The sequence below is a fragment of the Candidatus Woesearchaeota archaeon genome, from assembly GCA_018303405.1.
GTDB lineage: Archaea > Nanobdellota > Nanobdellia > Woesearchaeales > JABMPP01 > JAGVYD01.
In genome coordinates this window covers 113,886-166,716 of sequence record JAGVYD010000014.1, presented here as the reverse complement: position 1 = coordinate 166,716, position 52,831 = coordinate 113,886, and the positions used below count along the sequence as shown (strand labels likewise).

51 protein-coding genes and 2 tRNA genes (1 of these 53 running past the window's edge) are annotated in these 52,831 nt (G+C 45.7%); 18 read left to right on the top strand and 35 right to left on the bottom strand.

Annotation, left to right across the window (positions count from 1 at the left end):
- The 5 genes from J4227_05950 to J4227_05930 form a co-directional block, all read right to left on the bottom strand.
- On the bottom strand, positions 1-2,673 hold a 2,673-nt coding region (locus tag J4227_05950), incomplete at its 3' end, for a hypothetical protein (protein ID MBS3110043.1).
- A gap of 5 nt (positions 2,674-2,678) precedes the next feature.
- The gene (locus J4227_05945; protein ID MBS3110042.1) at positions 2,679-2,843 is read right to left on the bottom strand and encodes a hypothetical protein; all 165 of its coding nucleotides are present in this window, start codon (positions 2,841-2,843) and stop codon (positions 2,679-2,681) included.
- A 291-nt stretch (positions 2,844-3,134) separates the two neighbouring features.
- Positions 3,135-3,413: a hypothetical protein gene (locus tag J4227_05940; GenBank protein ID MBS3110041.1), complete on the bottom strand. Its 279-nt coding sequence runs from the start codon at positions 3,411-3,413 to the stop codon at positions 3,135-3,137.
- Between the two features lie 113 nt (positions 3,414-3,526).
- The gene (locus J4227_05935) at positions 3,527-3,718 is read right to left on the bottom strand and encodes a hypothetical protein (protein MBS3110040.1); all 192 of its coding nucleotides are present in this window, start codon (positions 3,716-3,718) and stop codon (positions 3,527-3,529) included.
- A gap of 8 nt (positions 3,719-3,726) precedes the next feature.
- Positions 3,727-4,164: a hypothetical protein gene (locus tag J4227_05930; protein ID MBS3110039.1), complete on the bottom strand. Its 438-nt coding sequence runs from the start codon at positions 4,162-4,164 to the stop codon at positions 3,727-3,729.
- Positions 4,165-4,266: 102 nt separating this feature from the next.
- Between J4227_05930 and J4227_05925 the strand changes: the two genes are divergently transcribed.
- Positions 4,267-4,959, top strand: coding sequence for a 1-acyl-sn-glycerol-3-phosphate acyltransferase (locus tag J4227_05925; protein MBS3110038.1), 693 nt, complete (start codon positions 4,267-4,269; stop codon positions 4,957-4,959).
- A gap of 90 nt (positions 4,960-5,049) precedes the next feature.
- On the top strand, positions 5,050-5,958 hold the full coding sequence (locus J4227_05920) for an ACP S-malonyltransferase (protein ID MBS3110037.1): 909 nt from the start codon (positions 5,050-5,052) through the stop codon (positions 5,956-5,958).
- Positions 5,959-5,976: 18 nt separating this feature from the next.
- Here J4227_05920 and J4227_05915 read toward each other — a convergent pair whose 3' ends face one another.
- Both J4227_05915 and J4227_05910 read right to left on the bottom strand, forming a co-directional pair.
- Positions 5,977-6,996 carry a deoxyhypusine synthase gene (locus tag J4227_05915; protein MBS3110036.1) on the bottom strand — a complete coding sequence of 340 codons (1,020 nt, stop codon included), beginning with the start codon at positions 6,994-6,996 and terminating at the stop codon, positions 5,977-5,979.
- A 59-nt stretch (positions 6,997-7,055) separates the two neighbouring features.
- Positions 7,056-7,589 (bottom strand): SET domain-containing protein-lysine N-methyltransferase, encoded by a 534-nt coding sequence (locus J4227_05910; GenBank protein MBS3110035.1) that lies wholly within the window; start codon positions 7,587-7,589, stop codon positions 7,056-7,058.
- Positions 7,590-7,714: 125 nt separating this feature from the next.
- Here J4227_05910 and J4227_05905 point away from each other — a divergent pair, with 125 nt between their 5' ends.
- On the top strand, positions 7,715-8,920 hold the full coding sequence (locus J4227_05905) for a hypothetical protein (protein MBS3110034.1): 1,206 nt from the start codon (positions 7,715-7,717) through the stop codon (positions 8,918-8,920).
- Positions 8,921-9,026: 106 nt separating this feature from the next.
- On the opposite strand, the gene J4227_05900 is transcribed toward J4227_05905, so the two are convergent.
- The 4 genes from J4227_05900 to J4227_05885 all read right to left on the bottom strand — a co-directional run bounded on the left by J4227_05900 (position 9,027) and on the right by J4227_05885 (position 10,385).
- Complete coding sequence (locus J4227_05900; GenBank protein ID MBS3110033.1) at positions 9,027-9,353, bottom strand: DsrE family protein; 327 nt, start codon at positions 9,351-9,353, stop codon at positions 9,027-9,029.
- 4 nt (positions 9,354-9,357) lie between these two features.
- The gene (locus tag J4227_05895) at positions 9,358-9,753 is read right to left on the bottom strand and encodes a DUF302 domain-containing protein (protein ID MBS3110032.1); all 396 of its coding nucleotides are present in this window, start codon (positions 9,751-9,753) and stop codon (positions 9,358-9,360) included.
- 3 nt (positions 9,754-9,756) lie between these two features.
- The gene (locus J4227_05890; protein MBS3110031.1) at positions 9,757-9,972 is read right to left on the bottom strand and encodes an SHOCT domain-containing protein; all 216 of its coding nucleotides are present in this window, start codon (positions 9,970-9,972) and stop codon (positions 9,757-9,759) included.
- A 113-nt stretch (positions 9,973-10,085) separates the two neighbouring features.
- Positions 10,086-10,385, bottom strand: a complete 300-nt coding sequence (locus J4227_05885; GenBank protein MBS3110030.1) for a winged helix-turn-helix transcriptional regulator — start codon at positions 10,383-10,385, stop codon at positions 10,086-10,088.
- A gap of 158 nt (positions 10,386-10,543) precedes the next feature.
- Between J4227_05885 and J4227_05880 the strand changes: the two genes are divergently transcribed.
- Positions 10,544-11,485, top strand: coding sequence for an NAD-dependent epimerase/dehydratase family protein (locus J4227_05880; GenBank protein ID MBS3110029.1), 942 nt, complete (start codon positions 10,544-10,546; stop codon positions 11,483-11,485).
- Between the two features lies 1 nt (position 11,486).
- Entirely contained in the window at positions 11,487-12,737 is a 1,251-nt protein-coding gene (locus J4227_05875) for an aminotransferase class I/II-fold pyridoxal phosphate-dependent enzyme (protein MBS3110028.1), read from the top strand.
- A gap of 51 nt (positions 12,738-12,788) precedes the next feature.
- On the opposite strand, the gene alaS is transcribed toward J4227_05875, so the two are convergent.
- A complete protein-coding gene (gene alaS, locus J4227_05870) occupies positions 12,789-15,302 on the bottom strand; it encodes an alanine--tRNA ligase (protein MBS3110027.1) in 2,514 nt (837 codons plus the stop codon).
- A gap of 70 nt (positions 15,303-15,372) precedes the next feature.
- Here alaS and J4227_05865 point away from each other — a divergent pair, with 70 nt between their 5' ends.
- The gene (locus tag J4227_05865) at positions 15,373-15,819 is read left to right on the top strand and encodes an NUDIX domain-containing protein (GenBank protein MBS3110026.1); all 447 of its coding nucleotides are present in this window, start codon (positions 15,373-15,375) and stop codon (positions 15,817-15,819) included.
- Positions 15,820-15,880: 61 nt separating this feature from the next.
- Here the strand turns inward: J4227_05865 and J4227_05860 are convergent, their stop codons facing one another.
- The 3 genes from J4227_05860 to J4227_05850 form a co-directional block, all read right to left on the bottom strand.
- The gene (locus J4227_05860) at positions 15,881-16,294 is read right to left on the bottom strand and encodes a hypothetical protein (GenBank protein ID MBS3110025.1); all 414 of its coding nucleotides are present in this window, start codon (positions 16,292-16,294) and stop codon (positions 15,881-15,883) included.
- A 63-nt stretch (positions 16,295-16,357) separates the two neighbouring features.
- Positions 16,358-17,032, bottom strand: coding sequence for an endonuclease V (locus J4227_05855; protein ID MBS3110024.1), 675 nt, complete (start codon positions 17,030-17,032; stop codon positions 16,358-16,360).
- A gap of 182 nt (positions 17,033-17,214) precedes the next feature.
- Positions 17,215-17,751 carry an HDIG domain-containing protein gene (locus J4227_05850; protein ID MBS3110023.1) on the bottom strand — a complete coding sequence of 179 codons (537 nt, stop codon included), beginning with the start codon at positions 17,749-17,751 and terminating at the stop codon, positions 17,215-17,217.
- A gap of 112 nt (positions 17,752-17,863) precedes the next feature.
- Between J4227_05850 and J4227_05845 the strand changes: the two genes are divergently transcribed.
- Complete coding sequence (locus J4227_05845; GenBank protein MBS3110022.1) at positions 17,864-19,630, top strand: M3 family oligoendopeptidase; 1,767 nt, start codon at positions 17,864-17,866, stop codon at positions 19,628-19,630.
- Between the two features lie 7 nt (positions 19,631-19,637).
- Here the strand turns inward: J4227_05845 and J4227_05840 are convergent, their stop codons facing one another.
- The 4 genes from J4227_05840 to J4227_05825 all read right to left on the bottom strand — a co-directional run bounded on the left by J4227_05840 (position 19,638) and on the right by J4227_05825 (position 24,944).
- Positions 19,638-20,282 carry an NAD(P)-binding domain-containing protein gene (locus tag J4227_05840; protein ID MBS3110021.1) on the bottom strand — a complete coding sequence of 215 codons (645 nt, stop codon included), beginning with the start codon at positions 20,280-20,282 and terminating at the stop codon, positions 19,638-19,640.
- 285 nt (positions 20,283-20,567) lie between these two features.
- A complete protein-coding gene (gene dph5 / locus J4227_05835) occupies positions 20,568-21,332 on the bottom strand; it encodes a diphthine synthase (protein MBS3110020.1) in 765 nt (254 codons plus the stop codon).
- 55 nt (positions 21,333-21,387) lie between these two features.
- On the bottom strand, positions 21,388-24,561 hold the full coding sequence (locus J4227_05830; protein MBS3110019.1) for an isoleucine--tRNA ligase: 3,174 nt from the start codon (positions 24,559-24,561) through the stop codon (positions 21,388-21,390).
- Between the two features lie 239 nt (positions 24,562-24,800).
- Positions 24,801-24,944: a hypothetical protein gene (locus J4227_05825; GenBank protein MBS3110018.1), complete on the bottom strand. Its 144-nt coding sequence runs from the start codon at positions 24,942-24,944 to the stop codon at positions 24,801-24,803.
- A gap of 331 nt (positions 24,945-25,275) precedes the next feature.
- Between J4227_05825 and J4227_05820 the strand changes: the two genes are divergently transcribed.
- From J4227_05820 to J4227_05800, 5 genes are all read left to right on the top strand, one after another.
- Positions 25,276-25,428, top strand: a complete 153-nt coding sequence (locus J4227_05820; protein ID MBS3110017.1) for a hypothetical protein — start codon at positions 25,276-25,278, stop codon at positions 25,426-25,428.
- Between the two features lie 68 nt (positions 25,429-25,496).
- Positions 25,497-26,006: an NYN domain-containing protein gene (locus J4227_05815; protein MBS3110016.1), complete on the top strand. Its 510-nt coding sequence runs from the start codon at positions 25,497-25,499 to the stop codon at positions 26,004-26,006.
- Between the two features lie 219 nt (positions 26,007-26,225).
- A complete protein-coding gene (locus J4227_05810) occupies positions 26,226-27,110 on the top strand; it encodes a hypothetical protein (protein ID MBS3110015.1) in 885 nt (294 codons plus the stop codon).
- A 204-nt stretch (positions 27,111-27,314) separates the two neighbouring features.
- On the top strand, positions 27,315-27,992 hold the full coding sequence (locus tag J4227_05805) for a hypothetical protein (GenBank protein ID MBS3110014.1): 678 nt from the start codon (positions 27,315-27,317) through the stop codon (positions 27,990-27,992).
- A gap of 184 nt (positions 27,993-28,176) precedes the next feature.
- Positions 28,177-29,268, top strand: coding sequence for a hypothetical protein (locus J4227_05800; protein MBS3110013.1), 1,092 nt, complete (start codon positions 28,177-28,179; stop codon positions 29,266-29,268).
- Positions 29,269-29,357: 89 nt separating this feature from the next.
- On the opposite strand, the gene J4227_05795 is transcribed toward J4227_05800, so the two are convergent.
- The 3 genes from J4227_05795 to J4227_05785 form a co-directional block, all read right to left on the bottom strand.
- Entirely contained in the window at positions 29,358-34,181 is a 4,824-nt protein-coding gene (locus tag J4227_05795) for a fibronectin type III domain-containing protein (GenBank protein ID MBS3110012.1), read from the bottom strand.
- A gap of 53 nt (positions 34,182-34,234) precedes the next feature.
- A complete protein-coding gene (locus J4227_05790; protein ID MBS3110011.1) occupies positions 34,235-36,136 on the bottom strand; it encodes a hypothetical protein in 1,902 nt (633 codons plus the stop codon).
- Positions 36,137-36,268: 132 nt separating this feature from the next.
- Complete coding sequence (locus tag J4227_05785; protein MBS3110010.1) at positions 36,269-36,541, bottom strand: hypothetical protein; 273 nt, start codon at positions 36,539-36,541, stop codon at positions 36,269-36,271.
- 45 nt (positions 36,542-36,586) lie between these two features.
- Here J4227_05785 and J4227_05780 point away from each other — a divergent pair, with 45 nt between their 5' ends.
- Genes J4227_05780 through J4227_05770 form a run of 3 tightly spaced genes read left to right on the top strand, consistent with a single transcriptional unit; the run spans position 36,587 to position 38,057 of the window.
- Entirely contained in the window at positions 36,587-37,111 is a 525-nt protein-coding gene (locus J4227_05780; GenBank protein MBS3110009.1) for a methyltransferase, read from the top strand.
- On the top strand, positions 37,108-37,758 hold the full coding sequence (locus tag J4227_05775) for a hypothetical protein (GenBank protein ID MBS3110008.1): 651 nt from the start codon (positions 37,108-37,110) through the stop codon (positions 37,756-37,758). The genes J4227_05780 and J4227_05775 overlap by 4 nt, the downstream gene beginning before the upstream one ends.
- Positions 37,755-38,057 (top strand): MGMT family protein, encoded by a 303-nt coding sequence (locus J4227_05770; GenBank protein MBS3110007.1) that lies wholly within the window; start codon positions 37,755-37,757, stop codon positions 38,055-38,057. Before J4227_05775 ends, J4227_05770 begins: the two co-directional genes overlap by 4 nt.
- A 7-nt stretch (positions 38,058-38,064) precedes the next feature.
- Here the strand turns inward: J4227_05770 and J4227_05765 are convergent, their stop codons facing one another.
- Together J4227_05765 and J4227_05760 are read right to left on the bottom strand one after the other, a co-directional pair.
- Positions 38,065-38,550, bottom strand: a complete 486-nt coding sequence (locus tag J4227_05765) for a hypothetical protein (GenBank protein ID MBS3110006.1) — start codon at positions 38,548-38,550, stop codon at positions 38,065-38,067.
- A gap of 58 nt (positions 38,551-38,608) precedes the next feature.
- A complete protein-coding gene (locus J4227_05760; protein ID MBS3110005.1) occupies positions 38,609-39,538 on the bottom strand; it encodes a transcription initiation factor IIB in 930 nt (309 codons plus the stop codon).
- Positions 39,539-39,684: 146 nt separating this feature from the next.
- Between J4227_05760 and J4227_05755 the strand changes: the two genes are divergently transcribed.
- Both J4227_05755 and J4227_05750 read left to right on the top strand, forming a co-directional pair.
- Positions 39,685-39,888, top strand: coding sequence for a Trm112 family protein (locus J4227_05755; protein ID MBS3110004.1), 204 nt, complete (start codon positions 39,685-39,687; stop codon positions 39,886-39,888).
- 58 nt (positions 39,889-39,946) lie between these two features.
- Positions 39,947-40,093: transfer RNA gene (locus J4227_05750), tRNA-Ser, on the top strand.
- Positions 40,094-40,579: 486 nt separating this feature from the next.
- On the opposite strand, the gene J4227_05745 is transcribed toward J4227_05750, so the two are convergent.
- Positions 40,580-40,948, bottom strand: a complete 369-nt coding sequence (locus J4227_05745; GenBank protein MBS3110003.1) for a hypothetical protein — start codon at positions 40,946-40,948, stop codon at positions 40,580-40,582.
- 106 nt (positions 40,949-41,054) lie between these two features.
- Between J4227_05745 and J4227_05740 the strand changes: the two genes are divergently transcribed.
- Positions 41,055-41,360: a hypothetical protein gene (locus J4227_05740; protein ID MBS3110002.1), complete on the top strand. Its 306-nt coding sequence runs from the start codon at positions 41,055-41,057 to the stop codon at positions 41,358-41,360.
- Positions 41,361-41,512: 152 nt separating this feature from the next.
- On the opposite strand, the gene J4227_05735 is transcribed toward J4227_05740, so the two are convergent.
- The 10 genes from J4227_05735 to J4227_05690 all read right to left on the bottom strand — a co-directional run.
- Positions 41,513-41,872: a DUF2283 domain-containing protein gene (locus J4227_05735; protein MBS3110001.1), complete on the bottom strand. Its 360-nt coding sequence runs from the start codon at positions 41,870-41,872 to the stop codon at positions 41,513-41,515.
- Positions 41,859-42,188, bottom strand: coding sequence for a hypothetical protein (locus J4227_05730; GenBank protein MBS3110000.1), 330 nt, complete (start codon positions 42,186-42,188; stop codon positions 41,859-41,861). The genes J4227_05735 and J4227_05730 overlap by 14 nt, the downstream gene beginning before the upstream one ends.
- Positions 42,189-42,431: 243 nt before the next feature.
- On the bottom strand, positions 42,432-44,231 hold the full coding sequence (gene guaA / locus J4227_05725) for a glutamine-hydrolyzing GMP synthase (protein MBS3109999.1): 1,800 nt from the start codon (positions 44,229-44,231) through the stop codon (positions 42,432-42,434).
- 64 nt (positions 44,232-44,295) lie between these two features.
- Positions 44,296-45,789, bottom strand: a complete 1,494-nt coding sequence (locus J4227_05720) for an AMP phosphorylase (protein ID MBS3109998.1) — start codon at positions 45,787-45,789, stop codon at positions 44,296-44,298.
- A 15-nt stretch (positions 45,790-45,804) separates the two neighbouring features.
- Positions 45,805-46,860 carry an AI-2E family transporter gene (locus J4227_05715; protein ID MBS3109997.1) on the bottom strand — a complete coding sequence of 352 codons (1,056 nt, stop codon included), beginning with the start codon at positions 46,858-46,860 and terminating at the stop codon, positions 45,805-45,807.
- Between the two features lie 66 nt (positions 46,861-46,926).
- On the bottom strand, positions 46,927-47,400 hold the full coding sequence (locus J4227_05710) for a hypothetical protein (GenBank protein MBS3109996.1): 474 nt from the start codon (positions 47,398-47,400) through the stop codon (positions 46,927-46,929).
- Positions 47,401-47,516: 116 nt separating this feature from the next.
- Positions 47,517-47,610 (bottom strand) — tRNA-Val (locus tag J4227_05705).
- 69 nt (positions 47,611-47,679) lie between these two features.
- On the bottom strand, positions 47,680-49,617 hold the full coding sequence (locus J4227_05700) for a cation:proton antiporter (GenBank protein MBS3109995.1): 1,938 nt from the start codon (positions 49,615-49,617) through the stop codon (positions 47,680-47,682).
- Between the two features lie 305 nt (positions 49,618-49,922).
- Positions 49,923-52,526 (bottom strand): calcium-translocating P-type ATPase, SERCA-type, encoded by a 2,604-nt coding sequence (locus tag J4227_05695; protein MBS3109994.1) that lies wholly within the window; start codon positions 52,524-52,526, stop codon positions 49,923-49,925.
- Between the two features lie 60 nt (positions 52,527-52,586).
- Positions 52,587-52,831: the final stretch of a RecX family transcriptional regulator gene (locus J4227_05690; GenBank protein MBS3109993.1), read on the bottom strand. 634 nt of this gene lie beyond the right edge of the window; the window shows 245 of its 879 coding nt (coding positions 635-879); the start codon falls outside the window, past its right edge; the stop codon is at positions 52,587-52,589.

Sequence of the window (52,831 nt, the reverse complement as noted above, 5' to 3'; positions counted from 1 at the left end):
GTGGTATTTTTTCTTCTCCTCAATCTTCTTCCTGACAATGATGTAGCCGGCAGTGCCTGTGACCAATGCAAGCAGGATCGGGAGCAGCCACCACAGCGGCAAAAATCCGAACAATGCATAAAGATAAAATGGCCTTGTAACTGTGACAACTGAAGTGACAACGCTTGTGAGATTCAGGTATTCCGCCCTGGCTGTAATCAAATAATCCCCAATGGGCGTATCCTCTTTTGTGTCCATCTTTTTCAGTATGGTGTGCGCAGTGCGGATAACAATCTCATCAGTCGGCAATGTGTAAATTACATCGCTGTAATTCATGCTCTGAATCTCATAATTAATTTTGACAGGATATGCCTCGTCAACAAGGAGATTGTTCATGTCAAGCTTGAATTTTATGGGGTCGCCAACTATCACTTCCTTTTCATCTGGCGTAAGCCTCATGAGCAAAGCTTCAATAGGCAATTTGTCCGGCTCAAGGATGGTAATTTCCGCTGACACAGATTCATTGTAATCGCCTCTTATCAGGAAGTACCCATTGTAAACTCCTGGATCGCGGTTGGCCATTATTGTCAGCTCAAGCTCTTTGCTTTCATTCGGACCCAATGTGATACTGTCATGGCTGATTCTCATCAGTTTCCCGGCCTCGCCGCTAAACTGAAACTTAAATGAGATATCCTTGCTCAAATAATTGTAAATTGAAAAGTACTCCTTTATGAAAGTGCCCTGCCTCAGCTTGCGCTTTATTTTTCCCAGAGTTAGGAGGTATTCTATCACTTCGCCAGGCTTTTCAATTGCAGTGAGGAAGCTTGTCCCGATACCTGGGCCAATGTCTTCACCAGGCCCGACCCCGCTTCCAGAGCCACCACCACCTGCCTGTACAACCTGCGCGGGGCTCATGCCAATATCATGCAGCGTGTCATTTGGCGGCGAAACTTCAACTTCTGCCGAGTACGGATTATATCCTGTTCTTACTGCAACGATATTGTGCGTGCCGTTAGGCACAGAAATTGTATAATTCCCTGTTTCATTAGTTGTGTACTGCGCACCGCCTATGCTTACCACAGCCCCTCCCAGCACAATCCCTGTGACATTATCCCTGACTGTACCATAAACATAGGCTTCTGTGACAGGAATTCCCCCCTCAGGCAATATTGGATTAAGGGTAATGTTATGCTCAATAGTTGTGGCCCCGACAATTGTCACATTAGCAGCATAGCTGTTGTAGCCTGACTTAAAGGAAACAATGAACTGGTCGCCGGAAGTGGAGTTCAGGATGTAATAGCCCGAATTGTCCGATAAGGTCGTAGATCCGGTTATGGCAACAGTTGCATTTGGCACTGCAAGGCTTGTGGAGTTGTCCGTTACATAACCCTGCACGGCCCCGACGCTTTCACCACTCCCTGCCTGGATTGGAATCATGGTAAAATTGAAAACTGTCTCCTCCTCCACAACAATTGTCACATTGTCCACAAAATTGCTGTAACCTGACTTAACTGAAACCAGATTATGCTTTCCAGAAAGCAGGCTGACATTGTAATAGCCTAAAAGGGATGTGTATACTGTTGTCCCCGCAAGGCTGATGCTTGCATTGTAAATCGGAAGGCCTGTGCTGTTGTCCTTAGCATAGCCATTCAGTGTGCCATTCAGCACCAATTCCTGGGTTCGCAGCATTGAGAAATTATGAACAAGGGTTTCTCCTGCTGTCACATTGACCTCAGCCACGTAATTGTTGTAGTACTCTTGAATGCCAACTAAATTTGAAATTCCTTCCAGGACTGTCATGGAATAATAGCCGCTTTCATTAGTGTATGCGACAACTCCTGCCAGACTGACTGTCACATTGTACATTGGCTGCCCTGTCTGATTGTCAAAAATATAGCCAGCGACAGTGCCTGGCTGAAGGCTGCTGAGATTTCCTGCCGGGCAAGTGTCATAGGGGTCAGTAAAGAAATACCATGTCTGGTCAGAATGGTTGACAGGAATCATTAGCTGATAATTAACTTGGGCTGCATCAGGAGTGTATGAACCAGTATAGCTGTCTTTCTTATGCGTGACAAAGATGAAATTTCCATCGGCATCCTTGAGAATGCCGAGGTTAAAAATCTGATTGGGCGGGTCATACAATCCCGTGAACTGGTAGGTGCGGGTGCTCCAGACATTTGTCAGGGTGATGTTCGAGCCAATGCTAAGGTTCATTGTCGGGTCTGTAAATGTATTATTGGCCGAGTCGGGATAGACAGAGTCATATCCAATCCAATCATCAATCTCATATGGCTCTGCACTAACAATAGAGGAAAAATTCAGCTGGCTTTGCGGCTTTGTTGCCATGTAAATCTCATTTGGTATCCCTGTCTGCATGCACTGGAACAGCAGAATCTTCTGGGTTATTGTCCCGGGATCCACTGTCTCAGAGACGGTCGCATTGAATGCAGGCTCTCTCAGGGCAATGCCATAAAACCCCGACCATATTATTGTCTGGTTGAAAACTGTCAGGATTATCTCGGTCACTTCACCAGCGCCCGCAGCATGATAGGCAACGTAGGCAATGTATTTCTGGACTCCAAATCCAATGATTATGAATAGCATTATCAGCACAGCTGGCAGGTAGATCCTTGGCTCTATCTTTCTCCTGTCTTTTTTCCTGAAGTCCAGCTTTTTGTCAATATCCGCAATCATCTGTTTCACCAGTCATTCTTCACAATCTTGCCCATTTTCTCTTCCCTTATTTTTTCAGCAATCAGAAACTCAAAGCCGTGGCTGCGATTTGCAAAAATATGGTCATTTACCCCCTGGTCGAGCCAGGCCAAAAGGTCCTTTTCCAGTGTGACCGTTATCCGTTCTTTCATTTTGCCGTAGCTATAGCCTACCTGACTTTTGCCTCATCAGGTATTCAAGGGCATGGCTCCTGTTCGAGAATATTTTCTGGGCCACTTTTTCATCTACCCAAGCTAGAAGTTCCTTGTCTATTGTCAGGGTAATCCGTTCCTTCATTTGGCTATTAGTAGCTATCTGTGCATATCTACATATAAAGTAATATATAAAAGTTTCTATTTTCTTATATTAATATAGAAAAATGTATATTAAATTTAATTAATTTACATACGATTACATATTTAGTATGTATTTCCTGGATTATATTATTCGAAGCTCAGGCCTCCAGCTTGAGCCATTTCATCTATGCGTTGGCCTGCTGCCACAAGTGCAGATAGCCCCTCAAAATATTCACTTGCCACTGTTTTCAATACTCCACCCCTTGGTGTCTGAAAAGTAGAGTCCCGTGAATATGCCATAAGCATATGTTCTGCAACAATATATTTTGCCAGGGCAGTTGCTACTTGATCCTTGTCATCTTGGCTTGGAAGGAATGCGGATACGAACTGAATTTTGTTTTTCTCTTTTGCAAGCTGTTTTGACATGTCAGAAATCGACTTCGCACGCTCCGAGCTTTAGCTCGGTGAAAGAATATCGATTTCTGAGCATGATCAAGAACTGCTCACTTTTTAGGCAGTATCCAAACACGCTGCCTGCTTTAGCAGGCAGTTCTTGACAAAATCAAAGTGGCATAGATATCCTTCATTGCAATTGTTGCTTCTTTCACATTCCCTGCTGCAGCATAATCCCTAAACCTGGCTGCAAGAGGCTGCAATTTCGCGTATGAGCGAATTTTTCCCTCAGAATACTCGTTTACCGGAGGAGGCGTATTGTCTGTCACAATATTCATCTCTCTGTTTATCCTTCCCCTTTTAACCTATCTGTCAGCGTGGCTCTGTCCATATCTTTCGCAACCTCTGAAACCAAATCAAGTTCAGCTGCAAACCTGAGAATGTCCTGATAATCCGACTTATGAAGCGTACTGCGTTGATAGGCCAAGAGCATATCATTTAGCATGCCATTATAGTGAACTATCCGTTGCACATTATAGCCATCTGACTGAGCCTTATCTGGATTAAGGGAAGAATGCCTGAAATCCGCAACATTGCCCAAGGCATTATGGAACCGCTGATATTCCGGAGACCAAAACTGAATCAGAAATTCATGAAACAATGTGTCGATTACATCCCTGCTTTCTTTGTCATGGATGGCTTTCCCCACTTTAACAATATACGGCCTTAATTCCTCTGGATTGGACGCATATTCCGTCTTGCGGGCCTGCTGTGCCTCTGCCATGGCTGTTTTGAAATTCAGTTCATTTAAATACTTTTGCCTTTTAACTATTTTTCAGTAGTTAATTTACCAAGATTTAAATATCAGGCTTAAATCTGCTCGCCTATGCCTATGCAAGATCATATCACGCTGAAAAGAAAAGACGCATTATGCTATGCGGTGGCGGCTTCATGCCGGGGAGCCCTTAGGACATATTACGACCTTAGCATTGAGGGCAAGGGAATCATTAAAGACCTTCATGGCCAGGGATTCATCCTATTGCCAAACCATCAAAGCAATTTAGATATCCCCTTTGAATCTGTGGCACTTCTTGAAGCAGACAGCCGGCTGGGATTTTATCTTATGAAAGGCAGCCTGCCCAAGTTTTACGAATTCCTTGGCGGAATTTCCCAGGACCGGATGAAGGAAGTCAACAGGAAAGCAGGGGATGACCCGGAATTGCGCAATCACCTTTTACGAAATGCAGCCAGACAACGGGAAAGATTTTTTTCCGAAACTGTGCCTTACCTGATTGATGAGGATGAAGCTGTTGTCATCCATCCACAGGCCACGCGAACTTACCAAATGGCAGCGCCTATGAGCCGAAGAAACCTGCAAAAAATCCTGGAAGCGCAGAAAGTGCATGAGGCGCGGACCGGCAGAAAGATACCTCTTGTCCCGCTTGAAATAACCTATGAGAACAAATACAGGCCTGATTCCAGGGTCAGCATGCGGTTTGGAGAGCCCATTGCGGTGGCAAGCGATGAAGTGTCAAAACTTGAAGAGCACCTGAAAAAGGAAAACAGATTTTTTGAGTAAGTTTAACCCTCTCTTTTACGCAAAGGCATCTGGGAAGAATTTAATGAAATCCTAATCACCTTTATAAGCATTTCATCTCTTCACGCATAAATGAACCATGGGCTTTTCCCTGGCCAGGGCAATCAATATGTCGGAATGGGGCTTGACCTTTGCTCAAACTTCCCAATAGCCAGAGATATGTATCAAAAAGCAATTGATGTTTCAGGGGTGGACGTCCCGAAGCTATCTTTCGAAGGTCCTTCAGATGAGCAAAAAAAGACACAAAACACGCAGTTAATCACATTTGTCCATTCCTCGATTATCCACACCTTATTGTCGAACCTTCTAACTCGAAACCCTTTTTCGGATTTTGCAGGGCATTCAATTGGCGAATATGCAGCATTGTATGCCGCTAATGTTTTTTCTTTTGAAGATGGAGTCTCCATTGTAAAAAAACGTGGTGAACTCATGAGCAGGAAATCATTTGATGAGCCCTCTCTCGTAGCAGTAATAAATGCAGACTTGGGCGAATTATCCGATTTTTGCCAAAATGCCGCAGGGGGTGAATTAGAAATATCCCTCTACAATGCCCCGGATATGTTTGTCGTGGGCGGGCATCCTGACATGGTGAAAAAGCATCTGGACTCTCTGCCTGGGAAAAAGAAGATCCCGCTTAAAATATCAGGCCCATTCCATACACACCATTATAAGGATATCTCAGAGGAGTTTGAAGATTACCTGAATTCATTCACCTTTAGGCATCCCGAGATTCCAGTCTACTCAAATGTTACTGGAGAGCACCACACTGCAGATGGAATCAGGAAGAAACTGGCTGAGCAGCTTTATAATCCTGTACTGTGGGGAAGCATAATGAGGCGGCTATCCGGAAGATTTATTGAACTGGGTCCCGGAAAGTCTTTGGCCAGGTTTAAGCCCTCTTCAGGAAATGATCATTCATTCTATTCAGTTTCGGATGCGGAAAGCCTAAAAAGCATCGCAGAAATTCTGAAAGAAAGCTAGAGGGGCCAATGAGCATCTCTATCCGGACTCTATAATTTTTTGAAGCCCTGCAACCATCAGCGGGAACAATATTGTCGCGTCACCGACGACCTTGACATGGCCGGCATCCTGGCTTATCTTGCCCCAGGAAATAGCCTCTTCTGGCTCAGCCCCTGAATCCGAGCCGTCATATTCAGGCGCTGTGTTAATATAGACCGCGTAAGCTGTCCCTTCTCTCATCATGTTGGCATTCAGGATTTGGTGCTTGACCACTCCTGCACCGAGCACAAGGACGCCTGTCTTCTTTGCCTCAATTGCCAATTCATTGAGCTGGAAATTGTCATCTGCCATGTCAACCCTGAATTCAGGGTGCTTGTACTTGAAGAAGAAAATCATGTCGCCAATGCTTCCATCAGTCAGGGCCGGGCAGAAAACCGGGATTTTATTTTTTGCAGCCCAGTAATAAATGCTGTCCTCATTGTTTATTTTCTCCCCCAATATTCTTATGAGCTCGCTCGGCCTTGTGATTTTGCCTTCCTTCTCCTGGCTTTCATAAAGCTCTTTCAAGATCGGGACCATGAAATCCTCGAAATCACAGTATCGGTCATTTGGCACAAAGATGTTCCCAATCCTGTTTATTCCTTTTTGCCTGAGCATTGCGCCCTTTGCCCTGAAATCACCGAGGATAAACGGCTTTATGCATTTAATTATGTCCTCTTCAACGCCACCTGCAGTTGTCACAATGCAGTCAACCATGTTATGTTTCACAAGAAACTTTATTGCTTCCCTCACTCCGCTGCTGACCATATTTGAGGTGTAGCCCAGAAAAATTGTCATGTCTTTCCCGGTTTTTTTCTTTTCAATAAACATCTTTTTCAGGATCTCAAACCCCTTGTGGAAGTGCGTTGCCTGGAATCCTGTTGAGCCGTATTGTTTTAGGAATTTTTCCAAGTCAAACTCATTTTCAAAATCATAGCCCTTGACTTTCAGGCCTTGAGGCTCTTCGCTGACCTTGAATATGCTTTTCTTGGCTTTTTCGATATTGTCTTTTTGCACCATTGTGTAACATAGCATCGCCCGGGGCTTTTAAAGGTTTCCTGGAGAAAAATGAAAGGCTATTAGTTTCTTATTTCAACCATAATGCCAGATTCCCGAGCTTCATGCTTCAATCCTTTTTCATTCTTCAGGATATGCCAGTGCTCCTGCCCAAGAATATAGCCAACGCAATTGGGTGAATTGCAGCGGCAGGGATGGTCCTGGTAGTCTTCCTCATCAAACCCATAATTATAAGTAAGCTCCTCGCCGGCTTTTATTTCCTTGTTGGCAACAATGTATATCTTGTTGTCATCGAACATTATGTTGCAATTGGGCTCGCAGGAGTGGTTTATGTACTTGGCCAGGTTGCCGGGCACATCCCCGTCGATATCCCACTCATCGTTAAGCTCAAATATGTATGTGCTCCCAATATCATGCCTGGTCTTGGCCAGCGCTTCAGTGGCATCGGAGCGCCTTGTGCCCTCTTCTTTGCTTATCTTTTCACCTATATATTCTATGACCTTTGTTCCCGGAGTTATTTCAGCCTTGGCAAATACGCCCATATTATGGATTGATGACTGCTTCAAAATTGCATGCTCGTTTTCCAAATGTTCCATTTATCATTCACCCGTCTGACATATAACATGATTACACATGTAAAACAAGGGAGTATGGCAATAGCAGCCATTTAAAAAGCTTTATCTTCGCAAATCTTTTTAATGTTATAGCTGTATAGCTCTTCATGGCTTTATCCTGTAAGCATAAACAATACGAAGCGCTTGGCTTTTGCCCTATTTGCGAGCACAGCCTTGCCATGAAGCAGGTAAAAACAAAACTGACAAAGCAGGAACTCTTTGGGTCTGCACCGACGGTGTTTGTGGGAAGGTTCGGCTACCCCAACCTCAATGTTGGCATCATGGCGCCGCCGGAAATAAGCGAGGAAGCATGGAAGCTCGACGCGCCGAGGTACTGGGGCCAGCACAACTTTTCTATCCCCCAAATGATAAACATCAGGAGCGAGCTAATTAACTCAAGATTCTCGGTAAATATCAAAGGCAAGAGCAAGTTTCTTGACATAAGCAAGGAAGTCGCAATGGCGTCAAAACCAGCCGAGGTTGAAATAAAGCTGGACAAGCAGCCGAGCTTCAGGATGTCATTCCACGATTTTTCAGCGCCATCCGGGCCGAAAGCACAGGTTGAGAATGCAAAGCTGACTTCAAACATCTCAGTTGACAGGAAAGTCGACTATGTCGTTTCTGACACGGATTTCAAGGCAAATTCTGCAATCAATTATCTATACGGGCACGGGTATGACGAATCAGTTATAACAAGGCTGTTGTCAATTGGCAATCTTGGTGTAAAGGCAGACAGAAAGCTCGTCCCCACAAGATGGAGCATTACAGCAGCAGATGACAGCATTGGCAGGCAGCTGGCCAGGAAAGTAAAGGATTATCAGCAGGCCGGGTACCTTGCATATTTTGGCGGCTATCTTGGGAACTACTACCTTGTCATGCTCTTCCCTGAAGTGTGGAGCTACGAACTGTTTGAAGCTGCTGTGCCAAGGCCTGGAGGAAAATTAAATTACGCAACAGACCATGAGTTTTATGCCGGCAGGAAGGACTATGCCAGCAACACAGTGGGGGGATATTACGCGGCACGGCTCGCAATCCTGGAAAAGCTTGCCGGAATCAGGAAACAGGCAAGCATACTCTGTTTAAGGTTCATAACAGGTGAGTATGCAGTTCCGCTTGGCGTCTGGGTGGTAAGGGAGGCCTCAAGAAAGGCCATGGAAAGCAAGCCAATTGAATTTTCAAGCAGGCAGCTGATGGTGGATTATGCGCAGCAATTCATAAAGAACAAATTCGGCTGCGATATCAAACAAATGCTGAAAGAGAGCAAACTGCTGAGGAAAATCAGCGTGCAGAGGAAGCTGAAGGAGTTTGCCTGAGAAATACCTTGGGATCTTTCGAGAGGTCAAAACTTCGGTTAAGCCTGATGTTAAATCCAATTCGAAAACCAACATTTTTTTTAATGAAGGCAGAGTTGCCGCATCTCTAACCAAATGTCACAATCTTATCAGACTCTTCAACTAACTTTAACAAATCTTCCATTGCGGAAATGGGGCATATACTGCTTTCTTCTTTTCCCCTTATCTTCAAGCAAGTCCCACAAGCAAGAATAACGCCGCTATTTTTTACGAATTTCCTAATTGAGCCATCAAGCAGAGGAAATTTTGCATCTTTTACACTTTCAACCTCAACCCCCTTCCCAAGGAGAAATACCCTCACTGAATGATTTTTGCCAATAGCCTCATTTCCAAACCGAAAGCAATTCCAGCTGGTTTCTGCATCATTTGTGTTTAAAATTATGCCTATTTTCATGGTTTTACCTCGCGTTATCAACCATCTCAATCACATCCTTTTCAACTTGCTCGGCTTCCTTCCTGTCTACTTCTGAAAAGAATTGAGAAATCATGGTCGGTTTCATCCCGGCTATCTTTACTTTTTCATTTTCCTCCAGAACATTGATTTTGCATGGCATGCACAGGGAGATTAACCTATTTTTGTTTAGGAACTGATTTGCATATTTGCCTGAGCAGATTTCGATTATTTTTAGCGGCTTTTGGCTAAACCCCTTAGCAGCCAGCCTTTCCTTGACATCATAAACCTGAAATAATGCCCAGCCTTTTTGCTCAACAGCCTTTAAAACGGAAACAACGGCATCATCAAAACTTTTTTTTGTTTCAACAATGTATGCGAAATCATCAGTTTTCATTGTCATGCCTCACTTCAGTTCCTTTTTCATTTCCACATATTGCTTTTTTGATATTTCTCCGGAAGCATATCTTTTTTTAAGTATGATTGATGGGTCTTCCTCTTTCTTGCTTGGCTGACCTCCGTTGATAAGGGCAACAACAAGCCAAATTGACACTCCCCAGAAAATCAACATAAAGGGGAATCCGAATCCCATTCCAAAGCCCATCATGCCGTAGCCTCCCATCCAAAAACTGCCGAACACGAAGAGCAATGCTACAGCTGCAAGCGCCCAGGCCCAAGCATTTTTGTTTTCTTCCATAAGCATTACACCACCGCATCCCTTTTCATGGGTTTGCCTTACAGCATCCTGCTTCTCAATCTTTCCCTTAACACTTCCCTGATTATATCAAAAGCTTTGATGATTTTTGGATTCGTAAGCCTGTAATAGATGTTTTTTCCTTTTCTGTCCGAAATGGCAATCCCTTTTGATTTCATAATGGATAAATGCTGGGAAATATTAGCCTGGCTCAATTTTGTTTTCTTAATGAGCTCTGTCACTGACATTTCCTTGTCGCTCAAAAGATTCAATATTTCCAATCTTGTGGGGTTTGAGAATACCTTGCACATCTCCGCATGAATCTTGTATATCTCATTCATAATATCATATTAGAATATCCTAATATTTAAATACTTTTTGGTGTTTTTTAGCTTTGGTGGTGGCAACTGGAATTTAGGGCAGGGGTTCTGCCTACTGCTCACAATCTCAAAATCACAATCTTCTTAAATGGCAACTTATTCTTTTCAGGCGAAGCAATATGGATAAAATACTCGTGACAGGCGCATTTGGCCAGATTGGTTCTGACTTGATTCCGGAACTGCAGAAAAAGCATGGCAGGGACAATGTCATTTGCCTTGCCCACAAGAACGTCCCTGAAGATTTTCATGGGATTGTCGAGCATGGCGATGTTAGAAAAAAAGAGGAAATCCAGTCATTGATTGCCAAGCATAAAATAACTCAAATCTATCATCTTGCTGGCATGATCTCTGCAGTCGGCGAAAAAAACCCACAATTGGCCTGGGACATAAACATGAATGGCCTCAAGACAATCCTTGACATATGTGTTGAGAATAAACTTAAGCTGTTCTGGCCGAGCTCAATTGCGATTTTTGGCCCGACAACGCCGAAAGACAACACGCCGCAAAGAACTGTCGCCGAGCCGACCACAATTTATGGCGTTGCCAAATATGCAGGGGAACTCCTCTGCCAATATTATCACCTCAAATTCAATCTTGATGTCAGAAGCCTGAGATATCCTGGTATCATCAGCTGGAAGGCAGAGCCGGGCGGAGGGACAACTGACTATGCAGTCGCATTCTATTATGATGCCCTGTTAAAAGGCCACTACACCTGCTTTGTGAGGGAAGATACAGTGCTTCCCATGATGTATATGGACGATGCAATCAGGGCAACATTGATGCTGATGGACGCGCCGGCTGAAAAAATAAAGGTCAGGACAAGCTACAACCTTGCGGCAATAAGCTTTTCAGCCAAGGAGCAGGAAGAAGACATCAGAAAGCACATTCCGGGATTCAGGGCAGATTATGCGCCGGACAGCAGGCAGAAAATTGCTGATTCATGGCCGAGAATCATCGATGATTCTGAGGCAAGGAAGGATTGGGGATGGAAGCATGAATTCACCCTCCCAAAAATGACTGAAGTGATGCTTAAGCATCTCAAAGCGAAATTAAGGAAGTGACATGATGGGCAAGGAAAAATTTTACGAACTGTTAAGGGTGGAAATTGCCAGGATTGATGAAGTGCAGACAGACAAAAGGCACGAGAAAATAATCAGCGGCTTCAGGAACGGCAGGGCAGTAATAAATGGGAAAGAATACCTTATATTCAATTCCAATGATTACCTTGGCCTGCGGCATAATGCAAAGATCAAGCGTGCAGAGGAAGAGGCCTCGAAAACATACGGCGCGGGCCCGGGTGCAGTAAGGTTTATTTCAGGGACAATGCAAATCCACCGCGACCTTGAGAAGGCGCTGGCAAAATTCCATGGAAGGGAAGAAGGCATGATATTCTCATCTGCATTTGCAGCGAACATGGCAGTGCTGCACTGCATCATAAAGGGGCAGAGCCGTGATTCTGTTGTGCACCCGGACACGCTTGTAATCTCTGACGAGCTGAACCACAGGAGCATAATTGATGGAATAAGGGTGGCCGGGCTTGACAAAGACCATAAGATGATATTCAGGCATATGGACCTGGAAGATTTGGACAAAGTGCTCTCAGAAAATAAGGGCAAGTTCAAGCGCGTCCTCATTGTGACCGACGGTATTTTCAGCATGCTGGGCGAGCACCAGGACATTGGAAAAATGCAGGAAATCTGCGACAAGCACGATAATGATTATGAGGAAGGAATCATCACGGTTGTTGATGACAGCCATGGAGTTGCAGGATTTGGAAAAACAGGAAGAGGGTGCGAAGAGGCGTCAAACGGGAAATGCGACTTACTGGTCGGGACGCTTGGCAAGGGATTTGGGGCTGACGGCGGCTATGTTGTCGGCGACAAGACAATGGTTGACTATCTGCGGGAGTCATCCGCAACTTACATCTACTCAAACCCGTTTTCACCTGGCACGGCAGGCGCTTCATTGGCTTCTGTCAATCTTGTTGACAGCGCAGAGGGCCACAGGCTTTTGCATAACCTTAACTCAAACATCTCTTATTTTAAGGAAAAGGCAACCAAGCTCGGCTTCAAATTTGCCTGTGACTCTTCACACCCAATACAGCCTTTGCTGATTGGCGACACAGCCAAAACAAAGGCGCTGACCAAGGCATTATTCGAGGCCGGCATCCTTGTGACAAACATAAATTTTCCAGTTGTCCCGAAAGGCAGGGATGAGATAAGGGTGCAAATCAGCGCTGCTCATTCAAGGGAAGAGCTCGATGCATTCATAGAAAAGATGGCAACAGCAGGGAAGAAATTAGGAATCATATAATCCCTTGCACATTTTGCACGGCATTTTTCTCATGGACATTTTTCCATGACATTATTTCTTCTTTGCCTCAATCTCATCAAGGAATCTCCTGATTGTTTTTGGAACATGCTCCGGCTGTGTCCTGAGGATTTCAGCTGCCCTTGCCAAAACATCTCCCCCGAATTCCTCAGTTGAAGTCAGGTCAAATCCAACCTGCTTTCCCTTTTTGACAATTTCCTTCCACTTGGAGAAGAGTTCCTCTGCTCTCCCAGGCACCTGATTTTCATTGCATCCAAGCAGCTTGGCAGCCTCTTCAATCGTATCACCTGATCTGCCCTTTGCATGCTGGGCAGCCTTGCCTGCTGTAAATGTAAGGCGCACTATTCCGTCCTGAATTTTTGTCGACTTAAGGATTTTTATCTCGCCAACTTCATTTGTATGGTCAAGGTGGGTTCCGCCGCATGCTTCAACATCAACCCCTTCAATATTCACGATTCTCAGGCTCTTGCCCGGCACTACACCTCCCTGGTAAATGTTCACGCCGTATTTTTTTTCCGCCTCATTCCTTGGCATAAAGCTTTTGTCAACTTTTATATCTGCCATGACAATCCTGTTAGCCTCGTCCTCTATTTTTTTCAATGTTGCATCATCTATGCTTTCGTAATGCGTTATGTCAAGTGTTGCCTTTTCCAAGGTTTTCTTTGCGCTTGCCTGGTTGATGTGGTTTCCAAGCACCCTGCGCGCCGCGGCATTGACTATATGGGTTGAAGTGTGGTGGTGAGCAAGCTGCATCCTCCTTTCCCTATCTATTGACCCATGGACAATCATCCCCTCTTCCAGCCCGTGATGCTCATTTTCCATCTGGTGCACAATTATGCTGCCCTGCTTGAACACTTCTGTCACTTCATGACCATCAATTTTCCCAAGGTCATGTATCTGGCCGCCAGAAGTCGGATAAAATGCGGTCTGGTCGAGAATGACATGCTTCCCAATGACCTTGACAACCTTTCCCTGGAAATTCAAGAGCTTGTAATCATCAAAATACAATGCCCGGGTGTCTGGCGCATCATCCAGTGGAAGCTTCTCTTCCTTGTATGTCGCAGTAGCCTGCATGCTCTTTTCGTGCAGCTCTCCAACCTTTTTGTAGAAATCTTCAGGCACTTCCACTTTTTTTCCAAGCTTTTTTGCAGCAATCCTTATTGTTTCCGGCGAAATCCCCTGGCTGTCATACAATTGCACAAGCTTTTCATTGCTGATTTCGCCATGCTTAAGCAGGCTGGAAACTATCTGGCCGGTCTTTTCCCTGGTGGCAATATATTTTTTCCTTTCAACTTCAAGTATCTGCGTAACTTCATTCAGGTTCTTGGAAACTTCCGGAAATATCGGCTTCAGGTATGCAGCATGCATTTTGCACAATTCGGGGAGGTCAATATCCCAATTGTACTGGTCAATGAATGACAGCGCCCTCCTGAGAATCACGCGCAGATTGTATCCGCCGCCAACATTGCTTGGCAGTGCGCCGTCGTTCAATGCAAACAGCAAGCTTCTGCTGTGGTCCGCAATGGAATAAATGGCTGCCAGCGGAAGAACTTCATTTTTCAATGCCTGTACATCAGTGCCGACTTTTCCAGCCACAAATTGCCAGGTCTTGTCAATGCTCTCCACTTCGTCTATATTGAGGTAGGATGAGTAAGGCAGGAATTTTCTGAGAATGTCACGGTTTGGCGTGATGCCTGTTCTCTTGTACAGGAATTCGCACACAGTCGGGAATGTTGTTTCATAGCTTGTGCTCTTAGCCTGGGTAAACCATGCATTCCTTTCCTGCCCCATGCCCATATCAAGCACTTTCAGGCTCAGTTCCTTGTATCCTACTGGGCCTGGCGTTTGCTCATAGGACATGTAAACCTGGTTGCCAAGCTCAAGGCCACGGCTGAAAAATTCCATGCAAGGCCCGAAATTGCCGCCGCCTGCCCATGCATCCTCATGAAAAGTAATTTCATGGTTCGGCAGCCCTATCCCCTCCTTGAGCCAGCTTTGTATGTCCCTGAAATATTTTGGCTGGTCATAATCCTTGGGTGGCACAAAAGCATGCTGGCCTATCATCACGAACCCGGTGTTATGCGACCCGGTTATTCCCACATTGTCAATGTCGTTAAATCTCAGGCAGAACTGCGGGACAACCAATGGGTTTGCGGGCGGCTCAACTTCACCTGAAACGACATAAGGCTGGAAGTCATAGATGCTTGCCTGCACAAAATCAGTATCCTCCCTCCATCTGGCCACAACAGGATAGCGCTCAATCGGAGTGTAGCCCAATTTCCTGAAATGCCTGGCAAATTCCTGCCAAATTTCAATGTATGTCAGCCTTTTCTTTGCAGGCGGGCTGTCAAAGAAGCGAAAGCCTCCCGAGCACGCAGGATCGCCGCAGACCTTGCTTTCGGTTGTCGACCAGAAAAACCTGCTGCAATTGCCGCACCTTGCCCTTTTGAACCCCTCTGCTGCCAATACACCTGTGGCATAATATTTATCTGGCTCCCTGCTCGCCTTTTCCTTGAAAATTTTCTTTATGTCCCTGTCCGGAATCATTATTTATCGAGGATACAGATTTGATTGAGCTATAAAAAGGTTTTTATAAGCAGAATGAAGCCAATGCAAAATGGTCGCAACAGATGCCACATTGTCAGAATCATCAGCCGGTTTTGTGATATTCCGGAATGAAGGGAATCACAGGCTGTACCTGCTCCTGCACCACTCTGTAGGCCACTGGGATTATGCAAAAGGACATATAGAGCCGGGCGAAAACGAAGAGCAGGCTGCAAGGAGAGAGGCAAAGGAGGAAACAGGCATCACTGACCTCAGGATACTGGAGGGATTCAAGGAGAAAATAACCTACCATTTCAAGAGGGCTGGCAAATTCATAACCAAGAGCGTTGTTTTTTATGCAGCGGAAACAGCGCAGGACAGGATAATCCTGTCTTCGGAGCACACTGCATTCAAATGGCTTGCGTATCCGGCGGCAATTAAGCAGATAACCTATGACAGCAGCAAGGAACTTCTAGGCAAGGCAGAAATAATCGGAACTTTGTTCCTAACGAATAAGTGATTTGCTTATTAGGAAATAACCTTGCACTCATTTCAAAACATACGAAAATTAAGGTTATTTCCTATAGCTCATTCTGCTTTTTCAGCCGTGCCTTCATCCTCTTTTCAGCCTGCCTTTTTCTCCGCATCCTTTCAACATCCTGCACAAATTTGTCCACATGCGGCTTCACATGCTTTTCCACATGCCTTCCAACATGGTGGTGTATGGTCTGCCCAACCTTCTTCTGCATTTTCCTGCGCAGTGCCTGGTAGGTTTCCTTGCCCAGCAGCAAGACTCCAATTATGCCAAGAAACCAGCTGAAAATATAGGCAACAACAGCAGAGATGTAATACAAAGGGTGAATGTGGAAGGAATTAGGGTCCCTGACAAGCTGCAGGAATGGGATCTTGCTGACAAAACCGATGGCAAAATTAAGAATGATGAGGATAATGCCAATCTCGACTTTTTGCCTCTCGCTAAGTTTTCTGAGATCCATGACGGAGCCCTTGTTTCCGGATTATAAAAATTATTCCATGCACTCCCTGTCAATTCTGCCCTTTCAGGCCGGGCTGGGTGCAACGCCCTTGACAGCATCCTCGGCGTCTTTGAGCTCCTTCTTGACCCTGTTTGCAAGCTTGTGCGCAAGATGAACCGGTTCGGGAAGCTTGTGAGGGGGGATAATCAGTTTCTTGGCCAGGTCTATGGCGCTTGCCAGGCCTATCTTATGGCCGGGCGATATGAATATTGGATTGGCATGTTCCTTGGTGACCAGCCTGTAGCCTCTAACCTCCTTGTCTATTATCACCCTTTCGCCATCAACCTCGCCGCTCAGGAGGTTTTTGGCCACTCCTATTGTGACAGCATCAAGAAGTATGCCGAGGTGGCTTGCCAGGCCCAGGCGCCTTGGGTGCAGGATGCCATTGCCATCTATGATAATCATGTCGGGCCTTTGCTCCAGCATCCTGTAGGCCTCAACCATTGCAGGCAATTCCCTATAGCTCAAAAACCCGGGTATGTAAGGGAAATTGACTTCCATCACTGAATACTTGGCCTCAATCTCCTTAAGGGATTTCCTGTCAATCACAACAGCTGCAGAAATTATGCGGTTATTGCTGGTGTAAGTCTGGTCAATGCCGCCAATGGTTTTAATGTCCTCATTCTCAAAAGTGTCGTGCGTAATGACTTTCTTGGCCAGCTTGTCCTGCTCGGCCCTGAGCTTCTCCAGGTTAATCATCCACAATGGGTATTCAATGTGCTATATAAATATTTTATTGGAAATTTCGACAGAAACTTCCGGGGGTTTAATACCACGACATTCATGTCGAAATTTCCAATTCCGAAAATCACACGATAAAATATCCCTGCCTTTAGGCAGGGGAATAGTGCGATTTTCGTTATTTTTAATTCTTTATATGGCTATCTTGCCATCATTTTGTGAACCATTTCATGGAATTTCCTGACCCGTTCGCCATATTCAGGGCCAATTTCCATGGAAAACCTCTGTTCAACCATCTTTTCTGTGCCTTCAACATTGCCAATTGCAAGGTTGTCAGCATAAGCCACTATCTTCTCCTCAGGGCTTAGAGGCACATAGTCCTTTTTTGGCAGGGGCAGTTTTTGCACTTCAATATCCGATGCCGTCAGCCCGATTCCAACGTGGCGCTCGCAAATCAGCGCAACTTCCTCATCCACTCCCTCATTTCTCAGGATGTCTGCCCCGGCAAGGCCGTGCCTGACCCCATTATCCCTGCCTGGCGGAGGGTATACAAACCTCCCAATATCGTGAAGCAATGCGCCCATCTTCACAAGCTCTATGTCAACACCCTTGATTTGCCTCGCAACCCTCTCTGCAATCTCCCTGACCTTTTGGCAGTGGCCATAGACTATTTTGAAAGTTTTTTCATCAGGGGCATACTTTTCAAGAAGCGCGATTGCCTGTTTTTCGGTTATCATGGATAAAAGATATTGACAATCCTATTTCAATTTTACTTATTGTGGTCGGTCAGCCAGTCCGGGCCTGTCAACATTCAAAAGATTTAATTACCTGTGCTTTTCACGATTGTGCATGAAAGAAAGGCATGCAGTCTGGGCCTTAGGCGACCTCTTTGATGACAAAAACTTCAAGGCATCGCTGGGCAAGATCAGGAAGCTTGTTGCAGGATATGAAAAATACAAGCCAAGGCTCAGCAATTCCACCAGGCCAGGCCTTGTCCTGGAAGTCATAAAAAAAGAGGAGGAAATTGACCTCTTGTTCTCGCGAATGAATGCATTCTACAGCCTGAAATTTGCCACCAACACCTCAGACTCGGATTCCCTGGCAAAGCTGTCTTCCATTGGCCAGCTCGGGACAGACATCAGCAATAAAATGCGCTTCTTCAACTTATGGATCAAGGGGCTTGACAAAAAAACTGCCAAAAGGATTTTGCAGAGCCCAATTCTCAGGGACTACAGGCATGCTTTGGAGCTCACACGAAAGACTGCGCCATTTACAAAATCAGCAGAAGTTGAAGAGGCAATCGCCTTGAAATCCGCCACGGGCTCGTCGGCTTTTTCAGACATATATGACATTCTCACAAGCAGCTACAAATATGATTTCAATGGAAAAAAAGGGCTGAGCCAGGAGGAGGTCGTGAGCCATTACACTTCCAGTGTGCCAAAACTGCGGGAGTCAGCTTACAGGACAGTGCTTGCCAAATATGATGAGAACTCAACCGCCCTCTCTGAAATATACAGGATGATTGCATTGGACTGGCACAATGAGGGCATTAGGATTAGGGGGTACAAATCAGCGCTTGACATCCGAAATATGTCCAATGACATTGAAGCGCCTGCAGTGAATGCATTGCTCAAGGTTGTCAGGAAAAATTCCGGGCTCTTCCAGGAATACTTCAAGCTAAAATACTCAATGGCCAGGAAGCAGGGAGGAAAATACCAATTTTCACGATTCCATCTCTATGCACCACACAAGACAAAGGAAAAAGACAGCTTTCCCTATGAAGCAAGCAAAAAAATTGTCCTGGACACCTATAATAAATTCGACAGGAGATTTTACCAGGCCGCATCACGGATTTTCCAGGCAAGCCATGTGCATTCACATCCCTGCCCAAATAAGCGCGGCGGCGCATTTTGCTGGGGGCCGAGCAATACAATTTTGCCATACATCATGCTTAACCACACGGACAAGCTCAGGGATGTTTTCACAATGATGCATGAATTTGGGCACGGAATCCATGATGTGCTTGCTATGAAGCAAAACTATGCCAATTACCATACCTCGCTTCCAATGGCGGAAACCGCGTCAATCTTCGGCGAAATGGTTTTGGCATCAAGGCTATTGGACGAAGCAAAGGACCCTGAAGTAAAGAAGGCCATCCTCATCAAGCTGCTGGACCAGCAATATGCGTCAATCACGCGCCAGGCTTATTTTGTCATTTTCGAGCAATTTGCGCACGGCAAGATACGGGACGGGCTGCGAAAGGAGGAACTGGACGCATATTACCTCAGCCTTCTCAAGGAGCAGTTCGGCAGCATGCAACTGCCTGGCATTTTCAGGAATGAGTGGAGATACATACCTCACATCTACCACACTCCATTCTATTGCTATGCCTATGCATGGGGCAATCTGATGGTGCTGGCCCTTTACAGCATGTACAAGAAGCAAGGCAAAAGCTTCATTGACAAATACGCAAGCCTGCTCGCAGATGGAGGCTCAAAATCAGCTGCTGGCATGCTTAAGCCATTTGGCATAAATCCTGAGGATGAGAAATTCTGGCAAAGCGGGTTTGACATTATAAAAGAAGAGATTACCGAGCTCCGGAAGCTTTTCGGCTAAACCTTACTTATTTCTTAAGCAGCTTGAAGGCGTGGCTCCAACTGTTGTTCAGGAACCCCGGTATGCACCACAAAATGCAAAGCGGCTCTATTGCACGCGCTGCTTCAGCCTTGCCCATGTCTTCAACTTCAAAGCCAAATTTGTCAAGTATTTTATGGACCTCTTTTTTTGCTGCTTCATCATTGCCACAGATGAACATTGATGGCTTTGCCCCATTAAAATCCGGATTAACCATGAACGCGTTCCCGATGCTGTTGAATGCCTTGACAAACCTGGCTTTCGGGTAATTAGCCTGCAATTGCTCCATCAGTGAATTGTCAAGGGTTGTAAAGAATTTAAGCACACCGTTTTCCGGCGGCGCATCCGCAATCGGGTTGGTAACATCTATAATGGCCTTGCCATTGAGATTTTTTGCTTCGGCAGACTTCAGGACATCTTTGGCGGCCTTGCCTTTCACTGCGAGCACAATGATATCCCCAAAAGAAGCTGATTCTGCTATGCTTCCTATATTCGCATTGCCTCCTTCTTTTTCCTTCCAGTCCTTAAGCTTTTCAGGATTGCCTGTTCCAACCATCACATCATAACCATGCTTAATAAAACCGCTGGCCAATGTCTGGCCAACAATGCCTGAGCCCAAAACGCCGATTTTCATTTTTCCCCTCCGCTTTTTTATCTGATTTCAATGATTTCCAGATTTAAAAAGCTATCGCATCAAATGGCTTTGCCCGAAAACCCGCCTTTCGGCTCGGTTTGGGCATCTGCTCAGCATTTCAGCTCCTCGCGAATTGCATTTTTCTCCTCTGCAACCCCGAAAAATGCTTAATCTCTCCGGGGATGGGCTTCGCAAAATTGATGCCCAAACTCACTTTTCGGGCAAGGCTGCATCAAATGAAGTTGAAATTTTAATATGCCAACAATATATTGTAGCGCTGAGAATCTAAACTTGGAATTTCATTAATATCTCTTCTTCCATAAAATGCAGGTCGCCTGGCACGACAAGGCAGTGCATTGGCTTTCCAAAATCGATTTTAAGCAAATCCTTTGCATTGCCATAAATTATTTGCTGGCCTTTGCTTCCAATCCTTGCACAGCCAACAACTTTGGTCTGCTCTGTGAAAACCTTTTCATTCCTTTTAAGCTCAATCTTCAGCAGCTGCTTTATGCCCTCATTTACCGTTATGAACATATTTTTCTCAGGCCTTAGGTCCAGGAGGACAAGTGTATGGCTGCCGTTTTTCCTGTTTTGCATAATAATATCATAAGCTGTCTCCGGCTCAAAGCTTTTTTGCGGGAATGGCATGCTGGTTGTCTTTCCAAACTTGTACAGCTGCAAGCCTGTCGCAGCAATCGCATTCATTACAGAGGCATTATGGATAACTTCCGTCTTTATGCTTCTTGATTTTGCCCTCTCTAGAATGTCCATGTGTGTGGTCGCTGCAAGCGGGTCGCCGACAACAAGCAGGGCCGTGTCTGCCTTTTCAGCATCCTCAAGGATAGTTACATCTGCCTGTTTTTCAACCATATCCCTGGGGGCAACTATTATTTTCCTGCCATAAAACTCTTCAAGCCTTGAAACAGGGCAGCTGAGCACTGCAGTGTATGACTCCAGGTAAACCTTGCGGCATTTTTTCACTGCTTCCAGGCCTTTGACAGAAATGTCTTTTTCATCAGACAAGCCAAGGCCAATCAAGTAAAGTGCCATATCACGCAGGACAGCTGCATGGTTTATAAAACTATTTCATGCAAGCATAAACCACTCAAGCCCTGTCAAAAGAAATCTCAAACTCCTTGTCCTTTACCTTATACACTTCCTTGTTCGTGTAATCTTGCGCAGCCTCAGTTGCGGAAAATTCAAATATTCCCGCGCCAACCTTTTCCTTAATAGCATCCCTCCATGCTGACAGGATGTCCAGATCAGCCTTGCCGCATTTAATGAAAAGCCTGATGCTGTGCTGTTTCTGCAGTCCTGCATTCTTTCTCATTTGCTGAATCCTTCTCATGATTTCCCTGGCAAACCCTTCTGCTTCAAGCTCCTTTGTCTGCTCTGTATTCAGATAAACATAGCTGGATTTGTATTCGCTTTCCACATAAGGCTGGTCAACTGCCCTCCTGAAAATCAGGCAGTCCTTGGGCACAGGCAAGAGCTCATTATCCACTTTGGCTTCAATTATTTTTTCCTCTTCAATCAATTTTGATATCATTTCGGGGTTCATGACAGCAAGCGATGCTATAACTTTTGGGGCAACCCCTCCATACCTTGCGCCTATTTTTCCAACATCCAGCTCCATCTTCACCTTGACCTTGTCAAAAGATTTTGTATAGCCGACTTTCCTGATGTTGCACTGGCTTTTTAGCAGGGAATTGAGGTTTTTCAGGGCGCTGATTACACTTTCATTGCCTGTCTGCACTATCACTTCCTTCAGCGGCCACCTCACGCCGAGCCTTGCCTTTTCCCTGGCTGACAGAGTCGCCTGTATTATTCCCTGCACAATCTCCATCTCCTCCTCAAGCTTTGTGTCAATCATGTTATCGTCATGGCCAGGCCATTGGAACAGATGGATGCTTTCTTTTTGCCCCCCACCCGGCTGCACATCTTTCATATTCTGGTAAACTGACTCGGAAATGAAGGGCGCAACAGTGGCAAACATCTTGATGCATTCCATCAAAACGTGATTTACCGTTGACAAGACTGCCTCTTTTTCTGCTTCACTGCCGAGGCTGGATTTTTCCCTCACCAGCTGTATATAGGCCCTTGAAAGCTCAAGAAAGACACCCTCTATTTTCTGAGGCACAAGATTCAGATGGTATTTGTCATAAAGAAGCGTTGTTTCCCTTATCCCTGAATTGAGCTTTGACAAAATGTACTTTTCCTCAATGGAAAAGCGGCCTTTAACCTCGTCGATCCTCCTAAGCTTTGCCTGCTTTGACAAATCGAGCACAAAGTTCTGCAGGTTCCACAGGACTTCAAGGTTCCTTCTCTTTAACTTGACATCATCAAAATTATAATTCAGGTCATAGCCCGGGTTTGCGCCGCCTGCTGTGTAATACCTGAAGGCATCTGCGCCGTACTTGTCAATAACCTCATATGGCGATATGACATTTCCCTGGCTTTTGGACATTTTCCTGCCTGCTGCGTCATTGACAAATCCGTGCATGTAAACAGATTTGAAGCTTGGCCTGTTCATGCTGACCATTGACGCGACCAGCAAAAGGTTGAACCAGCCCCGAATCTGGTCTTTTCCCTCAAGAATGAAATCAGCCGGGAAAAGCCTGTTGAAATCATCAACATTGCCGGGATACCTGAGGCAATTCCATGAGGTTGTGCCCGCATCGACCCATACATCCGCTATGTCCGGTATCCTGGTCTTGGTTCCCCCGCACTTGCATTTGTACTGGACTTCATCAATCCAGGGCTTGTGCAGGTCTTTTGGAATTGCTTCGCTCCCCGCAAGTTTCGCAAGCTCAGCAACGCTGCCTATGACATCTATGCTGTCGCATTTGCCGCATGCCCAAATTGGAATCGGGGTTCCCCAATACCTTTGCCTTGTTATGCCATTGTCCCTTAGATTATCCAGCCATGAATCGAATTGCCTGCTTCCAGCCCATTCAGGAACCCAGTTGATTTTCCTGTTTTCCTTTTTCATCTGCTCTTTCAGGTCTTCAACCTTGAAGAACCACTGCTTTGTTGTCCTGAATATCACCGGGCTTTGGCAGCGCCAGCAATGGGCATATTCGTGCTGCACTTTTGTCGAGGCAATAATCGCCCCTCTCTTTTCAAGCTCTTCTGTGAATTTCCTGTCGTCCTTTTTGCAGACCATGCCTGACAGGCTGCCCATGCCTTCCGGATATTTGCCGTATTCATCCACTGGATTATATGCCGGTATGCCATTCCTCCTCCCGATTTCAAAATCTTCGGGGCCGCAGCCAGGTGCCATGTGAACAAGGCCTGTCCCCGCTGACAAGTCCACGAATTCCTCGCTAAGCACCACAGTATGCACCTTCGGGCTTTCTTTTTTGATGCCCGCATAGTCAATCAAATCAGAAAAAGGGTGCACATATTCACATCCATTCAGCTTTTCGCCCCTGAACTCCTCAATGATCTCATATTCCCTGCCGACAACCCCTCCCATAAATACCCCGGCAAGGCCTTTGGCAACAATCCAGGCCTCTGTTTTTCCATCGTCCGCTTTAACTTTTATTTTCAGGTATTCAAAATCAGGGTGCACCATCACCCCGAGGTTGAACGCAATTGTCCATGGTGTTGTGGTCCAGACTATGAGGTATTCATCCTTTTTTCCCTTGACCTGGAATTTTACAAAAATAGAATCATCTTCAACATTTTCATATTCCAGCTCGTGCTTGGCAAGGCTTGTCGCGCAGTGGCTGCACCAATGCATTGATTTCAGCCCCTGGTAAAGCCTCTTGTTTTCATGAGCCTTTTTGATAAGCCACCATTCCCCCTCAATGAACTCGGATGTTATGGACATGTAAGGGTCTTCGAAATCCATCCAGACGCCAAGGCGCCTGAAATCCTCGTTCATGATTTTCAGGTTGCTGAGCGCAAATTCCCTGCATTGCTCTACAAATTTTGCCACGCCATACCCGGGAATCTCTTCCTTGAACTTGATGCCGACTTTTTCCTCAACCTTGAGCTCAACCGGAAGGCCGTGCATGTCATAGCCTGCCCTGTCCCATACATCAAACCCTTTCATGCGCTTGTACCTGAGGACCATATCCTTAAGGGGCTTGTTCCAGGCAGTGCCAAGGTGTATTTTTCCGGAGGTGTAAGGCGGGCCGTCCAGGAAATAGAACTTTTGCTTTCCTTTCCCGGCTGACTTGGCTTTCTGGTATATTTTTTTCTCTTCCCAAAACTTCAGCATTTCCGGCTCAAGCTTAATCGGGTCATATTTTTGAGGCTTGTCTTCTGCCATTTTCGTTATTTTCTATGTCATAAATCCATGCTTTTCCTTGGCGGGAATTATCCTTCTGATTCCTAGCGAGCATCACAAGAAAGGCCGGGCTAGCCTGCCTCCTAGATAATGATGACAGAAATCTGGAGCTGGATTAAATCCGCTGACATACACCAGCTAAATCCATGCCATGTATATAAAGATTTTGCATGGGCATGCCTGTGCAGGAACACAATCGGTATGGAATCTCACCTGGCACCTTAGAGAAGTATGCCGCAAGCCAGGCACTTGTGCCCTTTTACTGTGTCATCATAAATGGTCGTGACTCCATAATCTATTTTTGCCTTGCATCCGGGGCAATGCGGCTCCAGGTATTCCGGTGCTCCAAAGAAGTTTAGTTCCATGTTTATCTCCTTCTTAATCTCAAAAGATCAAGTACAATTCGGCCCTTCAAGGTTTATATATTTTATGTATATGCTTTATATTCTTTTTTCTTAACTTCACTCCCTCAGAGACCCCATTCTCAAGCTTTGCCTGAAAACTCGCCTTTCGGCTCGGTTTGGGCATCCGCTCAGCATTGCAACTTCTCATGCATTGCATTTTTCTCCTCTGCAACCCCGAAAAATGCTTAACCCCTCCGGGGATGGGCTTCGCAAAATTGATGCCCAAACTAACTTTTCGGGCAAAGCCCTATTCTCAGAAACGTTTAAATACGGCAAAGCTTAAATAACTCGCATGGATCCTTACGAGGAGCTTAGGAGGAATTTTGAAAGCATCTCGCCAATCAAGAAATGCCCGAAATGCAGCCGGCTGACTCTTGAGTTTGACGCAAGAAGCAATTCCATCATCTGCACAAGCTGCGGATTTGAAAAAAGCCTGCCTAAATAAGTGAAAATAAGTGATAATCTGAAAAAGAGATAATCTGAAAAAAGAGAGACAACAAAAGTGGTGATAAAATGAGTGACAGCACATCGCAGCACAAGGAACAAAGGGTCGGCGTATTTGTCGACGTACAAAATCTATACTATTCTGCAAGGCACCTGTACAATGCCAAGGTGAATTTCAAGGAAATACTGAAGACAGCTGTTGCAGGCCGAAGGCTTGTCAGGGCGTTTGCCTATGTAATCAAGGCAGATGTCAAGGATGAGTCCAATTTTTTTGAATTGCTGAAAAAATTTGGCTATGAAGTCAGGGCCAAGGACCTGCAGACTTTTGTCGGCGGAGCAAAGAAAGGCGACTGGGATATCGGCATAGCCATGGACACAATTGAGCTGGCCACAAAGCTGGATGTCGTGGTGCTGGTTAGCGGGGACGGCGATTTCGTGCCCCTGGTCAGGCACCTACAGCGTGCAATGGGCTGCAGGGTCGAGGTAATTGCCTTCGGCAAAAGCTCGTCAGCAAAACTGATTGAGGAAGCGGACAAGTACACAGACTTGGATATCAACCCAAAAAGGCACCTGATCTGATTGCACCTGATTGCACCTGATCTGGTTGCTTTAATGTTTTATTTTCCACTGCATATAGTTTTCCACAGCACATGGTTGTCATGACCGCGAATCGCAGTCCGCAGAAAAATATTTATAAGATATAGCATGCAAGTATAAAGCATAGCATGCCAATGTAAAAAAGCCCATTGTTTTGGCAAAGGGTCATATTTTGGGAGAGGAACCTAAAAAGGGGATAAAATGGAAGACATTGCCGCATACATGAAGCGCGAACTTGTGAAATACATCAAGCAGGAGCGCGAAAGAGGAGTGCCTCCTGAAAAGATACGCAAGGCACTGACAGATGCCGGGCATCACCACAACCTTGTCGAGGAAGCCATTGATTCACTGCACCGCCACAAATGGGATGTCATCAAGGCAATGGATGAGCCCTATAAAGGGCCTGTGCAGAAGGAATTATTCTTTGATGTCCTCAACAGCCTGGTCAGGTATATTGAATACAGCATTTCCCAGGGCAAGTCAATCCATGAAATCGAGGCCATCCTGCTGGAATACGGGCATTCCCAGGACGCAATCAACACTGCCATGGAAACAGTAATGCTGAGGAGGGAGCCAATCAGCGAGACTGCAGAATCCGGCAACGGCTTAATCACAGTGAGAGGCATGGTTATTGGGATAAGCGTGCTTGCGTTTGTTGTCCTGCTCTTTATTCTTTCAGCCACAACAGCTACTTCCTTGTTCAGGGTTTTCCTGGGGCTTACGCCCACTATCCTGACGCTTGTTGTATCCATCAGCATGGTTGAGAGGCTGCATGTAAAATCCTTCCTGGCTGTGCTTCCATTTGCTTTTGTCATGATATTTGTTTTTGTAGGCGCATTTGGCGGATTCCCGATATTTGAAGGCATGGATATCAAGACCTTGGCAGTGATTAACCTGCTTATCAGCCTGTTCTATGTCGGCATTATCATCGGGGCTGATTCTATAGAGGCGGCTGAAGCGTTTGATTCAGGCAAGGCAGAGCCGAAGCAAAGCAAGGGCAAGGAAGAAGAAGGGGAAGTGCCGTCAGAGCCCGAGATTACGATTGAAGATGTGGCCGCTGGCAAAGTTAAAGAGTCATATTACTGACATCATAATGCTTTACACCACATTACTAATATCATATTGCTGGCAGCAAACGCATGGCCCGGCAGGAAGACCAAAAGCCATGGCCTGATTGCTTTATAACCCAGAATAATAAAATTTATATATGAGCACATATCCTTTTTATCATTGCATAATAATTAAAAATAGGTATGCAGAAGGCGTTATACCTAAATTGAGGCGAGACAAATGAGCAGCGGACATGGGCACGGTGCACATAAAAATCCATCAGCAGAGATCAAGGAAGATATCCAGGAATTGGCTAGGCATGAAAGGGGTTATGATTCTCTTGTAAAGCGGGCCATTAAGGACGCAACTGCACATGCCAGGCAGACAAACTATGGCGAGCCTATCCTGAACAGGGATGTGGCTAATACTATTGTTGACAATGTAGTAGCAGCAGTGCAGAAATACACTGTTGATAAGGTCTATGGCGGGGCGGGCGCAAAGAATGTTGAAAAAACTGCATGGAGGGCAACAGTCCCAAGAGAGAATCTCATGCAGGTCATGACCCAGTACCTGAATCAGCACGGGGAGTCAATCCTGACTGATGAGGTTGAAACAGAAGTGAGGGGCCTTATCAAAAAAACAGCAATGGATGACCACTTAAAGACTTGGAGCTCCAGCTTGAATAAATACAATGAACAGGAGATACTGGGAGCAGCCAAAGACTTCTATGCAAGCGATGAAGAGCTGAAGCCGCAAAGAAATACTTTCCAAAATGCCCCGACATTCGAGCAGAAGAAGCAAATCTTCTCATCTCATGTGCCGGACTATTTGCTTAGCAAGGAAAGAAGGAAGCATGCAGCTGGAATCATTGACGATGCGCATGCAGGAGGCGGGCAGCACTATCATAAGGCTGCATAAGCCTTTATTTTTTCTTCTTTTTCCCCCTCTTTTTTCAGCTTTCATCCTGTTTACCTTATTTTTCTCTGTAAGCTCACTTCATTATTTTTTTAATCATTATTTTGCAAATCTTCTTAAATTTCAGCATATTATGCGATTAATACTATAATGGCACCATTACGCTGTAAAATTTAGGCGGACCAATATGGGATATCAACCACAGGCAGTCAATGCTGGAAAATCTGGAATCGGCGGGAGCATGTATGCGCAGACTATCAGGCCAGGCTATATGGCGCTATCTTCAAATGGGCAAAAGCTGATTTTTCCGAACACATTGTTTGGCAAAATGATGAACTATTCGCCGCCTAATCCCAATAATCCTTTTGGCGCGCATTATAATTCTGGCGCAAATTTCAAACCCAGCCCGGAAACATCTGCCAGGGGCGCACTAACTGAAAATTATGATACCCTTGTTCTTTACGACAGGTCAACTGGCCAGAATGCTGTCATGCGGTCGCTTGCCAATATTGATGCAGATGCAAGGCACAGCAAATCCAAGAGCCTGGACACGGCTTTGGCCAACCTGCAAAAACAGGATATCCCCGGCAAGCACAGGCAAAGCATAAGGGAAAATCTGGTGACCAGCGAGCATCTTGGCAGGATCCTGCTTAAGTATGTCCATTCAGAAGAAAGCAAGGAGCTTTTCAGGTACCTGGCAAAAAGAGGCCATTCTGAAGGCATTGAATACCTGTTTGTCATGGATGAAGACACTGACCTGATTGCAGCCACAAATCCCAAGCAGAAGCCGGACAATGGGTTCATCCTCTACAACAGAAAGGCTGCGCATGAGTACAGGAATTTCCTAAAAAATCAGTATGGGCATTTGGAAGATGAAATTATCACGAATGATTATTTTGCGCATGAAATCAGCCATAGTTTCCTCCACGGCCCGCAAGTTGACAAGCTCCAGGCTGAGATGGATGTTGAAAAGGCACTGACTGTTGTGTACAGCAAAATGGCAAGGGATGCAAGGGATTCAGGGAAATATGGCAAGCAGGCCCAATATGAACGAATGGCAAGCCAGCATATTGACAGGTATATCAGCCAGGCTGTTTCCAAGGCGCTTATGGGTGGCCGACAGGTTAATATTGAAGCGCTGAAGCAGGAGCTTTTCGAGGCTTACCAGGCAGAATACGGGCTGAGCAGCGATAACGGGACAGCAGAAGCGCCATCCGGGGCTGCGGGGCACGGCGAGGCACACAGCCTTGAAGCCATTGTTGCAGAATCAACAGAGTGAGATTTTGGATTTTAAGGCCTGCATCATTTGTAGTCTGCATTATCTGTAAGTTCCAACTTATCGGTTTCCAAACTCCATATCAATCCATATCAGCCTGGCGGAGTTCCCAATATTGAATATGGCGTTCGGGCCGGAGATGGCCTGAGCTTCAAAATCAAGGGGTCAATATTATCCGTAAATGCAATTGTTTTGGCTTTTTCCCCGGCCTGGCCGAGCTGGTCCGTGACCCTGAAAATAATCTCGTGGTCTTCGTTGGCAAAGGCTGGAGCGCTTGCCGAATTTGTAAACTTAAACTGGTAATAAGGCGGAGCCAGCTCATTCAATGTTGGCGCAGACACCAATTCAAAATCGCAGTTTCCTGTTGTGATTGTCGGGGAAAGCCCTATATAGCCATATGCATCATTGTCAGCCGCAGCATACTGGGTCGCGCAGATTTCATTGTTCCTGTTGGATTTTTTCACGAGCGCTATCCTCATTGTCGAGATCTTATTGCAGTCATCAACTATGTTTGCGCCAACCAAAATCCCTTCTGCCGGCACTGACCTTGGCATATAATTGCCAACTGGCTCCAGCACATCAATTGACGGCATCCTTGTGCAGCCAGATTGCGTGTTTTCCCCTCTAAACGTCACTTCAAATTCCTGCGAAGCCGCATCGTACGGAATTTCAGTGTCGCCCTGGCCGTCACTATTTGTGTCCTTATAGACATTCAGCTTGACCTTGTACATCCCCTGCGGGATATTCTGGGTATTTTGGTTTGAAATCCATAACCTTTCTTTCCATTTCTTGGTCCCGCTTTCATCAACCCAAATGTCAACTGCAGTGGGCTCCTGCGCCATGCCTGTTATCTTTGAAATTGTCCTTTCAAAAGTGCACTCACTAAACGCGCTGCTCGCAGGAACATAGTTGAATATCCTCCACATGTCATCTATCAAATTCTTGTCCTGGCTGTTGCGCACTGCCAGCAGCCTGTCAACTTTTCCCTGCTTTATTTCATAGACATATCCTGTGCCATGGTCAATCATCAGTTTCATAGCATTACTCGTGCCAGTAGGCTCGTAATCCTTTGTGGACAATTCGCCACTATCAATCCTCGGCTGCAGCGCAGTTAACAATGTATTCACAGCTATAAGGGCGCCCGCACCCTGGTTAAGGGGTTCGCAATTCTTGATCCCTGTCGCATCCCCTACCTGCACGGCCACGCTTCCTGGGGTTGCTGATGTTGTTGTCAGGTATACCTTGTTTGAATTTATGTTCGGCAGGGGCATTGGGCCGCCAATGAATGCTGACTGGCTTGTCTGCTGCCCCATCCGTGCAATAAACAGGTTGTAGTTTTGTGCTTCTCCTGCTTCATTTGTGGTGGCCGGAATCTTGAATTCATAGGCAGCAGGCGTGGCTGCAGTGCCCGGCGGCGTTATAATCATCCTCAAGAAAAAATCCTCATTGTAATCATTGAAAATCCTTGTTCTCAATCCAATCTTGTTGTCAGGATAGTAGAAAATTCCGTTGTCCGGCGAGATGTCTGTGTACTCATTGTCCCTTGTCTCAGTGCTTGACTTCACAATCTGCAAAATGCCGTTTTCATCTATGGTAATTGGCTCGCATGCAATGCCGCCCGTCAGGGAATATTCACAGCCATATGCAAGGTCGCTCTGCCTGGAGATTACGGAGTCATATGATCTTGTCTCCCATGGCTCGTCAGTAGCAAGCCTGTATTTCAATGTCAGGACAACCTTGTTATACCAATGCCTTGCAGGCGCTGACTGGAATATCACATTTTGGTTGTAAAAGTCATTCTTGTTCAGGCTTCGCGGAACATTTGAAAGCACTGTTTCTTCCCGGGTGGCCGGGCAAAATTCACCGCCCTCATAGCTTCTGTCGCACACAAGCTTTACTTCCATTTCAGTATTGTCGCCGCCAGGGACAACGCCGACATAAATGTTATAATTTATTTTCATCTGGCCGACAAACGGGTCATAGCCAGCCTGCCTTGAGCTGCCCTTTACCATGCCCCATGGCGCCACAGGCGATGCAGCTGCAAATGTTTCAATCGCGCCTTCGAGAATTGAAATGTCCCCCAAAGTCGCGGCAAGGCAGAAATTGTTCACAAGCTTTTCCGATGACAGCCCTTTTGCAGAATCAATCACGCCTCCATACCTGTCTTTCAGGCTTGCCTGCAAATTCCTGGCAGTCTGGACATATCCTCCTGGATTGGTGCCATGGTAATCATCATCTGGCACTTCCTGCTGGTATTCTCCTGTAAATTCCTGGGGCAATATCTTGGTAAACAGGTTCGCGGCCTGGTCGCATGCAAATTGCAGGAACAACCTTTCGCAAAATCCGCCCTTGACTTCGCCAATCTGGGCCTGCTGCAGGCACTGCTTCATGCCGCGCACAACAGTCAAAAGGCTTCGGGTGTAGCCGTATATCCCTGTTATGCAGCCGCACTGCATTGATTTGATTATGTCATCCCTTGGGCTTGTCCAGTCGTCAAACTTTTGGCCGAAGCACCTTGTGTTGTCATAGTACGGCTCATTCTCCTGGTAGCACCTGCCTGCATTGAAATTAGTGAAAAAAGCGTCATCCAGGGTCAATTTTTGATAATCGTCCTGGGAGAAACAATAGCTTGTAAACTCTTTTTCAGTCACCCTTTCCCCGATTACTCCGCTTTTCAACTGCGTGCTTTCTCCACTGCTGGAAAGCATGGCATATTGCCCGGGAGAGCATGGGTAGCTGTTCTTATTTGTCTCCGTAACCTGAACAAACCTGTGCTTGGTGTACCTGTTCTCCGCATCCTTGAGGGTCACGGTTTCCAATGGGCCGGAGCTGGCCCCTCCAGAGTAAACAGCATTCCTATCTGAAATGGACCCGCAATCAGGAGGTATGCTCGGGCACAAAACCCTGTCGCAGACCCAATACATCTGCTCCCTGCTGGGCGATATTATGAATCCTCCAATCAGATTGCTGAAAACTGCAACACCGCAGGCAAGCAATCCAATGCCTGTGAGCTTCACAAGAAGGTCCTGGGCCTTGTCCAGGAATTCCTCGGTTTTTGTCAGGAACTGGATTGAGTCATTAATCAACTGGGGGGAAAGCCATTTTGAAAGGTCATTGGGCTTTTGCACGGCATAGCCGAATTTTTCGTAAATGATTGATGGCGTAACAGCCTGCTCGCCTGTTGGTGAAACAAATGTCTCAACTACCTCCCCCTTGATGCTGATTATCATCTGCTTCTGCACAATTTCCCCGTGGATTTTCAGGTCAGGCAGGCACAGGTCACCAACACAATTGCCATAAAGCTTGTCAAAGAGAGCATCAGAAGTCCCGGCCCAGCGATTGACTTTTATTCCGACCAATGCAAAGAGCCTTCCATTGTCCTTGTCATAATAGCCCCCACCCTTGAGCCTGCTTGGCCTGCCAATCAGGTCATTATTGTCAGTGTTTGGGCCATCCTTTTCAACAACTTTCAGCTCAGCCTTTGCCGGCCGTGGGTCGCCACCAACCCAATCCAAAACCAGGAATGCAGTAGCCTCAACTTCCCCGTTCGCGATGTCCTCGAAATACAGGCTGCTCGGGTAGGTATCAACCCTTGCGATCCTCCATTTGGTGGTCGCCAGCTCAACTGTAGCGTCCTGGTAATCAACATACGAGTTTCCCGCAGCATCAGCCGCGTTAAAATAAATATGGTTTCTGCCTCTGTATAAATTAAGATAAACAGAAAAATCCCCGTGCTCATCAGCTGTTGTGGTTTTTTCCTTGAACCATTCGCCCAATGGGTCCACTGGGTCAATGAATGTCAAATCATTTCTTGCCATCCTATCCGTATATTCCTGCACATTGCTGAGGTTTCTCAGGTTTTGCACATGCACAATGGCGCCAGGCTCTGTTTTTCCCTTGACATTCAGCAAAATGCTGTGCATCAATGGGTGATAATCTGTCTCATGGACAATAGTTGGAATCTTCCTGTCAACTTTTATGGAATACTCCGGGCTCATCCCCACATTTCCCGCCCTGTCCGTGACCCTTAACTGAATCCTGACAGTTTTTTCCTCTCCCTGGCCCACATTTCCAAGCTGGACATTATTGAAAACAAATTGGTTCTCTGTTTCCATTGAATCCTGCACTGAGCCATCAACTAAAATCTCAACAGTGCCCGGCTCTGTAACCGAGCCGCTTAGGCTCATAGTTCCTTCCTTTGAGCCCGCAGGGACATCAGCCAGAAGCGCCGATGGCCTGATGCTGTCAAGCATCACAGTAATGTTTGCCCTGCCTTCCTCTATCCCTTTTCTCGCAACAGCAAGAATGTTGTTTGTCCCGGGGAAAAGGTGCAGGTCGCCGATAAACTGGCCATCTGGCCCCGCGCCAAGGTAAAATGCCTCGGTATTGTCGGTTGCTGTCACAAGAACAGGGCCGGCACCCTGGTCAGGATTTCCATTGATGTAAAACCGCACAACCGCGTCTGATTCCGTCCTGCCATAAATAGTGTAAACTGAATTATTCGTGCTGTTGCCCAACTGGCCACCAAGCTCCATGAAAAGCGTGTCGCTGGATGTTGTGCCTTCAGCCAATGTTGAAAACTGCAGAATGCCGCTGATGTCGCAGTCGCCAGGCCCTGCACAGGATTGAACCTGGTAGCTATAATCAGTGTTGGCAACCAACGAGGAAATATCGACTGAATGGGATGTAACCATGTCCTGGCTGCCAGTGTGCGATGACATTGCTGATGTTATCCCGTAATTTACTGTTGAATTTGCAAGGGCATCAGTCTGCCACTCTATTGTAGCGCCTTGCTCAAGGGCAATTACATCAATATTAAGGATTGTCACTGATGCAACCGGCAGCGTGATAATGAGCCCAATCACTCCATAAATGCACGCCAATCTCAGGACTGCGCTTGCTTCTGTCCGACTCATAGCAATTCCCGCTGAGTCATTCCCTTGTCCGTTTTTTCTGTTGCTTGGCATTTTTATGGGGCAAACTGTGGTGTGTATTCCAATGACTTGTCTTTCACGAGATTGTAAAGCACCGTGAACTCATCATCAGTAGCCGGGTTTGTACCGAGCATCACGGGCCTGAAAATAACTTTGCTGTTCTGGTAAACATTCGAGGCGCCAGGCCCCCAGACTGAAATTGTTGTGCCGGCCACCCAGTTGTCAAATTCATCCAAAACTTTCAGGTCAAGATAATAAACATCATCGCTTATCATCAGGCTGATAGTCGGCGTTTCATCACTTTCCTCATCAGGATAAAATATTGTCTGTTCATGCCCCTTGTCCTGGTTTCGCAGAGTTATGATGTACTTGTAAGTCGGATCCATGCTTCTTGGATAGGCAACGTTGGTGATGGGGTTAACTTCCATTGGGTTCATCCCTATTTCCAATTTTTTCAATGGGATAAGCTCGACATTTTCCTGGTTTCCCTGATGGACTGCCGTAACCCCATTCTCTGTTATGCTGCCGGTCATCACATCTGTAGTCACTCCCCTAACATACCCCTCTTTTTCTCCTATCAGGATTCCGCCCATGCATCCCGGCAGCATAGCGTCAAGGAATGTGCCAACATAGCCGTCATCTGCCATCCTCAATTTTGTCTCGCCAATATCGCATGCAAGGCCAATGCACTGGTGCCTTAGCTTGACGCCTTCAAGCCTGTCCCCGCTGAAAGAATCATACGCAAAAATATCTGTTGCATACCTTTTGTCATTGCAGAATTCCTCATTTACCGACGTTTCAATGAGCGGCGGCTCAGTGACCCTTGCCTCACGGTTGGGCAGGCTGTAAAGCAGCACAACATCTGTCGCAAAGAAGAAAAAGCTTGGCTCCTGGCCCGTATTGTCCGTTATCTGGAAAACCAGGGGGTATACAACGTTGTACTTGTGATTGTAAATCTTGAAGCAGCTGCCAATGACAGGCAATGGCGAAACTGCTGGCTTCACAATCCTGTCCTTGCTTGGTATGACATCCATATTTATGTTCCAATTTGTGTTGAAGACAGGGGCAACAGTCAAGCCATTGTAATTCTCATTGCTTGGCCTTACCATGTAGAGATTGGCATAGTAATCAGGAAAAGGCGATGCTGGCTGCATGCTGTCGGTATTTGCAAAAGTCAGATACCTCAAATTCGCAGAAATCATCATTTTCAGTTGCGGGACAAGGTCGCTGTCTATGTTCCATTCCCTGCTGTCACAGGTTATTTCCATGCCCTCGGTTGGCAGGCCAGAGCTTATCATCCAGAAGGTGATATTCTCCAGGAAGTAATGGTCATTTTCATAATCGAAAATTTCCTTGGCCAGCCTGTATTTCCTGCCAAGGCTGTCATCTATTGTCGCTGTGAATTTTGAAATCTTGCTTATTTCTGTGCTTTGCTTGTTTTTGATTTCCAATGGGTAATCGACATTGATGTTTATCTGCCGTTCAGCAATGGCAACCTCAACTATCGGAGCCGATAAAGGCGTTATGTCATATTGCTGGCCAAAAACCCTGAAATTATCCAGGCAGGCGACTAAATTATCCTGGACGTGCCTTGCAATGCCCTGGCTGATATCTGCCAGCTCAGGCATCCTGTATTCCCCCTGGGAATACCACAGCGGGATTTTCATGCCATATCCGACGGTTTTTTTTGGGTCAGTTGAGATTTCAGCAGGTATTTTGACATACCCTCCCTGGCTGTTTGCAAGAAATACCGCATCCCTTGCAGAATTTCCCAGGCACTGCTCTGCCAGCTCCTTTATCGGAGCCAGCTCCTTTGGCACCACTTCAGGGGGGGTGAACACAGAAGTCTGCGACCTTATGAAGAAAAACAGGCCAACTGAGAACAATATCACTAGGCCTATTATTATAAAGGCTGTAATTTGACCCTTTTTTCCCATAATGGGCTAATGTTTGATTTGAATATATATTATTTTTTCTTTTTTGGGTGATTTTTGGACTTTTTGGCATGAAGGGCGCCAATCCAATCTTAAACTGTCAGAATTTTCCAGCCATGTGGGAGAAAAAGCAAGCTATTTCTTCAATCCCAGAATTTCCTTCATGTGCATGATTTTGGGCCTTTTGCATTCGCTCTTGGGGCCGTGCGCAAAAGAATAAACCTCCTCTCCCCTGAACGGGCACTTGAATTCATCATGCGAGCATAGGTCAACGACTGTAGAAATCATGTATTTGCAGGGTATCCTGTGCGGAAGATAGTTTATGTACTCGTCAAAGTCTTGCTGAATCTTCACGTCAAGCAAAAGCGGATTATCCATAATTATGACAGTGAATATATCTAAGGGCATTATACGCAGGATAAGTTTATATATTTTGCCACAGTAATGAGGGGAATGGTATACTGGCCAAGGGAAGACAGTCTTCTGCTTAAGGAAGTTGTACGGGATTTTGCAAGGGGGCGGGTGCTGGACATGGGCACTGGATCCGGCATACAGGCCATGGAAGCCGGGAGATACTGCGATGAGGTCGTTGCAGCCGACATCGACCCAGAGGCTGTGAAGGAGCTTCTCAAGAAGAACGCAGGCCCAAAAATTAAGGCCATGCAATCTGACCTTTTTTCAAAAGTGCTTGGCAAATTTGACCTGATCATTTTCAATCCGCCTTACTTGCCCAATCATCCGAAAGCAAAGGACATTGCTTTGGACGGAGGAGAAAAAGGATACGAAATTGTTGAAAGGTTTCTTGGGCAAGCCAGGCATTATCTGAAACAGAATGGAAAAATATTGCTGCTGATAAGCACCCTCACCAACCGCAAGCACATTGAAAGGGCGCTGGCAGGGCAAAAGTTCAAGTTTAAAATCATAAAAGAGAAAAAGATGGATTTTGAAAAGCTGTTTGTCTATTTGATAGAGGCATGACCTGCCGGGCCGGGGATGAGCCAATGCCGGGAATAATAAGGAAAGCAAAAAACAGGAGATTATTTGCACGCGGAAAGCGCGGAGTTGTAAGCACGGCAATGCTCGGCCGGGTGAAAATCGCAATAAAGGAAAAGAGGTTTGGCAGCAAAGCTGAAAATGCCATTGGCCGCGAGGCAGAATGGCTCAGGCTGCTCAATGCCCATTCAATTGGCCCAGAATTTGTAGCATATGAAGATGGCCAGCTTGCCTACAAGTTTGTGGAAGGCGAATACATAATTGATTTCCTTGAAACCGCGTCCAAAAAAGACACACTGGCTGTGCTGCGCAATGTCATGCAGCAGTGCAGGACACTTGACAGGCTGGGAATCAACAAGCTCGAGATGACACGGCCGACAAAGCATGTCATAGTATCCAGGAAAAACAGGCGGCTGCAGGCGGTCATGATTGATTTTGAGCGGTGCAGGAGGACAGACAAGCCAAAAAATGTCACCCAGTTTTGCCAATTTTTTACACTCGGGCATGCGACCGACATCTTAAGGGAAAAAAGGATTATAATAAATAAGGATGATATCATTAAATTAGCCCAGGGCTACAAGAAAAATCAATCAGGGCAAAATTTTGCCAGGATAATGGGGCTGTTGGAATGAAATTTGCAGACAAAGTCTACAAGCTTTGCAGGAAAATCCCAAAAGGAAAAGTTTCGACCTACAAGGCAATTGCAAAAGCAATGAAAACCAAAGCATATCGGGCAGTTGGCCAGGCACTGCGATGCAATCCCTATGCCCCTGAAGTTCCATGCCACAGGGTTGTTGCCAGCGACGGGAGCCTTGGCGGATTTGCAGGCAGGATGAATTCCAGGAAGAAAATCATGATGCTGAAAAAAGAAGGGATTCGGGTAAAACAAGGAACGATAGCTGATTTCCAGAAAAAAATGCACAGATTCTGAACCATTCCTAGACTACCTGGGCCAATTCACCGACTTTTTTGTTTTCTTCCCTGGGCAAGGCTGCAGCCTGAAGCAATGCTTTTGCGGCAATCCTATCTGCAGCATAATCAACCAGGGCATACGTCAGCAAATCCTTGGCATAATTGCTGCTGGTGCCGCTTGCGCTGAAATCCCTTATGGCGCGGACTTTTGAAACCTGGCTAAGCAATGCCGCAGCATAAAAATCAGACGGGGCAAGGCTATTCCATGCATCAATTGACTCATAACCAGAAACTTTCCTGTCAATCTCGGCAACCATCTGCCCATAATATCCTTCGACCTGCTTTTCAAGCAATGGGTGCCTGGCAGTAATATTCATGGCAAGGCTTCTTGGATTCGTAAGCGCGCCGCGGTAAGCCTGCTTTACCAAGCCTTCAAGAACTCTGGCTGTTTCCCTGCTGTTGTTTCCTGGCATTGGGTTGTCCACGCAATTGGCCTCTTCGCCTGTCTTCAATTTATGCCGATGAAATAATTTTTGTGAAAAAAATAATAAAAAAATTTCAATGATCTGCCTAGCTCACTCTCCTCCTCTTCCTGACTCTCCTTATCTCCTTGTCAAGGTCGAGCTCTTCGAGAAGCTCCTTGTACCTGTTCCTGATTGTTACCTCTGTAACGCCGGCGACATCAGCAACTTCCCTCTGGGTCCTTTTCTCGCCATGGATCAAGGCGCTCACATAAAGCGCAGCCGCAGCAATCCCTGTCGGCCCTCTCCCTGAAGTCAGCTCAGCCTTTTGCGCGCTTTCAAGGATTTCTATGCTCTTGCTCTGAGTTTCAGCGCTGAGCTTAAGCGCGCTTGAGAACCTTGCAATGTAATCCGACGGGTTGCTCGGCAGGATGTTGATTCCCAGCTCCCTTGTCACAAAGCGGTAAGTCCGGCCGATTTCCTTTTTTTCAATGCCGGATGCCTCTGACAATTCATCAAGCGTCCTTGGAACGTCATGGCGCCTGCAGGCAGCATACAATGCCCCGGCAACGACGCTTTCCATGCTTCGTCCGCGGACAAGCCCCCTTTGCACCGCCATTGTGTAAATCCTTGCAGATTCTTCTTCAACTGATTTTGGCAGTTTCAAATAAGATGAAACCCTCTTCAGCTCAGACAATGCGAGCTTGAGATTCCTTTCAATGGCAGTTGATATCCTGTACTGCCATTTCCTGAGCCTGAAGAACTTGTTCCTATCCTTCCCGGCCAGGGCATAAAGGTCTGTTTTGCGACCAACCTCAGTCCCCAGGCCCTGGTCGTATTGGGTGTAAGTCATTGGTGCGCCGCTGCGCCTCCTGGACTCACCCTGATCAGAATCAAAGTCACGCCATTCCTGGTCAAAGTCGACCATTTTTTCCTCAACAACAAGGCCGCAGTCACGGCAGATGATCTCACCGCGGTCTTTATTCCAGAACAAGTTTATACCGCTGCACTCTGGGCATTTTTTCACGTACGCTTGCATTCAACCAGTCCCCCACCACTCTTTTTTAAAGGATTTATTTACCTGACGAAAACCCACACAAATTTTATATATCAATTCAAGTGCTCATATTTAAACTTTCCTTTTTTTGGAAAGATTTTTATATTTTTCGCCATTGTGCCGTGATAATGGCAGCAAAGAAGAAGGTTGCAGGAAAAGCATCGAAAAAGGATCCGATTCCCGTCGAGCTTTACAGGATTCTAGCCTGCCCAATGTGCAAATCAGATGTTAAGTACAATTCCGGCAGGACAGCCCTGGTCTGCGCTAAATGCAAAAGAAAATACGCAATCAAGAAAGGCATACCTGTAATGATGCCGACAGGCCAGAAATAGCGGGAACTCAAGAAGTCATTAAATTTATAAAATGATTGCATCAACTTCATACTGGATTGCCGTGGTGGCACAACCTGGTACTGCGCAAATCATATTCTCATGAGCACGGGTATATTGAGCGTAAGCCTGGAAACACTGTTTTCACGGACAGTACCATTAAGCTTGTTTCCGAAAGGATTTCCCAGTTCAAATCTGGGCCACGGCGTCCTTCTTCAGTTTAAACGCCGGATAGCCAAAAATGGCCGTTCGGCTTAAATACACTCATAGCCACTGTTTCTTTGGAGGGCTAAAATGAAGAAGGAAATAGACATACATATCTACCCAAAAGGCTGGCAGGGGCAATAGCACAGGTCAGGAAAGCTGATATTCCAGAAAGAAACAGGCAGTTAATCCCGGATTTCCGTGATTTTTGCAGTGTTGAAGGCATTGGCACCCCCTGGACAGAAGCAGTCTTAAGCTTGAAAGTCTCGCCTAATGTCACCAAACCCAGCCAGGTGTCGTCCTAGAAGCAAAATAAAGACATGTTTCTGTAATTGATTTTGACTGTTCCGCCTCTACTTCGAGGCTGCCAAATTAGTTAAGTTAATTCTGTTATATCTCTTTTACAGCAACAGTTCAGAACAAAGAAGACTGATTAGTTTCAAAATGTTCTGGATGGGGCAGGCTAGTGAAGGAAGTGCAGGATGTGAAGCTAAAAATGCCTTGCAGAAACAGGAATTGCGCCAATTGATGGCGAACCATGCTGATTTTGTTCTTCAACATTGTTTTCTCTTCTGACAACTGAATCTACAACTGTCCAATAATAATCTGTAAATTTATTCACAACAGGGTTCTTAAGATTCAATCTGAACATCTTTGCTTTTCCAACAGTTCTTGTCTGGACTACTATATTTTTCAGTCTGAGCTCTTTCCAAATTTCTTTTAGTGTAGTGTAGCCAACTTTTGAAAATCTTGCAATATCTTTCATAGAATAGTCATATTCTGAATGGACTATTAAAAAGCTCCATATCCTGTTTTTGGGCGTGTTGCCCTCTTCCTTTAAAAATACAGATTTTTCCATAATGAATGCAATAAACACTTGCTTCTATTTAAAGGTTTCTAATTAGGCTCATAAGGGACTAAATTTAGACCACATGTTTATATATTCCATAATTGCTATTGTATCCATGCCTAAGGTAAAAAGAAGCGAATATATAAGGATAAGCAGGACAATAGTTAAGAAACTTTTTGACCAAAACTGTTTTGGCAAGGGCTCTGTTTATATCCATGTCCTGAAATCTGGGATATCAAAAGAGGATTTGGACAAGGTTGAAACTGTTCTTGAGGCATTAGTAAAACAAAAAATCTGCCATAAAAAGAAGAAAGAGCATGGCTGGAAGTATTATCTTAATATGGACAGATATGACAAAATCAAGGAGATAGTCAGGGAAAAAGGCAACCGTTCAATAGTACCAATTCTCTTAATGTTGTAATCATTAGTGCCTCCACTTTATCGAGGCTGCCAAATTAGTTAAACTAAGTTAATTCTGTTATATTTCTCTTACAGCAGCAGTTCAGAACAAAGAAGACTGTTTAGTTTCAAGATGTTCTGGATGAGGTAAATGGTGAAGGAAGTGCAGAATTATCAGGCATATGCTAATGCAGGACTGCTTTCTATTATATGCGGCATTGTAATTATCGGTGCAATTTCTTTTTTATTGGCTATAAGCAAAAATTGAATTATCAATAAGTTTCCCCTTACCTTAGTATCAATCTTACAACTTGTCAAGTTATTTAGAATATTCCTTATTTCACTAGCACTCCCTTTTACCAAATCACAAAGGAATTTCGAAGCATCCATAACCTGCATGCCAACAAACTCTTTTTTAGTGTTAAAGTCCAGTATTATGTTGCCTAATTCAATGCTTCCCTTGGAACTTGCTTTAGGCTTGAATAAGAACAAGTCATCATTCTCTTTGTCATAACTAAAGTTAAAATTTGGCATTTTTCTCAGCTATATGCTGCCACCTCCTGTTTATTTTAATGGCTGTGCATACAATGCATTTGCCATTGATGACAATTGCATATCTGTGGCACTGCGTTTTGCTATAACCAAAGTAGCAGTCGTATTTTTCTTCTCCCTCTTTTTGCGCTGTCTGCTTTATAGCATAGAACAATCTTTTAGGGTTTATAATATTTTCCTTTATTTCATCAATGTTGATACTCCTAAAGATAGCCTGTTCGTAGGCATGTTCTGTTATGATAATATCCTCTTTCTTATACTTTTTGAGCTTCTCTGTAACAATGTGTTTATAGTTCATATAATAGGATGCATCAAAGTTGCTTTATATAGCTTTCTTAGATTGTTTCCACCTCTCTCCCGAGGCTGCCAAATTAGTTAAAAAACAATCTTTTCTGTTATATTTCTAATAAAGAGACAGTTCAGAACAGAGAAATTGATAAAAACAGAAAGGTTAAAATGTATAGTAAGATAAATCTTACCGAGGTGATAGACATGGGCATTAACGTTGCAACAACCAGGATGAGTTCAAAGTACCAGATTTTCATTCCCACTCAATTGTCCCTGGCGGCTTGTTCGTGACATCGTAGAAAACTGCATCAATCCCTTTGATTGCCAGGAGTTCTTTGCTTATGCTTTTCAAGACATCCTCAGGCAAATGCGCCCAGTTGGCCGTCATTGCCTCTTTCGATTCAACAGGCCTCAATATTATGCTTTCCCCGCCGGAAAATGAAAGGGGCGCCAGAACCACCGGGAATTGCCAGATTCTTGTGTACATCTTCCTGTCAAGATGGCTGTTAACAACATCATCAGCTTTTCTCAACAAGTCCAGCCTTTCCTTTGTCAGGAAGGAATTCTGCAAAACACTTGCATTATTCAGGCTGCCTTTGGCGCCAACTGACAAAATAACCCGATTTATCTCCTTGATTTTGTTTGTCAATTCTGTTGACATTTTTTCGAGTTGCCGATAATCATTTATTTTGCTCACGATCAACGGATGCCTGTATGTCCTCGCATCGCCCTGTACACCGACGCTCTTGACCGGCATTACTTTTGCTGTTGCACCGTATTTTGCGCAGATCAGCCCCGCCCTGCGGTCTATGTCATCTTCATTTTCAAGCAATTCAGGCCTGCCGACGCAAAGGCATCGCACAGCAAGGCCGGGCCCGGGGAATGGGTGGCGCCAGACAAGGTGCTTTGGAAGGCCGAGCCGTTCTCCCAATTCCCTCACCTCATCTTTGTATAATTCCTTGATTGGCTCTGTTACCAGCCCTTTTTTTATCATGTCCTGGACAAGGTCGACCCTGTTGTGATGGGTTTTAATGAGGTCAGCATGCCTTGTCCCTTTTGTTTCAATAGTGTCAGGATAAATTGTGCCCTGGCCAAGCATCCACTTTTTAGTGTCAAGCTTCAGCTTTGCAACTTCCTGCTGCTGCACCCTGATAAATGTCTCGCCGATTATTTTTCTCTTCTTTTCCGGGTCTGCGACACCTTTGACAGCATTCAGGAAATCCTTTGAAGAATCAACGGCATGGAAATTGTTCCAGCCAAGCTTCCTGAATGCCTTTTCAACATTCTTGCTTTCGTCTGTCCTGACAAAGCCATTGTCAATGTGCAGGCCATAGACACGCTTTGTGCCCAAAGCTTTGTTGAGCAGCGCGAAGCATACAGTGGAGTCCACCCCTCCGCTTATGAGCAGGAGAACGTTGCGGTTGCCAACCTCTTTTTGTATCTCTTTAACCTTATTTTCGATAAAATTTTTCATGCTCCATGATTTCCTGGCTTTGCAAATATTTACTACAAAGTTTGAAAGTATTTTCATGCCGTGCCTTGTGTGCGTCACTTCCGGATGGAATTGCACGCCGTAATAGTTCCTGGAACTGTCAGCCATTGCAGCGATTGGGCAGTCAGATGTAGAGCCTGTCACCGAAAAACCCGGCGGAGCATTTGCAACAGAGTCACCATGGCTCATCCAGATGGTTTCCTGCGCGGAAAGGCCGGCAAACAATCCGGCTTTTTTCCTGACGTCAAGCGAGGCCAGGCCGTATTCCTTTGTTTTTCCGGGCAAGACCTTACCACCCATATAATGAGCCATTATCTGGTGCCCGTAACACAACCCAAGGATGGGAATTTTCAGGGTGAAAAGTCTGGGGTCGCATTGCGGCGAGCCTTTTTCATAAACTGAATCCGGGCCGCCTGAAATGATGATGCCTTTTGCCTTTTTAAGGATTGAAACAGGTGTGTCGCTTGGCAAAATCTCTGAGTAAACACCAAGCTGCCTGACCCTGCGCGCAAGCAGGTGGGCATATTGACCTCCCATGTCAAGAATTATTATTTTATCCATAACTCTGAAAAGGCGGCGCAAGTTTAAAAAACTATGGGATTGTCGCGGCGCGGAATGCAGGAAATTATTTAATCTCAAATCCAACATTTAATCTCGTTTGTTCCCTGGCGAAATCCAGCCTTTGCCTGCTGTTGGAATAAATGGTGAACAAAATCTCGCCTTTTTTGACAAGGTCATTTTTGTGAAGGTATAGGTAAACACCCGCGGTGCTGTCCCTGGGCGCCCCGGCTGCCCTTGCAATCTTGCTGATATAAGTATTGTCTATATGGGTTATCCTGCCTGATTTGGCCGCAAAAACATCCTGGGCAAACTTGGCTATCGGAAGGTCTTCAGGCCTTTTCACTTTTCCGCCCTGCGCCCTAATGATTTCCTGCATTTTTTTATAGGCCTTTCCGGATTCGAGCAAATCCAGCGCTTTTTCCTTGCCTTGCCCTTTCCTTGCCTTGCCCGCCATTTCCAAAATCAGTCCAGCCATCATTACAGATTTTTTCCTAAGGTCCCGGGGGCCTTTCTCATCATTCCTCAATATCCACATCACATCCCTCGCTTCCAGGGCAGGGCCGAGCCCGTTTCCAATGGGCTGGCTGCCGTCGGTTATTATCACTTTGATGCTGATGCCCACGCTCCTTCCGATCACTTCAAATTGGCGCTTCAAGTCCCTTGCCTTATCCATTGTCTCAATCTTTGCGCCCCTGCCGACGGGTATGTCAACCAGGACATGAGTGGCCGAAACACTGGCTTTTTTTGCGATTATGCTTGCCAGCAGCTGGCTTCGGCTGTCAATGCTCAACGGGTGCTCAACCCTGATTATCCTGTCATCAGCCGGAGCAAGATTGATTGAGCCGCCCCAAACCATGCAGGCGCCAATCTTGTTTACAATCTTTTTCATCCTATCAACATTAAAGGAAACTTTTGTAAGCACTTCCACAGTGTCAGCAGTCCCGGCAGGGCTGGTAATCGACCTGGATGATGTTTTTGGCACGGTCAGGCCAGCTGCAGCCAGAATTGGGACAATTATCATTGTTGTCCTGTTGCCGGCAACACCTCCAACACAGTGCTTGTCAATGACTGGCTTTTTCTTGAGCTTCAACACATCCCCTGTCGCAATCATTGCTTTTGTCAGGTCTATGGTTTCCCTCAAGGTCATGACATTTGTGTGGCATGCAGACACAAAATAAGTCAATTCGATATCATTGAGCTTGTTCTGGGAAATATCGCTGACAATCTGATAAAACTCCTTGTAGGTCAGGGTGCCTCCATTCAATTTCTTCTTGATATACTGCACACTTGCCGGCTTTTCTTCCAGGGCAATGCCCACTTTTTGCCCACCCTTTGCCCCAAGCTTTCTCAGGACTTCCTCATAGCATCCGATGCTGCCAATTGGCACGCTTCTCTTGCTTTCGGCAAGATTGAGGATTGATACTGCTTTCCTGTCCTTGTAAGTCAGCCTTACCCTGTCTCCGTGATGGAAGTCCAGCATCTTCGCATCATCGACATGCATGACTGCCACCAGCGGGCCGCCTGTTTCAACATCCATGTCCTTGATTTTTAGCTTCATATTGCCTTATTCCTTTTACCAGTCCTGGCTTTCGCCATAAATCTCCACAAGTGTGATGAAAACCGTGATAATCAATGGGCCTATGAAGATTCCAATAAATCCAAAGGAAAGCAGCCCTCCAAATGCGCCAATAAGGACAATTGCAGGATGGACTCTTGCCCTGTCCCCTATCAATTTCGCGCGGATAATGTTGTCAATATATGCCAGCGCAAAAATGCCAAAAAGCAATATGCCAACACCCTTGGCCATCAGTATCTTATCGTGGCTGTAAAAGCCATTTAGAAATTGGTACACTGCCACCGGAAGCCAGATAACCGTGGTTGAAATTCCAGGGACAAAAGCGGCCAGGCCAACAAGGAATCCCAATAAAACCGGGGATGACATGTTGAACATTGAGAATCCAATTGTGCCCACCACGCCGACAATCAATGCAGTGAGAATGTGGCCGTAGACAACTCCCCCGACAACATCGGAAACCCTGTTGACAATCTGCTCCTTGTGCTTTTTGTCCATCGGGAGTATGCTGGCGATGGATTTCAAAAAAGACTCGCCGTTGATGAAAAGATAGTACATGACAAAAAATACTATAAACAATTCAACCACTTTGCCTGGAATGGAAAATGCCAAGTTGGAAGTCTGCTCAACGATCTTGTCCATGAGCTTGCTAAACGCCTGGTTGATGTATGGCGTCGGGTTTATCTGCTCGTGGCTTAGGATATCAGCCACTTTGCAAACAAGGTCTGGATTTTGGCACCTGACCTCCAGATTTGCGGGATCGAAGCTTTCCTTAACAGAAGAGTAGGTTATGAGTATCTCATTGCTCAAGGTGCTCACGATTGCCGTTGCAAGGACAACAGTCAGGATAACAATTGCGGATGTTATTAGCAGGGAAGATGCTCTTTCATTCCTGATTTTTTTGTTAACAATCCTGTAGATCGGCGTGAATAAGTAGGCAAGCACCAGCGCCCAGAGAAGCGCATAGAAAATCGGCTTTATGACAAGGAATGACAAGTATACAGACAGCAAAAGCAGTGCAATCAGGATATACTTCTTGGTGTCGTCAGCTGGCATAATTCAATTCCTTTCTTGACAATATATAAATTTTTTGGGAGAACATAGCATAGGCACAGCTGTTTGCTATTGCTGTTTTGCCCTGCTTACCAGGTTTTGGATGTACTGATAAATATTAAATGAGTCAGGAACTTTTTTTAGGACAGCCTGGTCGCCCAGGTGGATGCTGCAAGTCTTTGCCAGGTGGTCCATCGGCCCTCTTTTTGCGTCTATATGGCCTATTGAGCTGTACATAACCCATTTTCCGTTTGCATAGAGCCGGTCGCTGTAAAAGTAAAAGTCAATCCGTATCGCTTTTTTGTATTCCATCAGAAGGGCGAATGCGACAACCAGGAAAGTGCAGACTATTATGCTCAGCTTGAACAATGTTGTCAGCCTGATGTTGAGGAATTTGAGGTTGAGGTAGCCCCCATAATACAACAATCCGCCCAATAAGAGCATAAGAATGAATTTTGGGAGCATTACGCCCATGACGCTCGGCCTCAGGGTATAGATCGGATAAGGCTGCGAATAAGACTGCTGGTTCCCTTGCTGTTCCATGCTTGCCTCTTTTAGGCATGCCACCATGAAGCACGCCTGATGGATCTATTCTTGTTGATTATATAAAATTTTCTTTGGTTGTGATATATCTTGCAGGATATTTAAAGAAATATGAATGGGCCCGCCCAGATTCGAACTGGGGACCTTCTCGATTTTGAGATTAAGTGGAATCACGTCAACGAGACGTCATGACCACTAGACCACGGGCCCGGGTTATTGAATGACAACCTGTCTATTTTGTCGATGCCCATGCTTTAAAAACGTTTCTGAAAAATACTCTCATACTTCTGCCCCTGCCTTCTCTTTTTCCTTCCCTGCAACAGCATCTTCATTTTGCAATGGCTGCTGGGCATCCATGGCTGCCTTTGTCATGTGCAGAGCCTTCTTTTTGGCGGCAACAGAAGCATTGACTTTGCCATGCTCCGGCCTTTTCAACTTGTTCCTGCTCTCAATAATTATGTCAGCAATGTTCTTGACCATTGCATCTATGTCCTGCATGAAATTCTCATGGCCGCCATTGAACTGCTCTTTGAGTATCTGCCTTTTTTTCAGCTGTGCAATATGCTCAAGCTTTTTTGACAAGACCTTGGAAACATCAGTATTAAAGTCTTCCAGGAGGTAGGCCATTTGCTTTTCTCCCTCAATATGGGGGATAACAACATAATCAGCGCCAGCGTTATACAGGGCAAATGACTCGCTGACCTTGTTGGCCGTCATGATCAATACGGATTTCCTGCCAACCTGCCTGAATTTCTGCACAATAATCAGGCTGTCCGCATAAGCCGGCACAGTTGACATGACAACCTCAACTTTTGACAGGTCTATATTTTCCAGCACATCGCTCTGGGCAAGGTCTCCATACATGCAGTTCACTTTCAGGTCCCTTAACTGCCTTATTATTTGCGGGTCATTGTCCACTATCAGCACCTTTTTCCCTTTATTCATGAAGCTTTCCAGGATGCTACCAGACATGTTTTCATAGCCATTAATTATGACCTGGGCTTCCTGCACAGCATCCATGCTTTCCTGCGCAAAGCTCTTTCTCCGCTGGAAAATCCTGTCAATAAAATCCAGGTTGTGCGAATATTTGTGGAACAAATCAAGGCCGTTATTTGACAGGTAGCTGGACAGGCCCATTGTTATGGCAGTGAGGAAAATTACAAGGGACAATATGTCAGGCGTCAGATGCGCCAAAATCACTCCCTGCGCAACAACAATCAGTGAAAACTCACTGACTTGCGCCATTGTCGCCGAGATAAGGAAGGCTGTCTTCCTGTCGTATCCAAAATAATAGACTATCGGGAACATAAGCAATGGCTTAAGGAAAAGAGCCATGCCTACAAGGATTGCCAGCGGGAATATGATGTTTGGGATTGAACCTGGCACAATCTGCATTCCCAGGCCAACAAAAAACAATGCGCTGAAAAAAGTTGTAAGGGGCTTTATCTTGCCGACAATGTTTGTCGAGTAGGGGAGGTTGGCAATAATGACTCCCGCCAGGAATGCCCCTATCGATGCAGAAAGGCCCATTATAGTTGCCAGATAGGAAAAGATAAAGCAGACAGCAAGGCTTGCAAGGAAGAGCAGTTCAGGGGTCTTTGCTGCAAAATCAAATATCTTCCTGAGCATTATCCTGTTTGTGACATAAGCAAGCACAAGCAAGGAGAGGCCGCTCAGCACGCTTTTTCCTACTGACCCAAATGATAAGTCAGTCAGGGATGGGAGCATTGTCACAATCATTATAGCGACAATATCCTGCAGGACAAGTATCCCAATCATGATCCGGCCGTGTATGGTGCTGATTTCCTTGTTGTCTGACAGGTGCTTGATTACAACAAGCGTGCTGCTGAAGGCCAGCACCAGGCCAAGGTAAAAGGATTCTATTGGGCTGAAACCAATAAAAAAGCTCAGGATTCCACCGAAAAATGCAGTCAATGCAACCTGCATCATGCCGCCGAACAGCACAACTTTTCCAACTTCCCTAATGTGGTTTATGTTCAGTTCAATGCCTACAAGAAACAGAAGGAAAGTGATGCCGAGCTCTGAGATGGCGAGTATTGTGTTTTCATTGCCGATATAATTCAGGCCGAATGGCCCGATTATGAATCCTGCAACAATGTAGGCTATTATAATTGGCTGCCTGAACAGGCGGAACAGGAATCCGAATAAAGCCGCGGCTATTATAATTACGGCAATATCACTAATCAGCAGCTGCATCCTACTCGCCTCCTGGCATACCGGGGCAAACAAGATGGCTGCCTCTCTGGGCTTTGTTATTCATGGGTGTGCGAAAGCCTTTTTTTCTCGCGGCTTTCATTCTAACAACTTCCTGCACATACCTCCCCAACGATAGGGTGGTTCTTTGGGTGACGCTATTAAAAAGGAAATTAGTATACAAATATGTATATTATTATAGTATCTAGTATATAAATCTTTCTATTTCATATATGCTTCATATTGGCGAATTGCCTTTTTTCATCATTATTTTCATATATGGCGCGTTAAAGAAAAAGCCAAAACACTCAGAACTCTTCATGGGTCATTTTCCTGATTGTCCTGCTGACAACAAGCCCGAACCCAAAAGCTATGAGCGACACAAATACGATCTCAACCCATTCAATAAAATTCAAGGGCACTGTCTTGAAAATGGAATTCAGCGGCCGGTAATACACAACCAGGACCTGCAGGGCAATGCTGCTCGCAATGGCGAACCAGACAAATTTATTTGAAAAGAACTTGGTGTCATAAACGCTGCGTATCATCAGCACAATCGCCATTTCAACAACAACTGTGGCAGTAAAGGCAACTGTCCTGGCCTCATCCACGCCTAAATCAAGGTTTAGCCAGTAAAGGAACAGGACAACTGCCGCAATAATGATGCTCGTGCCGGCAATGTTGACCAGCACATTCCTTGAGAGTATTTCCTCACTTTTATGGCGCGGCTTCCTAAGCATTATATTCCTGGCCGCGGGGTCAACTCCCAAGGCAAGGGCAGGCAGGCCATCTGTAATCAGATTGAGCCAAAGCAGCTGGATTGCAGCCAATGGAAGGCTGTCAAAAAGAAAACCCGCTATGAATATAATCAATACCTCGCCAATGTTGCAGGCAAGAAGGAAATTGACAAATTTCTTGATATTATCATAAATCCCCCTTCCTTCTTCCACAGCATTGACAATTGAGGCAAAATTATCATCTGTCAGAATCATGTCACTTGCTTCCTTGGCAACATCCGTACCTGTGATGCCCATTGCAACGCCAATGTCAGCTTTTTTTAGCGCGGGCGCATCATTGACCCCATCCCCTCCGACTGCCACAATGAAACCCCTGCGCTTCCAGGCTTCGACAATCCTCATTTTGTGCTCAGGATTGACCCTCGCATAAATAGAAATCTGCTCTACTGCTGAATCAAGATCAATCCTGTCAAGCTCTTTTCCCTCAACGCTTTTTCCAATGATGCCCAGCTCTGCTGCGATTGCCTGGGCTGTAGTCTTATGGTCGCCCGTTATCATGACAACCCTTATACCTGCTGTTTTGCACCGGGCAATTGCCTCCTTGACTTCCTCCCTCGGCGGGTCAATCATTGCCTGCAGTCCAACAAAAATCAGCCTGTTTTCGTCCTTTTCAGTTATCTTGGCCTTGCCTGGCAGTTCCTTGTACGCAAATCCAAGGACCCTCAGCGCATTTTTGGCGAATTCCTCATTCTCCGCCAGGACCTGCTTTTTGGCCCTGCTGTCAAATCTCTTTATTTTACCGTCAATAATAATCCTGTCGCAAATGTCTGCCATTATGTCCGGCGCGCCCTTGACAAACATGAATCTCTTCCTGCCGGCCATATTGACAGTGCTCATCATCTTTCTTCCGGAATCAAAGGGAATTGCCTCAATCCTGGGCATTGAAGCCAGAAGGGCTTCGTGCTTCAGGCCGGCCTTCGCTGCGCTTATTATCAAGGCGCCCTCAGTGGGGTCGCCCATCACTTCCTCCCCATTCAATGTCGCGTCATTGCAAACAGCGCCAATTCTCAGGAGCAGCTCGAAATCCCTGGGATTCTGTGAAAACTGCCCCTTGGCAGAGTAGCCTTCGCCGCTGACATCCACAACTTTTCCATTGACAAAAAGCTTTCTCACTGTCATCTGGTTATGGGTGAGCGTGCCTGTTTTGTCCGTGCATATCACCATTGTGGAGCCCAATGTTTCGACGCTTGGCAGCTTTCTGATAAGGGAATGCCGCTTTATCATGCGCTGCACTCCCAATGCAAGGGAGATTGTCACTACTGCGGGCAGGCCCTCTGGGATGGCCGCCACGGCAAGGCTTATCGATGTCAGAAGCATTTCTGCAAAGTCTTTCCCCCTCAGAATTCCTGTTATAAACACAATTATCGTGATGGCAATCGTGGCAATGCCAAGCCATTTGCCAAGGTTTTTGAGCTTGACCTGGAGGGGGGTCAGCTCTTCCTGGCTTTCTTCAAGCAATTTGGCAATCTTGCCAATCTGGGTATGCATTCCAGTTGCAACAACCACTGCTTTTCCGGTCCCCCTGACTATGACTGTGCCAGAGAACACCATGTTGTGCTGGTCTGCAATTTCACAGTCCTTGTCAATGGCATCCGTCACTTTATGGACATTTGTGGATTCCCCGGTAAGGCTCGCTTCCTGGGATTCCAGCCTTTCAACAAAGAAAACCCTTGCGTCAGCAGGCACCTTGTCCCCTTCCCTGAGAATAATGACATCACCGGGCACAAGTTCCTTTGCATCAACTGACACTTCCTTCCCATCCCTCAATACCTTTGCCTTAAGGCTCGCCAATTTTTTCAGGGCCTCAAGGGATTTTTCAGCCTTGAATTCCTGTATAAACCCGAGGATGCCATTGAGGAGAATTATGACAAGTATGACTCCCGCGTCTATATACTCCTCGACAATGACCGAGACAATAGTGGCGCCAAAAAGAATCCAGACAATAAAGCTGGTGAACTGGCTCAGGAATATTTTCCAGGGGCTTAATTTTTTTTCCTCATCCAGCGCGTTATACCCGAATTTTTGAATCCTGGCCTTTGCTTCCTGCGATGCAAGGCCGGATGCGCCTGAACCGAGCTCTGTGAATGCCTCCTCTGCCTTCCTGCGATAATACATCTATGCACCTCTTTTTATTTCTCGTTGTCCAGCCATGCGCCTGCTTATGAATCCAAATTTTCAAAATTTAATCCGGTAAAATGCGAAAAGCATACCAACCAATGCGCTTGTCGCGTACATCACAGTCATTGCTATTATTATTGTGGATGATGACATTATGTAAGCTTTGCCCACAGGAACGCTGTAATGCTTTATTGCCATGTTCGAAAGGAAAAAAATCACAACTATCAAGAATGCAAGCATGGCCTCAATTGGGAAAAAGGCCTTAATTGCAAAAAGGAGCAATCCCATTATTGCGAGGTACC

Coding starts and splice junctions, on each gene's coding strand:
- J4227_05945 (MBS3110042.1), bottom strand. CDS start 2,843: ATGAAAGAACGGATAACGGTCACACTGGAAAAGGACCTTTTGGCCTGG.
- J4227_05940 (MBS3110041.1), bottom strand. CDS start 3,413: ATGTCAAAACAGCTTGCAAAAGAGAAAAACAAAATTCAGTTCGTATCC.
- J4227_05935 (MBS3110040.1), bottom strand. CDS start 3,718: ATGAATATTGTGACAGACAATACGCCTCCTCCGGTAAACGAGTATTCT.
- J4227_05930 (MBS3110039.1), bottom strand. CDS start 4,164: ATGGCAGAGGCACAGCAGGCCCGCAAGACGGAATATGCGTCCAATCCA.
- J4227_05925 (MBS3110038.1), top strand. CDS start 4,267: ATGCCTATGCAAGATCATATCACGCTGAAAAGAAAAGACGCATTATGC.
- J4227_05920 (MBS3110037.1), top strand. CDS start 5,050: ATGAACCATGGGCTTTTCCCTGGCCAGGGCAATCAATATGTCGGAATG.
- J4227_05915 (MBS3110036.1), bottom strand. CDS start 6,996: ATGGTGCAAAAAGACAATATCGAAAAAGCCAAGAAAAGCATATTCAAG.
- J4227_05910 (MBS3110035.1), bottom strand. CDS start 7,589: ATGGAACATTTGGAAAACGAGCATGCAATTTTGAAGCAGTCATCAATC.
- J4227_05905 (MBS3110034.1), top strand. CDS start 7,715: ATGGCTTTATCCTGTAAGCATAAACAATACGAAGCGCTTGGCTTTTGC.
- J4227_05900 (MBS3110033.1), bottom strand. CDS start 9,353: ATGAAAATAGGCATAATTTTAAACACAAATGATGCAGAAACCAGCTGG.
- J4227_05895 (MBS3110032.1), bottom strand. CDS start 9,753: ATGACAATGAAAACTGATGATTTCGCATACATTGTTGAAACAAAAAAA.
- J4227_05890 (MBS3110031.1), bottom strand. CDS start 9,972: ATGGGAGGCTACGGCATGATGGGCTTTGGAATGGGATTCGGATTCCCC.
- J4227_05885 (MBS3110030.1), bottom strand. CDS start 10,385: ATGAATGAGATATACAAGATTCATGCGGAGATGTGCAAGGTATTCTCA.
- J4227_05880 (MBS3110029.1), top strand. CDS start 10,544: ATGGATAAAATACTCGTGACAGGCGCATTTGGCCAGATTGGTTCTGAC.
- J4227_05875 (MBS3110028.1), top strand. CDS start 11,487: ATGATGGGCAAGGAAAAATTTTACGAACTGTTAAGGGTGGAAATTGCC.
- alaS (MBS3110027.1), bottom strand. CDS start 15,302: ATGATTCCGGACAGGGACATAAAGAAAATTTTCAAGGAAAAGGCGAGC.
- J4227_05865 (MBS3110026.1), top strand. CDS start 15,373: ATGGTCGCAACAGATGCCACATTGTCAGAATCATCAGCCGGTTTTGTG.
- J4227_05860 (MBS3110025.1), bottom strand. CDS start 16,294: ATGGATCTCAGAAAACTTAGCGAGAGGCAAAAAGTCGAGATTGGCATT.
- J4227_05855 (MBS3110024.1), bottom strand. CDS start 17,032: ATGATTAACCTGGAGAAGCTCAGGGCCGAGCAGGACAAGCTGGCCAAG.
- J4227_05850 (MBS3110023.1), bottom strand. CDS start 17,751: ATGATAACCGAAAAACAGGCAATCGCGCTTCTTGAAAAGTATGCCCCT.
- J4227_05845 (MBS3110022.1), top strand. CDS start 17,864: ATGAAAGAAAGGCATGCAGTCTGGGCCTTAGGCGACCTCTTTGATGAC.
- J4227_05840 (MBS3110021.1), bottom strand. CDS start 20,282: ATGAAAATCGGCGTTTTGGGCTCAGGCATTGTTGGCCAGACATTGGCC.
- dph5 (MBS3110020.1), bottom strand. CDS start 21,332: ATGGCACTTTACTTGATTGGCCTTGGCTTGTCTGATGAAAAAGACATT.
- J4227_05830 (MBS3110019.1), bottom strand. CDS start 24,561: ATGGCAGAAGACAAGCCTCAAAAATATGACCCGATTAAGCTTGAGCCG.
- J4227_05825 (MBS3110018.1), bottom strand. CDS start 24,944: ATGGAACTAAACTTCTTTGGAGCACCGGAATACCTGGAGCCGCATTGC.
- J4227_05820 (MBS3110017.1), top strand. CDS start 25,276: ATGGATCCTTACGAGGAGCTTAGGAGGAATTTTGAAAGCATCTCGCCA.
- J4227_05815 (MBS3110016.1), top strand. CDS start 25,497: ATGAGTGACAGCACATCGCAGCACAAGGAACAAAGGGTCGGCGTATTT.
- J4227_05810 (MBS3110015.1), top strand. CDS start 26,226: ATGGAAGACATTGCCGCATACATGAAGCGCGAACTTGTGAAATACATC.
- J4227_05805 (MBS3110014.1), top strand. CDS start 27,315: ATGAGCAGCGGACATGGGCACGGTGCACATAAAAATCCATCAGCAGAG.
- J4227_05800 (MBS3110013.1), top strand. CDS start 28,177: ATGGGATATCAACCACAGGCAGTCAATGCTGGAAAATCTGGAATCGGC.
- J4227_05795 (MBS3110012.1), bottom strand. CDS start 34,181: ATGAGTCGGACAGAAGCAAGCGCAGTCCTGAGATTGGCGTGCATTTAT.
- J4227_05790 (MBS3110011.1), bottom strand. CDS start 36,136: ATGGGAAAAAAGGGTCAAATTACAGCCTTTATAATAATAGGCCTAGTG.
- J4227_05785 (MBS3110010.1), bottom strand. CDS start 36,541: ATGCCCTTAGATATATTCACTGTCATAATTATGGATAATCCGCTTTTG.
- J4227_05780 (MBS3110009.1), top strand. CDS start 36,587: ATGGTATACTGGCCAAGGGAAGACAGTCTTCTGCTTAAGGAAGTTGTA.
- J4227_05775 (MBS3110008.1), top strand. CDS start 37,108: ATGACCTGCCGGGCCGGGGATGAGCCAATGCCGGGAATAATAAGGAAA.
- J4227_05770 (MBS3110007.1), top strand. CDS start 37,755: ATGAAATTTGCAGACAAAGTCTACAAGCTTTGCAGGAAAATCCCAAAA.
- J4227_05760 (MBS3110005.1), bottom strand. CDS start 39,538: ATGCAAGCGTACGTGAAAAAATGCCCAGAGTGCAGCGGTATAAACTTG.
- J4227_05755 (MBS3110004.1), top strand. CDS start 39,685: ATGGCAGCAAAGAAGAAGGTTGCAGGAAAAGCATCGAAAAAGGATCCG.
- J4227_05745 (MBS3110003.1), bottom strand. CDS start 40,948: ATGGAAAAATCTGTATTTTTAAAGGAAGAGGGCAACACGCCCAAAAAC.
- J4227_05740 (MBS3110002.1), top strand. CDS start 41,055: ATGCCTAAGGTAAAAAGAAGCGAATATATAAGGATAAGCAGGACAATA.
- J4227_05735 (MBS3110001.1), bottom strand. CDS start 41,872: ATGCCAAATTTTAACTTTAGTTATGACAAAGAGAATGATGACTTGTTC.
- J4227_05730 (MBS3110000.1), bottom strand. CDS start 42,188: ATGAACTATAAACACATTGTTACAGAGAAGCTCAAAAAGTATAAGAAA.
- guaA (MBS3109999.1), bottom strand. CDS start 44,231: ATGGATAAAATAATAATTCTTGACATGGGAGGTCAATATGCCCACCTG.
- J4227_05720 (MBS3109998.1), bottom strand. CDS start 45,789: ATGAAGCTAAAAATCAAGGACATGGATGTTGAAACAGGCGGCCCGCTG.
- J4227_05715 (MBS3109997.1), bottom strand. CDS start 46,860: ATGCCAGCTGACGACACCAAGAAGTATATCCTGATTGCACTGCTTTTG.
- J4227_05710 (MBS3109996.1), bottom strand. CDS start 47,400: ATGGAACAGCAAGGGAACCAGCAGTCTTATTCGCAGCCTTATCCGATC.
- J4227_05700 (MBS3109995.1), bottom strand. CDS start 49,617: ATGCAGCTGCTGATTAGTGATATTGCCGTAATTATAATAGCCGCGGCT.
- J4227_05695 (MBS3109994.1), bottom strand. CDS start 52,526: ATGTATTATCGCAGGAAGGCAGAGGAGGCATTCACAGAGCTCGGTTCA.